General features: G+C 51.8%; 63 protein-coding genes, 1 pseudogene and 1 riboswitch (2 of these 65 running past the window's edge). Of the genes and pseudogenes, 55 read left to right on the top strand and 9 right to left on the bottom strand.

Annotation, left to right across the window (positions count from 1 at the left end; genetic code table 11):
* From QUF14_RS13700 to metG, 4 genes are all read right to left on the bottom strand, one after another.
* Positions 1 to 3503: the 5' portion of a DUF4132 domain-containing protein gene (locus QUF14_RS13700; RefSeq protein ID WP_000356810.1), read on the bottom strand. 142 nt of this gene lie to the left of the window's left edge; only the first 3503 of its 3645 coding nucleotides appear in the window; the start codon lies at positions 3501 to 3503; its stop codon lies beyond the left edge, outside the window.
* Positions 3504 to 3512: 9 nt separating this feature from the next.
* Positions 3513 to 7262 carry a DUF4132 domain-containing protein gene (locus QUF14_RS13695; protein ID WP_000860765.1) on the bottom strand — a complete coding sequence of 1250 codons (3750 nt, stop codon included), beginning with the start codon at positions 7260 to 7262 and terminating at the stop codon, positions 3513 to 3515.
* Between the two features lie 12 nt (positions 7263 to 7274).
* Positions 7275 to 11096 (bottom strand): DUF4132 domain-containing protein, encoded by a 3822-nt coding sequence (locus QUF14_RS13690; protein ID WP_000844407.1) that lies wholly within the window; start codon positions 11094 to 11096, stop codon positions 7275 to 7277.
* A 141-nt stretch (positions 11097 to 11237) separates the two neighbouring features.
* The gene (metG, locus tag QUF14_RS13685; protein ID WP_024211933.1) at positions 11238 to 13271 is read right to left on the bottom strand and encodes a methionine--tRNA ligase; all 2034 of its coding nucleotides are present in this window, start codon (positions 13269 to 13271) and stop codon (positions 11238 to 11240) included.
* Between the two features lie 131 nt (positions 13272 to 13402).
* Between metG and apbC the strand changes: the two genes are divergently transcribed.
* The 6 genes from apbC to QUF14_RS13655 all read left to right on the top strand — a co-directional run bounded on the left by apbC (position 13403) and on the right by QUF14_RS13655 (position 20195).
* Entirely contained in the window at positions 13403 to 14512 is a 1110-nt protein-coding gene (gene apbC / locus QUF14_RS13680; protein ID WP_001005448.1) for an iron-sulfur cluster carrier protein ApbC, read from the top strand.
* Positions 14513 to 14774: 262 nt separating this feature from the next.
* Entirely contained in the window at positions 14775 to 15056 is a 282-nt protein-coding gene (locus QUF14_RS13675) for a YehE family protein (protein ID WP_001046488.1), read from the top strand.
* Positions 15057 to 15351: 295 nt separating this feature from the next.
* On the top strand, positions 15352 to 15894 hold the full coding sequence (locus tag QUF14_RS13670) for a fimbrial protein (protein WP_000830466.1): 543 nt from the start codon (positions 15352 to 15354) through the stop codon (positions 15892 to 15894).
* Positions 15895 to 15974: 80 nt separating this feature from the next.
* The gene (locus tag QUF14_RS13665) at positions 15975 to 16649 is read left to right on the top strand and encodes a fimbria/pilus periplasmic chaperone (protein WP_000677345.1); all 675 of its coding nucleotides are present in this window, start codon (positions 15975 to 15977) and stop codon (positions 16647 to 16649) included.
* A 15-nt stretch (positions 16650 to 16664) separates the two neighbouring features.
* A complete protein-coding gene (locus QUF14_RS13660; RefSeq protein WP_000945418.1) occupies positions 16665 to 19145 on the top strand; it encodes a fimbrial biogenesis outer membrane usher protein in 2481 nt (826 codons plus the stop codon).
* Positions 19146 to 19160: 15 nt separating this feature from the next.
* Positions 19161 to 20195 (top strand): putative fimbrial-like adhesin protein, encoded by a 1035-nt coding sequence (locus QUF14_RS13655; protein WP_000702207.1) that lies wholly within the window; start codon positions 19161 to 19163, stop codon positions 20193 to 20195.
* Between the two features lie 81 nt (positions 20196 to 20276).
* Here the strand turns inward: QUF14_RS13655 and rcnB are convergent, their stop codons facing one another.
* A complete protein-coding gene (rcnB, locus tag QUF14_RS13650) occupies positions 20277 to 20615 on the bottom strand; it encodes a Ni(II)/Co(II) efflux transporter accessory subunit RcnB (protein WP_000153074.1) in 339 nt (112 codons plus the stop codon).
* Positions 20616 to 20819: 204 nt separating this feature from the next.
* Positions 20820 to 21641 carry a nickel/cobalt efflux protein RcnA gene (rcnA, locus tag QUF14_RS13645; RefSeq protein ID WP_000134588.1) on the bottom strand — a complete coding sequence of 274 codons (822 nt, stop codon included), beginning with the start codon at positions 21639 to 21641 and terminating at the stop codon, positions 20820 to 20822.
* Between the two features lie 120 nt (positions 21642 to 21761).
* Here rcnA and rcnR point away from each other — a divergent pair, with 120 nt between their 5' ends.
* The 5 genes from rcnR (at position 21762) to QUF14_RS13620 (ending at position 25526) form a co-directional block, all read left to right on the top strand.
* On the top strand, positions 21762 to 22034 hold the full coding sequence (gene rcnR / locus QUF14_RS13640) for a Ni(II)/Co(II)-binding transcriptional repressor RcnR (protein WP_000019944.1): 273 nt from the start codon (positions 21762 to 21764) through the stop codon (positions 22032 to 22034).
* A gap of 91 nt (positions 22035 to 22125) precedes the next feature.
* A riboswitch (TPP riboswitch) is annotated at positions 22126 to 22222 on the top strand.
* Positions 22223 to 22256: 34 nt separating this feature from the next.
* Positions 22257 to 23045 (top strand): hydroxyethylthiazole kinase, encoded by a 789-nt coding sequence (gene thiM, locus QUF14_RS13635; RefSeq protein WP_001195626.1) that lies wholly within the window; start codon positions 22257 to 22259, stop codon positions 23043 to 23045.
* Positions 23042 to 23842, top strand: coding sequence for a bifunctional hydroxymethylpyrimidine kinase/phosphomethylpyrimidine kinase (gene thiD, locus QUF14_RS13630; RefSeq protein ID WP_000822263.1), 801 nt, complete (start codon positions 23042 to 23044; stop codon positions 23840 to 23842). The genes thiM and thiD overlap by 4 nt, the downstream gene beginning before the upstream one ends.
* Before the next feature lie 67 nt (positions 23843 to 23909).
* Positions 23910 to 24728, top strand: a complete 819-nt coding sequence (locus QUF14_RS13625; protein ID WP_024212180.1) for a glycoside hydrolase family 25 protein — start codon at positions 23910 to 23912, stop codon at positions 24726 to 24728.
* 51 nt (positions 24729 to 24779) lie between these two features.
* Complete coding sequence (locus tag QUF14_RS13620; protein ID WP_000434034.1) at positions 24780 to 25526, top strand: GntR family transcriptional regulator; 747 nt, start codon at positions 24780 to 24782, stop codon at positions 25524 to 25526.
* Here QUF14_RS13620 and QUF14_RS13615 read toward each other — a convergent pair.
* The 3 genes and pseudogenes from QUF14_RS13615 to QUF14_RS13605 all read right to left on the bottom strand — a co-directional run bounded on the left by QUF14_RS13615 (position 25500) and on the right by QUF14_RS13605 (position 28389).
* Positions 25500 to 26465 (bottom strand): carbohydrate kinase family protein, encoded by a 966-nt coding sequence (locus QUF14_RS13615; protein ID WP_000011961.1) that lies wholly within the window; start codon positions 26463 to 26465, stop codon positions 25500 to 25502. The genes QUF14_RS13620 and QUF14_RS13615 overlap by 27 nt on opposite strands.
* Positions 26462 to 27430, bottom strand: a pseudogene (locus QUF14_RS13610) (ADP-ribosylglycohydrolase family protein); the annotation flags it as partial. The gene QUF14_RS13615 and the pseudogene QUF14_RS13610, both read right to left, overlap by 4 nt.
* A 311-nt stretch (positions 27431 to 27741) precedes the next feature.
* The gene (locus tag QUF14_RS13605) at positions 27742 to 28389 is read right to left on the bottom strand and encodes a helix-turn-helix domain-containing protein (protein ID WP_047088848.1); all 648 of its coding nucleotides are present in this window, start codon (positions 28387 to 28389) and stop codon (positions 27742 to 27744) included.
* Positions 28390 to 28560: 171 nt separating this feature from the next.
* On the opposite strand from QUF14_RS13605, the gene QUF14_RS13600 reads away from it, so the two are divergent.
* The 44 genes from QUF14_RS13600 to QUF14_RS13395 all read left to right on the top strand — a co-directional run.
* Entirely contained in the window at positions 28561 to 28794 is a 234-nt protein-coding gene (locus tag QUF14_RS13600; protein WP_000252040.1) for a helix-turn-helix domain-containing protein, read from the top strand.
* Entirely contained in the window at positions 28794 to 30836 is a 2043-nt protein-coding gene (locus tag QUF14_RS13595) for a Mu transposase C-terminal domain-containing protein (RefSeq protein ID WP_047088849.1), read from the top strand. Before QUF14_RS13600 ends, QUF14_RS13595 begins: the two co-directional genes overlap by 1 nt.
* Positions 30837 to 30854: 18 nt before the next feature.
* Positions 30855 to 31748: an AAA family ATPase gene (locus QUF14_RS13590; RefSeq protein ID WP_047088850.1), complete on the top strand. Its 894-nt coding sequence runs from the start codon at positions 30855 to 30857 to the stop codon at positions 31746 to 31748.
* Between the two features lie 14 nt (positions 31749 to 31762).
* A complete protein-coding gene (locus QUF14_RS13585; RefSeq protein WP_000361028.1) occupies positions 31763 to 31987 on the top strand; it encodes a hypothetical protein in 225 nt (74 codons plus the stop codon).
* A 12-nt stretch (positions 31988 to 31999) separates the two neighbouring features.
* The gene (locus QUF14_RS13580) at positions 32000 to 32215 is read left to right on the top strand and encodes a hypothetical protein (RefSeq protein ID WP_047088851.1); all 216 of its coding nucleotides are present in this window, start codon (positions 32000 to 32002) and stop codon (positions 32213 to 32215) included.
* A gap of 29 nt (positions 32216 to 32244) precedes the next feature.
* Entirely contained in the window at positions 32245 to 32889 is a 645-nt protein-coding gene (locus QUF14_RS13575) for a DUF3164 family protein (protein ID WP_047088852.1), read from the top strand.
* A 1-nt stretch (position 32890) separates the two neighbouring features.
* Positions 32891 to 33124, top strand: coding sequence for an ANR family transcriptional regulator (locus QUF14_RS13570; RefSeq protein ID WP_012904653.1), 234 nt, complete (start codon positions 32891 to 32893; stop codon positions 33122 to 33124).
* Positions 33105 to 33296, top strand: coding sequence for a hypothetical protein (locus QUF14_RS13565; RefSeq protein ID WP_047087255.1), 192 nt, complete (start codon positions 33105 to 33107; stop codon positions 33294 to 33296). The genes QUF14_RS13570 and QUF14_RS13565 overlap by 20 nt, the downstream gene beginning before the upstream one ends.
* Before the next feature lie 80 nt (positions 33297 to 33376).
* Positions 33377 to 34105, top strand: coding sequence for a DUF2786 domain-containing protein (locus tag QUF14_RS13560; protein WP_047087257.1), 729 nt, complete (start codon positions 33377 to 33379; stop codon positions 34103 to 34105).
* Positions 34095 to 34322, top strand: a complete 228-nt coding sequence (locus QUF14_RS13555) for a hypothetical protein (RefSeq protein WP_047087259.1) — start codon at positions 34095 to 34097, stop codon at positions 34320 to 34322. Before QUF14_RS13560 ends, QUF14_RS13555 begins: the two co-directional genes overlap by 11 nt.
* A complete protein-coding gene (locus QUF14_RS13550; protein ID WP_042966114.1) occupies positions 34319 to 34549 on the top strand; it encodes a hypothetical protein in 231 nt (76 codons plus the stop codon). The genes QUF14_RS13555 and QUF14_RS13550 overlap by 4 nt, the downstream gene beginning before the upstream one ends.
* Complete coding sequence (locus tag QUF14_RS13545) at positions 34539 to 34829, top strand: DUF4752 family protein (protein ID WP_042970909.1); 291 nt, start codon at positions 34539 to 34541, stop codon at positions 34827 to 34829. Before QUF14_RS13550 ends, QUF14_RS13545 begins: the two co-directional genes overlap by 11 nt.
* Complete coding sequence (locus QUF14_RS13540; RefSeq protein WP_042970913.1) at positions 34826 to 35134, top strand: hypothetical protein; 309 nt, start codon at positions 34826 to 34828, stop codon at positions 35132 to 35134. The genes QUF14_RS13545 and QUF14_RS13540 overlap by 4 nt, the downstream gene beginning before the upstream one ends.
* A gap of 4 nt (positions 35135 to 35138) precedes the next feature.
* Positions 35139 to 35321 carry a hypothetical protein gene (locus tag QUF14_RS28935; protein ID WP_071940939.1) on the top strand — a complete coding sequence of 61 codons (183 nt, stop codon included), beginning with the start codon at positions 35139 to 35141 and terminating at the stop codon, positions 35319 to 35321.
* Positions 35322 to 35388: 67 nt separating this feature from the next.
* Entirely contained in the window at positions 35389 to 35667 is a 279-nt protein-coding gene (locus QUF14_RS13535; RefSeq protein ID WP_021564522.1) for a hypothetical protein, read from the top strand.
* Positions 35639 to 36037: a gp16 family protein gene (locus QUF14_RS13530; protein WP_047087260.1), complete on the top strand. Its 399-nt coding sequence runs from the start codon at positions 35639 to 35641 to the stop codon at positions 36035 to 36037. Before QUF14_RS13535 ends, QUF14_RS13530 begins: the two co-directional genes overlap by 29 nt.
* Positions 36034 to 36513, top strand: coding sequence for a hypothetical protein (locus QUF14_RS13525; RefSeq protein ID WP_042970930.1), 480 nt, complete (start codon positions 36034 to 36036; stop codon positions 36511 to 36513). The genes QUF14_RS13530 and QUF14_RS13525 overlap by 4 nt, the downstream gene beginning before the upstream one ends.
* Positions 36514 to 36607: 94 nt before the next feature.
* Complete coding sequence (locus QUF14_RS13520) at positions 36608 to 37075, top strand: Mor transcription activator family protein (protein ID WP_047087262.1); 468 nt, start codon at positions 36608 to 36610, stop codon at positions 37073 to 37075.
* Positions 37076 to 37100: 25 nt separating this feature from the next.
* Positions 37101 to 37379, top strand: coding sequence for a hypothetical protein (locus QUF14_RS13515; protein WP_042971158.1), 279 nt, complete (start codon positions 37101 to 37103; stop codon positions 37377 to 37379).
* Between the two features lie 183 nt (positions 37380 to 37562).
* Positions 37563 to 37955: a phage holin family protein gene (locus QUF14_RS13510; protein ID WP_001372993.1), complete on the top strand. Its 393-nt coding sequence runs from the start codon at positions 37563 to 37565 to the stop codon at positions 37953 to 37955.
* The gene (locus QUF14_RS13505; RefSeq protein WP_000445984.1) at positions 37945 to 38223 is read left to right on the top strand and encodes a phage holin family protein; all 279 of its coding nucleotides are present in this window, start codon (positions 37945 to 37947) and stop codon (positions 38221 to 38223) included. The genes QUF14_RS13510 and QUF14_RS13505 overlap by 11 nt, the downstream gene beginning before the upstream one ends.
* A gap of 2 nt (positions 38224 to 38225) precedes the next feature.
* Positions 38226 to 38603: a M15 family metallopeptidase gene (locus QUF14_RS13500; RefSeq protein ID WP_042966122.1), complete on the top strand. Its 378-nt coding sequence runs from the start codon at positions 38226 to 38228 to the stop codon at positions 38601 to 38603.
* Between the two features lie 13 nt (positions 38604 to 38616).
* Complete coding sequence (locus QUF14_RS13495) at positions 38617 to 38799, top strand: hypothetical protein (RefSeq protein WP_042966123.1); 183 nt, start codon at positions 38617 to 38619, stop codon at positions 38797 to 38799.
* Positions 38738 to 38887 carry an SPASM domain-containing protein gene (locus QUF14_RS28930; RefSeq protein ID WP_157839881.1) on the top strand — a complete coding sequence of 50 codons (150 nt, stop codon included), beginning with the start codon at positions 38738 to 38740 and terminating at the stop codon, positions 38885 to 38887. Before QUF14_RS13495 ends, QUF14_RS28930 begins: the two co-directional genes overlap by 62 nt.
* Positions 38874 to 39026 carry a hypothetical protein gene (locus QUF14_RS13490; RefSeq protein WP_162838175.1) on the top strand — a complete coding sequence of 51 codons (153 nt, stop codon included), beginning with the start codon at positions 38874 to 38876 and terminating at the stop codon, positions 39024 to 39026. The genes QUF14_RS28930 and QUF14_RS13490 overlap by 14 nt, the downstream gene beginning before the upstream one ends.
* Positions 39026 to 39526: a DUF1804 family protein gene (locus tag QUF14_RS13485; protein WP_000312575.1), complete on the top strand. Its 501-nt coding sequence runs from the start codon at positions 39026 to 39028 to the stop codon at positions 39524 to 39526. Before QUF14_RS13490 ends, QUF14_RS13485 begins: the two co-directional genes overlap by 1 nt.
* A gap of 52 nt (positions 39527 to 39578) precedes the next feature.
* Positions 39579 to 41219, top strand: coding sequence for a phage terminase large subunit (gene terL, locus QUF14_RS13480; protein ID WP_042966125.1), 1641 nt, complete (start codon positions 39579 to 39581; stop codon positions 41217 to 41219).
* 3 nt (positions 41220 to 41222) lie between these two features.
* Positions 41223 to 42818, top strand: coding sequence for a DUF935 domain-containing protein (locus tag QUF14_RS13475; RefSeq protein ID WP_097759602.1), 1596 nt, complete (start codon positions 41223 to 41225; stop codon positions 42816 to 42818).
* The gene (locus QUF14_RS13470) at positions 42805 to 43971 is read left to right on the top strand and encodes a phage head morphogenesis protein (RefSeq protein ID WP_042966127.1); all 1167 of its coding nucleotides are present in this window, start codon (positions 42805 to 42807) and stop codon (positions 43969 to 43971) included. Before QUF14_RS13475 ends, QUF14_RS13470 begins: the two co-directional genes overlap by 14 nt.
* The gene (locus QUF14_RS13465) at positions 43968 to 44519 is read left to right on the top strand and encodes a phage virion morphogenesis protein (RefSeq protein WP_050937630.1); all 552 of its coding nucleotides are present in this window, start codon (positions 43968 to 43970) and stop codon (positions 44517 to 44519) included. The genes QUF14_RS13470 and QUF14_RS13465 overlap by 4 nt, the downstream gene beginning before the upstream one ends.
* 209 nt (positions 44520 to 44728) lie before the next feature.
* Positions 44729 to 45844: a phage protease gene (locus QUF14_RS13460; RefSeq protein WP_286333528.1), complete on the top strand. Its 1116-nt coding sequence runs from the start codon at positions 44729 to 44731 to the stop codon at positions 45842 to 45844.
* The gene (locus QUF14_RS13455) at positions 45845 to 46240 is read left to right on the top strand and encodes a hypothetical protein (RefSeq protein WP_042971144.1); all 396 of its coding nucleotides are present in this window, start codon (positions 45845 to 45847) and stop codon (positions 46238 to 46240) included.
* A 10-nt stretch (positions 46241 to 46250) separates the two neighbouring features.
* Complete coding sequence (locus tag QUF14_RS13450; RefSeq protein ID WP_135452230.1) at positions 46251 to 47159, top strand: Mu-like prophage major head subunit gpT family protein; 909 nt, start codon at positions 46251 to 46253, stop codon at positions 47157 to 47159.
* A gap of 3 nt (positions 47160 to 47162) precedes the next feature.
* Complete coding sequence (locus tag QUF14_RS13445; RefSeq protein ID WP_001402713.1) at positions 47163 to 47504, top strand: HI1506-related protein; 342 nt, start codon at positions 47163 to 47165, stop codon at positions 47502 to 47504.
* Positions 47505 to 47507: 3 nt separating this feature from the next.
* Positions 47508 to 47939, top strand: coding sequence for a gp436 family protein (locus tag QUF14_RS13440; protein ID WP_286333527.1), 432 nt, complete (start codon positions 47508 to 47510; stop codon positions 47937 to 47939).
* Positions 47936 to 48574 (top strand): DUF1834 family protein, encoded by a 639-nt coding sequence (locus QUF14_RS13435; protein ID WP_071988111.1) that lies wholly within the window; start codon positions 47936 to 47938, stop codon positions 48572 to 48574. The genes QUF14_RS13440 and QUF14_RS13435 overlap by 4 nt, the downstream gene beginning before the upstream one ends.
* Positions 48555 to 48797, top strand: coding sequence for a DUF2635 domain-containing protein (locus tag QUF14_RS13430; RefSeq protein ID WP_042966132.1), 243 nt, complete (start codon positions 48555 to 48557; stop codon positions 48795 to 48797). The genes QUF14_RS13435 and QUF14_RS13430 overlap by 20 nt, the downstream gene beginning before the upstream one ends.
* Positions 48790 to 50211 (top strand): phage tail sheath C-terminal domain-containing protein, encoded by a 1422-nt coding sequence (locus QUF14_RS13425; RefSeq protein WP_286333184.1) that lies wholly within the window; start codon positions 48790 to 48792, stop codon positions 50209 to 50211. The genes QUF14_RS13430 and QUF14_RS13425 overlap by 8 nt, the downstream gene beginning before the upstream one ends.
* A 12-nt stretch (positions 50212 to 50223) precedes the next feature.
* Entirely contained in the window at positions 50224 to 50598 is a 375-nt protein-coding gene (locus QUF14_RS13420; protein ID WP_000023097.1) for a hypothetical protein, read from the top strand.
* Entirely contained in the window at positions 50595 to 50978 is a 384-nt protein-coding gene (locus tag QUF14_RS13415) for a hypothetical protein (RefSeq protein WP_141220723.1), read from the top strand. The genes QUF14_RS13420 and QUF14_RS13415 overlap by 4 nt, the downstream gene beginning before the upstream one ends.
* A gap of 14 nt (positions 50979 to 50992) precedes the next feature.
* A complete protein-coding gene (locus QUF14_RS13410; protein ID WP_000178828.1) occupies positions 50993 to 51151 on the top strand; it encodes a hypothetical protein in 159 nt (52 codons plus the stop codon).
* A complete protein-coding gene (locus tag QUF14_RS13405) occupies positions 51141 to 53363 on the top strand; it encodes a phage tail tape measure protein (protein WP_042966135.1) in 2223 nt (740 codons plus the stop codon). Before QUF14_RS13410 ends, QUF14_RS13405 begins: the two co-directional genes overlap by 11 nt.
* On the top strand, positions 53363 to 54712 hold the full coding sequence (locus tag QUF14_RS13400) for a DNA circularization protein (protein ID WP_148050630.1): 1350 nt from the start codon (positions 53363 to 53365) through the stop codon (positions 54710 to 54712). The genes QUF14_RS13405 and QUF14_RS13400 overlap by 1 nt, the downstream gene beginning before the upstream one ends.
* A protein-coding gene (locus QUF14_RS13395) for a phage baseplate assembly protein (RefSeq protein WP_286333504.1) crosses the window boundary here: on the top strand, positions 54696 to 55619 show its 5' portion. It continues 288 nt past the right edge of the window; 924 of the gene's 1212 nt are visible here — the first part of the coding sequence; its start codon is at positions 54696 to 54698; its stop codon lies off the right edge, out of view. Before QUF14_RS13400 ends, QUF14_RS13395 begins: the two co-directional genes overlap by 17 nt.

The following is a 55619-nucleotide window of genomic DNA, read 5'->3' as shown; positions in this document are numbered from 1 at the left end:
TTAAAACCGGGTGAAAACTTAAGGACCAGCCGATACTCGCCCAGGTCATAGACACATGCGTCCTCAAAACCTGACTCCCAGCCTTTGTATCGCATTCCCATAAGTTGCCCAACGGTTGCGGATTTACCTTCCCAGCGAGTCAGGCTGTTACTGGCTGACTCGTCAGGTGTGAGCAGCACTGTGCGCCGCATCAACTGGCGAAAAGGCGGCATAATTTCGTAATCGGCAAAAACCTGTGCAAATTCACTGCGCATTTCTGCTGTCATTTCTAACGGGTGGGCAATGCCAATCAGAGCATCCGCAGGCAGGTCAATTGGCTCATCTTGTGCGTTGCAGAACTCCCCCTCAGCGGCCACACGAAAGGCGTTGAGTAAACGACGCGGTTCATTTGCCGGATAAACACCCCATATCAATCGCTGAGTAACCAGGCGGGTAAAGGGATGATTAACAAACAGAGAATGAAAATCTGCCAGCGACCAGCGTCGGGTGGTGCGTAGGGCAGTTTCAAGACGCGGGAGCAGGTTTTTGCTCACCTGAGTGGCATCTTTTTTTAGCCCTTTTAGTCGGGCCAGTGCCTCGGGTGCTTTCAGCTGATCGTCATCGGCGCGTAACCGGGGAACACTTTTCTGGCGAACGTTTTGCTGATCAAAGATAACCGGGTTGAGGTTTTCATCGAAGCGAACGGTAAACTGCCGGGGACCAAAATCAAATATCAACGCCTGCGGATCATCCAGGCCCAGTGTTGGGACTAATCTGTCCGCTAACTCTTCCTGGCTTAGTCCACGATTTTCTGCGACCACCTGAAGAAATTCCGCCGCGTTATCACGTAAGGGACGGGATTTCGCCCGTTGCGATATATGATGCAGCTGTATCAGTGCCATATCATTATTCATCTGAGTAAGTATATTCAGACCACTGACAGCACGGGCAGATTTGCCCTCTTGAGGCCAGGCAAGGATCTGTGTCGTCAGATCCCGTGCCGTGCTTTCGTCGCCAAAGAGACTTAACGCCAGAAATGCCCAGTTGTCTTTTGCGGGAGCACCAGCTTGTTGCCACGCGGTGAAGAGATCCCAGGCAAAAGCGGCCAGCGTTTGTGGCTGGCAGAACGTTTTCAGTTGTTCCAGCCCACAATAAAAACGTCCGCCCTGGGTAAAGCGCAGCATTTCGCCGATAATTTCCAGAGCGTCATCAGTAACAGGCTGATTATTCGTGATAAGACGCGGCCTGGACCACATTGCCGGATGCCAGAAATCAGGGGCTTTGGGAATGCGTGCCGGGTAAATCTCTATTGGACTCTGTTTAAGTAATTGCTCCAGGGCAGGCCATACATCTGTACGCTGCCAGCGGTTTGCCACGGTTTGCAGTAACTCGCCATGTCCCTGTTCGTAAAGTAAACGCAGAGCATTGAGTGCCGCTTCGCTGTTATCGCCAGACCTGGCAAAGATTAATGGGATCAGCGCCGTAGCCGTATGCTCCGGCCATTGTAAAATCCACTGGCGAGCCAGATTACGCTGGCCTGCAAAACGATGCCAGACGCGGGCAATGGGTAACGCCAGTTCGGTAGTGCCGAATTGAATCAGCAGCGGAAATATCTCTTTTGGATGTCGGGCAAAGGCGGCGCTTAAACCGGGCAAAGCATCGGTACCCAGCACACTTAACAGATATTCCACCCCGGTGTAATGAAAATCAGCCGCGACAATTTGTTGCCAGCACGATACCGCCATTTCGCGCGGCATTTGCGCGATAAGGTACAGGTTCCACACTCCCCAACGCTTTTCATCAGTGTAATTAAATTTGCGTTGGAAAGTTCGCCACCCCTCCATCAACGCAACGCTATCTTGTGCCAGTAATGCGCTGGCGGCCTCTTCCCGGTAGTGTTTATTTTCAGTCTGTTTTGCCTGATAATTGAGCAATCTTCCTACTGAAGTATGTGTCTCTAGTTGATCGGAATCCAGAGCATCCAACTGTCCTGTGAGAATAAACTCATTAAACTTCCACCTGTGATCTTCAAAGCCTAATTCTCGCAAGAGGGTATCGGTTCCTCTGCTAGCTAGACGTTCGTCAAAAGGCATGGCGCTAAAATGGTTGATTGTAGTTTGCTGTTCCTGCGTCCAGTGCTCCTGGGACGACCTGTACGCTTGCGGTACAAGCGTAAGTTCAGGTAGCGAAAAGTGAGTTATGGAAGTCTTTTTCCTGCCACGCCATGGTGGTGAAACGAGGATTTCAGGCAGACTGCTGTTATCGGTGCTATCAATAACCGGTTTTGGCGAAGCCGATAAATAACTATTCACCACTGCCCGGGCTTGAGTACTTAACCACGGCATCACCTCTTCTGCCAGTTGTGGCTGCGATGCCATCAGCGTTTGTAACAGCGTATGCCAGTATTCATCACGTGCTTTTTGCTGTGCAGGCAGCTTTTTGTCTTCGATGATAGGATAACCAGGGCGCGCAGGGGGTTCTTTTAACGCCAGTAGTTCTGCCAGTGCGGCGAGCGTCGCATGTGGAAAGTTTTTACTGTATTTAGCTACACGCTGCAGGCTGGGTTTGTTTTTATCGGCAACTAACAGCAAAATGCGAATAATTTGCGGATGGTTAATTTGTACCAGCAGGCTACCGCAATCTTCTTTATGGGCATACATCGCGAGGCGTGGAGCGGCTGCAATTCCCTGTTCGCGCAAAAGGGCGGCGCAGGCCGCGTAGCCGAAGTGGTTTTCATGCGACATGTAGCTGGCTTCGCGATCGCTAAATATATCCTGGCTCCAGTAGCGTTCGAGTTTTCTCACCGCTCTGGGGTCATTAGCAACAACTTTTAACCACTCCTTAGAATGAAAATGAGTCCGCGGGCATTCAAGGCCTACCAACTCATTGGCGATTTCTGGTTTCTCCGGGAGGATGAGTGCAATAAAAGGACGGCGAACTTTGGGTATTCCTGGCAGTGCGGCAATGAGTTTGTCGGCGCAACGCTGCCAGCAGCTTTCCTCTGCCAGAGAGAGATGTTTACGCAGTCGGAGATCGAATTCGTTATAGGTTTCTGAGCGATAACCATAACCATCGTCCTCGTTCTGATACTGCAATGTTACTACCAGAGGATCACTCGCATAACACCGTACAATAAACTGGCGTGCAATCACCACTTCAGTCGCATATTCCAGTCCCTCTTGTTGGACGATTTCATCGAGCAACTGTTGGCTATCATTTTGCGCGATACAGGCTAGCGCCGCCATTGTCCGGGCCGGAATTGAGGGTTTGTGCTCGCCGATCAAGTTGATGGCTTGCGTAATGGCGGACTGCCATTCCAGTGAAAAATTTTCATAACGCCAGACAATGTTTTTTTTCTTCTCAGCAATGTGTAGCAATTTATCACCCAGTGTCTGGATGAGGCTTTCAGTGATAACAGGCACCGGTTCGCCCGGCCAATTGCGATGGCTGAGTGGTGTTTTGCCTTTTTTATATTTCAGTTCCAGTTGGGCGTTATCCGCCAGCCACGGTAATTCCTTGTCCATGTTCTTTCCTTATTCAAACAGGACTTCGATGTCGTTAATTAACTCGCTAGCGGTGATGTCATCGAGTGCGGAGAACTGCGCTTCCTGTGTTGAATTAATCCCCCAGCCATAGCTTTCTGCTTTGCCTTCCCATAGCCACAGCTTGCTTAAGAGTTGCTCGGCACTGAGTTCGGCTGGCGACATACCAACTGCAAATCCTTCATCGATTTCCATGATTAATGACCAGCGGCCCAGAGGTTTGATCATCCAGCCGATCCAGCCTCCGTCTTGCGGTTCACCACGCACCCAGCCTTTATTCGACAGCCCCATAACCCGACCGCTCGGGCATTTTCTACCTGCCCAGCGGGTTAGTTCGCTGGTGTTGCGTTCGACTTCAGTCAGGGCATAACTGTTGCGGTCGAGCTGGCGGAACGGCGGTAGCAGCTCGTAGTCGGCAAAAAGCTGACCAAAGGCGGCAGCATCCGTCGGTGATATTTCCAGAACGTGAGGAATGCCAACAGAGATATCGCCTTCCGGCAGGGTGAAAAGATCATCGTCAGCGGTGCTGTAGCTGTTATCTTCTGCCACCCGGAAACAGGCCAGTAGCTCGTTTTCGGTGCTATAAACGCCCCAAATCAGACGGCGGGTTAAGTGGCGAACCAGCGGATGCTCAACCAGGAATAGCTGGAAGTTTTCCGGCGACCAGCGGCGGCGCAGGCACATGGCGGATTCCAGCCTTGCTACCTGCTGGGCGGCGACGGTACGCGCATCTTTTTTCAGCAGTTTGTAGCGGTTAACTGCATCGTTCGCTTGGGTTTCATCATCGCTTTTGTTCGGTTTAGGCAAGTCTTTCAGGCGGCTGCCGGAAGCATCACGCACAAACGGTTTTAAGGTTTCATCAAAGCTGACGGTGAACTGCCGTGGCCCGAAATCCAGCAGCAGCGAACCGTTATCATCCAGACCGAGATCGGGCGCTAAGCGATCTTCAAGTTCTGCCACTGTGAGTTCGCGGCTTTCGGCAATGTCGGCAATTTTTTCTTTTGCCCGCTCCTGTAATGCTTTGAATTTCAGTTTCTGAGCAATGCCGTTAAGCTGCATCAGGGCGATATCGCTGCCGATAGCGGCGAGGATATCAAGCCCGACGGTGGCACGTTTATGCTGGGATTCACCAGGCCAGGCGCGGATTAATGGCGTCAGTTTGCGGGCGGTGTCATCGTTGCCGAGAACACCTAACGCAGTGAACGCCCAGCTTTCTTTCGACGGTGCGCCAGCGGTCTGCCAGGCGGTAAACAGATCCCAGGCAAACTCAGCCAGTGAGTCGGCAGTACAGGCGTCTTTCACCTGTAATAATCCCGCATACAGAGCCTCTTCCTGAGGGAAGCGGAGCATTTCACCGAGGTGGAGGAGGGCGCTATCTGGCAGTGATTGGGCGTTTGCTTTTAATACCGGGCGCGTCCAGAGCGATGGCTGATAAAAGGCCGGAAGAGTGGGGATTTTTGTCGGGTGATTATCTAAGGGATCGAGCGCTAGCAGAGCGTTCACCGCGTCTGTTACTTCCGGCTGGTTATAACGCCGGGCGATTTCTTGCAATAATGGCTGATGACCGTTTTCTGTAAGCATACGCAAGGCAGCGCGGGCGTTGTCCTGCGCTTCACCGGCTTTGCCGAGCGCCGCGGGCAGCAGGCCGGTAATGGCGTGTTCCGGGTATTTCAGCAGCCAGCTACGGGCGTCTTGTCGTAGGGTTTTGAGTTTGTTGAAGGCGCGGGCGATCAGTGGCGCTAATTCGATAGCCGCAAAATATTGTGCTACAGGCAGAGCTTCTTGTGGATAGCGTGAAAAGGAGTGAATAAAACCCTGTAACCCAGCGAGTTGCAGGTGCGTCATGACAAACTCGACACCGACGTGTGGCTCTTTGCTGAGGACATTCCACGCCTGCGCTGTTTTTTCGATAGGCAGGGCGGCTAACATGTAAAGCTGCCATTCCCGTTGATAGGAGTGCCAGAAGGTTTTAAATTCGCTGATCAGCGCAGAATAATCTCCCCTCTGCCAGAGTTCTACAACAGCATCAGACGCTTTCATATACTGGCCATTATTCCAGCGATTGAAACCCAGACGTGCCAGGTAGTTCTGAATATCCTCTTTTTGGCCGATGTCTATTTGATGTGCGTGCCAGCGATGCCTTGCATGAATCTCTTTTTCTGCCGTCTCGGTCAATGTGCAGCATGACTCCAGCGGTAATGGCGTTAAATCCAATACCGGCATTACAGATTTTTTCTTTCTCGAAAGCCAGGGCGGTGAGACTAATATGGCCGGCAGTAGATCGGTGCTGGCATGGTTTGAGGGCTGTGTCAGTTGTTGCTGGCATGATTTCAGCACTGCAGCTGCGGGTGTCGAAAGCCAGGGAATGACCTGTTCTGCCAGTGCCGGTTGCGAGATAAGCATCGTCATCAGCATAATGCGCCAACTATTCTCTTCTTTTTGCGCAAGAAGTTCCGCCAGTGCCGCCAGTGCCGTGTGTGGGAACGCAGCGCAAGCCTTAGTCATTCGTTCATGGCAGCGTTTAGTTTTGCCAGACACACGTATAAGTAGCATTAATGCTTGTGGGTGATTGATCTCTTCGAGAATGCTTCCGCAAAGATCAGCATAAGCATAGGGGGCGAAGCGAGCGATTCCGGCAATCCCTTGCTCCTGCAAAACGGTGACATTCCAGATGCAACCATGGTAATAGTCATTAAAAAGGTCGTACGCGCAATAAGATTCCAGTGCTTTGAGCAAGGAAGATTCTTGTACAACAAGTTTCAACCATTCAACAGTTTGAACATTTTTCTGCTTCAGTAACCGTCGTGCGACTTCTTCTGCAATCTCCGGGCGTTCCGGTAGCATTAGCGCTACCATCGGTTGTTGAATGGGAGGAATATCAGGCAAAGCTGTAATGAATTTATCTACACAGCGTTGCCACAAAGTTTCTTCTGCTAGAGCCAAATGCTTACGCAGTCGAACGTCAAAGGGGGTAACACAATGTGCATGGTTTAATAATGGCTGAAAAGTAATGTGTATGCTTGTTCTGTGATAAGTGCAATCGAACGAGATATATTGCATGGCAATAAACATATCCACGGCAAATTCTAGTCCATAGACATAGACAATTTCATCCATGAGTTCAGGGCATTCGCCCCAGAATTTACGCGAAACCAGAACAACCTGTACAGCCAACGCAGCAGGAGAAAGTGGACCATTAGCGAGAGCTTCATTGATATTCTGCTGCCAGTTAGCAGAACATGCACTGAAATCGTATGTTGTTAATTTTCCTGATAGATTATGAATATTCTGGCCTAAATTCAGAAGGAGGCTGTCTTGTGGTTTGCTTACAGCATCCCCAGGAAAACGTCGGGAAGGTAAGGCCTCCAGAGACTTTTTCTCTGATAAATGGATAGTGGAATCATCTGCCAGCCACGGGCATGGTGTCTCAGCAGCTTCAACAACCATACTTTGGTCAAATAAGACTGTGGTTTCTGCCACGCCAGTTGTATCTACTTCGACCGTTTCTATTTTGATTGCGGGCTGGGATGGCGAAGATAATTCTTCCGCATACCCCTTCTTCATCTTCTCCGCAATCAGCCTCAGTTCCGCTTTTTCCGCCGCTGCAGCATCAGCAAAGCTTTTTACCTGGCTTTGCCCGTTGGTACTGACTTTGCCCCAACTAATATGCAGCTCGTTTCCCTGCTGCTCCACCGCCCAGAATTTATGTGATTTTTCATCCTGATAAATATAGGTTTTCATTGCTAATTCCTTTTAATTAAACAGTGATTCAATGTCGTTAATCAGCTCGCTGGCGGTGATGTCGTCGAGCACGGAGAAAGTGGGTGAGGATTGCTTACCATAGCGATCATAAGGGGCGGTGATTTTTACGCTTTCGACAGGCAGCTGGTCGCTATACCCCGTTTCGCCATAAATTAATGAAAAAGGTTCTGTTTCAAGTTCGAGAGCGCCATAAGGGGTAGATTTGCGCATCGCATAGACGCTGCCGCTTTCTTCCAGACGTTGCCAGCCTCTGCGTTCCAGCCCTACAATGCGTCCGGCCTGGCAGAGACGTCCGTCCCAGCGTGACAATTCATGGACATTACGTTCGTTATCAGCAAGGTGGTAACTACCACGTTCGAGCTGTTGGAAAGGGGGAAGCAGTTCGTAATCAACGTAAATTTGCCTGAATGCAGCGGCGGATTCAGGGGGGATTTCCAGCACATGCGGTATACCGATGTTTCCTGCTGGCAGCGTGAATAACTCATCCTGCGCATCGCTGTAAGTGCTGTCTTCTGCGACCCGGAAGCAGGCAATCAGCGTGTTTTCCTCAGTATATACCCCCCATAACAGCCGTCGGGTTAAGTGACGTACCAGCGGATGCTCCACCAGAAACAGGCGGAACTGTTCTGCCGTCCAGCGTCTGCGCTGGCACATAGCCTGCTCCAGACGATTAATCTGCTGACTGGCAATGGCGCGCACATCTTTCTTCAATTGTTTGAAGAGGTTAACGGCGTCAGTTGCCAGTGTTTTATCATCGCTCTGATTTGGTTTGGGTAAATCTTTCAGGAGTTTGCCGTATGCATCGCGCACTACAGGTTTTAAGGTTTCGTCAAAACCAACGGTAAATTGACGTGGGCCGAAATCAAGTATCAGCGAGCCGTTGATATCAAGCCCTAAATCTGGAGCCAGGCGGTCTTCCAGTTCGGTCATTGTCAATCCGCGATTTTCGGCGACCATATTGATTTTGTCGCGGGCATGTTCCTGCAATGCTTTGAATTTAATTTTATGTGCAATGCCATTAAGCAGCATCAGCGCAATATCGCTACCGATACTGGCTAACACATCCAGCCCAGAAACCGCACGTTTATGCTGGGATTCACCCGGCCAGGCCCGGATAAGCGGGGTTAGTTTACGCGCGGTGTCGTCATTGCCTAAAAGCCCCAGCGAGGTAAATGCCCAGTTTTCTTTTGCGGGAGCGCCAGATTCCATCCATGCCGTGTAGAGATCCCAGCCAAAGTCAGCCAGTGATTCCCGGGTGAAGATTTCTCTAATGATATCCAGTCCAGCGTAGGCGGTAATGTCGCGAGGGAAGCTCAACATAGTGCCCAGGTGGCGCATAGCGTCATCGGACAGAGGCAGATTGTTACTTTTAAGCCGTGGTCTGCGCCATAAGGTGAACTGATAAAAGCCGGGCAGTGGGGCGATTTTTGCGGGATATTCTTCCAGCGGATCGCTATCGAACAATGTTGCCAGCGCAGCTAAAACATCAGGTTGGTTATACTCCCGGGCGATTTCCTCAATCGTTTCTCGCTGGTTTAAATTCACCAGCAGGCGGAGCGCCTGGCGGGCATATTCCCGATTTTGGCAGTGTTTACCCAGTGCTACAGGAAGCAGTCCGGCGGCGGCATGGCGCGGGTAATCAGTCAGCCAGTTTCGCGCATCGTCATAAGACATTTTTTTCTGAAGTCGTTGCGCCATTGGCAATGCCAGTTCACTGACACCAAGGAAGAGGGTGAATATCCACAACCGTTGTGGTTCACGTTGCAGGCAGGTCATAAATGCAGGAATGGCTGCGCTACCAAAAATTGCCAGAATATCCAATTCCCCTTTGAATCTCTCTTCATTGATAATCTTGTTGAGAAATTCAATAGACTGCTTACCTGGTAAGTAACAGAGGGCATAAATGTGCCAGGCATTCCAGGAATGCCAGTGATCGCTGTGTTGGTTGTGATAACGTGTAAATTCATCTTTCAGCGCCGGAAAGTCGAATCGAAGCAGGGCATCGATGGCGCTTTGGGGAGCCGGAATTTTTTCGTACATTCCTTCGACTTCACCTTTCATCCATTCATCAAAACCCAGATGCCATAGAATTTGCTGCTCTGGCGTTAGTGATACGAAGTTTGCCTCCCAGCTAACTTTTTTCATCGCCGGCAGGTCCGTAAACAATGTTTGTTTTGTTGCCTGCTGTTGGGCTATTTGCTGAAAGTGGGCTACGGAGAAAGAACGTGTGATTGTTTTTGTTATCTCTGGAGTGATATCCGAAACAGAAGGAACTGGCAGTACAGGAAGATCAAACACCGGCGAATTTTTCTTTTTCTCTTTAGTCATCCAGGGCGGCGAAACAAGCAGCTCTGGCAACATATCCGCAGTGGCATACTCACATTCTTTAGCTACTGACTGAGGACGACATTCAGATAAGATGCCTGCTGCTTTAGCACTAACCCAGGGAACGACGTCGCGTGCTAACTCTGGCGTGACGGTAACCAGTTTGACAAGCGCGTTGCGCCACTGTGCATCTTCATGTATTGCCAGCAAAGTAGCATAGGCGGCAATAGCCGCAGCGGGATGTTTTTGGCAGGCTTTGCTTAAGTATTCCAGGTGCTTTTTCTTGCCATTTACACCGAGGATCAGAATTTGAATCGCATCCGGGTGATTCGTTTTCCATAGCCATTTGACAAGATCTTCAGTCTCGCTGATGCGTTCGAAGAGATAAGTGGGATTGTCAGAATGCTCTTCCACAAACTCAGTAAGTATCCGGCTTACACCGCGCCCCCCATTATTTGCCAGCAACATTGCCAGATAAGCGCGAAAATCACGATACAACGGTGGGAAGTCGTATTTTTCTGCTGTAGTCAGAGCTATATCATCGGTTACTACCAGTCTTAACCAGGTCATCGCCGGGACGTTTTGATCTGCATAATGTAGCGCCATAGCATTGGCAATATCCGGGCGTTCAGGGATCAGTAATGCAGCAAAAGGTTGCCGTGCGGGGGATAGCGTCGGAATTGCGGCGAGTACTTTATCTACACAGCGTTGCCACTCATCTTCTGAAGCGAGTGAAAGATAATGACATAGACGTTGATGCCAATTCGGTAGCGATTCTGCTTTGAGATCAAGAGAAATAATGGTGGTGACGTCGGCTTTTACTGGTTTATATCTCAGTTGAAGAGCGAGAAGGGCAATTTCAACGGTAGTTTCCAGACCACAGCGAATGATTAAGTCATCGACCAGTTCATCTGCAGAGTAAGAATTCCAGAAACTCCAGAGCAATGCCGCATCAGATTGCGCACTCCCTGTCTGTTTATTACCCAGAATTCGCATTTGTACCTCAGCAAAAGCCTGCTGCCAGTTTTCTGGATAAGAACGGTAATTGTTGTCGGGGTCATATGCCCTGGTGTTATTCGCGATGCGCTTCCATATTTGACCATCTTTGTGCAGATAATTGATATCTCTGGGGCGAGAGCGATGTGGAAAAGCAAATCGGTTAATATCGTCGGTTAGCGGAATGACTGCATCATCAGCCAGCCATGGGCGTTTGTTTTTACTCTCGGGTGAAGTTTCAACGTCAGGAGTGACTTTGGTTACGGGGGGGATATGCACGTTTGCCGAAGCGTCTTCCACATAGCCTTTTTTCGTTTTCTCAGCGATAAGCTTCAGTTCCGCTTTTTCCGCCGCCGCAGCATCCGCAAAGCTTTTTATCTGGCTTTGCCCTTGGGTGCCAACTTTTCCCCAACTGATATGCAACTCGTTACCTTGCTGCCCCACCTCCCAGAATTTATGCGATTTTTCGTCCTGATAGATATAACTCTTCATCCGCGTTCCCTGTATTTATATCCAGTTATAAGCGGATGCTAGCAGTTAATGTAAAAAATTAAGAGCGTTGAACAAACAAGAAAACAACTTTAGGAATTCATAAAGAAAAGGCGCTGTCGATGCAGCGCCTTGAAGGGGGGATTATTTCACCTGATGACCCGGTTTAGCACCGGCATCCGGGCTTAGCAGGAAGATATCTTTCCCGCCAGGACCAGCAGCCATCACCATGCCTTCGGAGATACCGAAGCGCATTTTACGTGGTGCCAGGTTAGCCACCATAATGGTGTGACGACCAATAAGTGCCTGCGGATCCGGGTAAGCAGAACGAATGCCGGAGAAGACATTGCGTTTTTCACCGCCGAGATCCAGTGTCAGGCGCAACAGTTTGTCAGAACCTTCAACAAACTCTGCGTTTTCAATCAGCGCCACGCGCAGGTCAACTTTAGCGAAGTCGTCAAAGGTGATGGTTTCCTGAATCGGATCATCTGCCAGTGGGCCAGTAACTGGTGCGGTAGTGGCTTTCACTTCTTCTTTAGACGCTTCCACCAGTGCTTCAACCTGTTTCATGTCGATACGGTTATACAGTGCTTTGAACGGATTCACTTTATGGCCCAGCAGCGGTTGCTGGATACCATGCCAGGTCAGTTCCGTATTGAGGAATGCTTCTGCACGCTCGGTCAGTTTCGGCAGTACCGGCTTCAGGTAAGTCATCAGCACGCGGAACAGGTTTATGCCCATCGAGCAAATTGCCTGCAGGTCGGCATCGCGGCCTTCCTGTTTCGCCACCACCCACGGAGCCTGTTCATCGACATAGCGGTTAGCCAGATCAGCCAGCGCCATAATTTCGCGCACTGCTTTACCAAATTCGCGGCTTTCCCATGCTTCACCAATCACTTCAGCGGCATCCGTGAAGGTTTTGTACAACTGCGGGTCAGCCAGTTCGCTTGCCAACACGCCGTCAAAACGCTTGTTGATAAAGCCCGCGTTACGGGATGCCAGGTTTACAACCTTATTAACGATATCGGCATTCACGCGCTGGACGAAATCCTCGAGGTTGAGATCGATATCATCAATGCGCGAAGAGAGTTTCGCAGTGTAGTAGTAACGCAGGCTGTCAGCGTCAAAATGATTCAGCCAGGTGCTGGCTTTAATAAAGGTGCCGCGAGACTTGGACATCTTCGCGCCGTTCACCGTTACATAGCCGTGAACAAACAGGTTGGTCGGCTTGCGGAAGTTGCTACCTTCCAACATGGCAGGCCAGAACAGGCTGTGGAAGTAAACAATATCTTTACCGATGAAGTGGTACAGCTCGGCGGTGGAGTCTTTCTTCCAGTATTCATCGAAGCTTACGCTGTCGCCGCGCTTGTCACACAGATTCTTGAAAGAACCCATGTAGCCAATCGGTGCGTCCAGCCAGACGTAGAAATATTTGCCCGGCGCGTTCGGAATTTCAAAACCGAAGTAAGGGGCGTCGCGGGAGATATCCCATTGTTGCAGGCCAGATTCAAACCACTCCTGCATTTTGTTTGCCACCTGCTCCTGCAACGCACCGCTGCGGGTCCATGCCTGCAGCATTTCGCTGAAAGAGGGCAGATCAAAGAAGAAGTGTTCAGAATCACGCATTACCGGGGTAGCGCCAGAAACCACCGATTTCGGCTCGATCAGTTCAGTCGGGCTGTAGGTCGCGCCGCAGACTTCGCAGTTATCGCCGTATTGATCCGGGGATTTACATTTCGGGCAGGTGCCTTTTACAAAACGGTCCGGCAGGAACATGCCTTTTTCCGGATCGTACAGTTGAGAGATGGTGCGGTTTTTAATAAAACCGTTTTCCTTCAGGCGAGTATAGATAAGTTCTGACAACTGTCGGTTCTCTTCACTGTGCGTCGAGTGATAGTTGTCATAGCTGATGTTAAAGCCTGCGAAATCAGTCTGATGCTCCTGACTCATTTCGCCAATCATCTGCTCCGGAGTGATACCAAGCTGCTGAGCTTTCAGCATGATTGGTGTACCGTGGGCATCGTCGGCGCAGATGAAGTTGACCTCGTGGCCGCGCATTCGCTGGTAACGGACCCAGACATCAGCTTGGATGTGCTCCAGCATATGGCCGAGGTGGATTGAGCCGTTAGCGTACGGCAGTGCGCACGTCACCAGAATTTTCTTCGCGACTTGAGTCATAGTAGGCATTACTTCTTAATAGTGAAAAGGGGTTAGATAGTACCAAATGGGAAAATGTTAAGTAAGTACTTCTCTATATTCTTCATGTAAACTATCAGCTGATGGTTTATCTATACAAAAAAGGAGTCGGGATGAACGAACAATCCCAGGCCAAATCACCAGAAGCCTTGCGCGCAATGGTCGCCGGGACACTGGCCAATTTTCAGCACCCAACCCTGAAGCATAACCTCACCACGCTGAAAGCGTTGCACCATGTCGCCTGGATGGACGACACGTTGCATGTGGAACTGGTTATGCCATTCGTCTGGCATAGCGCGTTCGAAGAGTTAAAAGAGCAATGTAGCGCTGAACTGCTGCGCATCACCGGGGCGAAAGCTATCGACTGGAAACTGTCGCACAATATCGCCACCTTAAAACGCGTGAAGAATCAGCCGGGAATTAACGGCGTGAAGAACATCATTGCGGTCAGCTCCGGTAAAGGCGGCGTGGGTAAATCCTCCACGGCGGTAAATCTGGCGCTGGCACTGGCGGCGGAAGGGGCGAAAGTCGGCATTCTGGACGCCGATATCTACGGCCCATCAATACCCACCATGCTGGGCGCAGAAAATCAGCGTCCAACTTCGCCGGACGGTACCCATATGGCACCGATTATGTCTCATGGACTGGCAACCAATTCAATTGGTTATCTGGTCACTGACGACAATGCGATGGTGTGGCGTGGTCCGATGGCGAGCAAGGCGTTAATGCAGATGTTGCAGGAAACCTTGTGGCCGGATCTCGACTATCTGGTGCTTGATATGCCGCCAGGCACCGGTGACATTCAATTGACACTGGCACAAAACATTCCAGTAACTGGCGCGGTAGTGGTCACCACCCCGCAGGACATTGCGTTGATCGATGCGAAAAAAGGCATTGTGATGTTCGAGAAAGTCGAGGTTCCGGTGCTCGGTATTGTCGAGAACATGAGCGTGCATATTTGCAGTAACTGTGGTCACCATGAACCGATTTTCGGTACCGGTGGTGCAGAGAAACTGGCCGAGAAATACCACACGCAGTTGCTGGGGCAGATGCCGTTACACATCTCCTTACGTGAAGATCTCGATAAAGGCACGCCAACGGTTATCAGCCGTCCGGAGAGCGAATTTACCGCTATCTACCGCCAGCTGGCTGACCGCGTTGCAGCCCAGCTTTATTGGCAGGGAGAAGTCATTCCTGGCGAGATTTCCTTCCGCGCGGTCTGACGCGTATTAACCTTTTTGGTTGTTTTTCGTACACCGCAGAGATGTTACATTGATGCGGTGTATTTGTTTTTGCCGTATTAATGAACACTTATTTAATGCTGCGAATATTCTGCGGACCTTCGTCCGAAACTCTATAAAGTCGATTGATCGTACAGGCAATGCTTAATTATCATCCTTCGTGGCTGTGTAGTGGATGTACAGCTATAGTTTGTTATGCACTCATTCTATCCAGGCATAACCTTTACTACAGGGATAACGTCCAATGAATAAGTACTGGCTGTCAGGAATTATTTTTCTTGCCTATGGAATGGCTTCTCCCGCGTTCTCTTCACAGACTGCCACATTAACGATTAATGGCAGGATCAGTCCCCCAACATGCAGTATGGCTATGGTTAATGGTCAACCTCAACAGCATTGTGGTCAGTTAACGTATGATGTTGATACCCGTCATCAGGTTTCTTCGCCAGTCAAAGGTGTGACGACAGAAGTGGTTGTTGCAGGTAGCGATAGCAAACGTCGAATCGTGTTAAATCGCTACGATTAATTTGCCACCCTGGTTCTTTAAGCGGATTTAGAAAGCTGAAATCATTCGTGTGAATGATTTCAGCTTTTTTATTGATATTAATAATACCATTTAAAAAAATCTGCATTAATTAATAGATGTGATAAATATTTAATATGCTTAAGTATTTGTTGTATTTATATTGCATTGGTTAATTTGTTTTAAATCAATAAAACAATATGTTTACATTGCGGCAACTTTTTTGATGTGAGAAATTTGTTTCCAAGAGATACAGACTCTTAACAACCAAAAAATAAATTTTATTAAGGAACATATTATGAAACGTTCAATTATTGCTGCCGCTGTCTTTTCTTCTTTTTTTATGAGCGCTGGGGTATTTGCCGCAGACGTTGATACCGGAACATTAACCATTAAAGGGAATATTGCAGAATCTCCGTGTAAATTCGAAGCGGGTGGCGATTCAGTAAGTATTAATATGCCAACTGTACCAACCACTGTCTTTGAAGGTAAAGCTAAATACTCGACCTATGATGATGCAGTCGGTGTAACCAGCAGCATGTTAAAAATTAGCTGTCCGAAAGAAGTTGCTGGTGTAAAACTCTCGTTGATTACCAACGATAAAATAACCGGAAACGATAAGGCGATAGCCAGTAGCAACGATACCGTGGGGTACTATCTCTATTTAGGTGATAACAGCGATGTCCTGGATGTTTCTGCACCTTTTAACATTGAGAGTTATAAAACAGCGGAAGGTGAATATGCTATTCCGTTTAAAGCAAAATACCTGAAGCTGACAGATAATTCAGTGCAATCAGGTGATGTGTTATCTTCTCTGGTTATGCGTGTGGCGCAGGATTAATAAATAAAATTTCAAATTTCTCCAGGTAATAAACATGGCCGCTATCCCCATGGCGGCCTTTTAATTTAAGAGGCATTAAGATGAAAGGATTATTAGCTTTACTCATTTCTTCTATGGTCCTTCCTGCGCATGCCGGAATTGTTATCTACGGGACGCGCATTATTTACCCGGCAGAAAATAAAGAAGTGATGGTGCAGTTGATGAACCAGGGAAACCGTTCTTCGCTGCTGCAGGCGTGGATTGATGATGGCGATACGTCGTTACCACCTGAAAAAATTCAGGTTCCTTTCATGTTAACGCCACCAGTGGCAAAAATAGGGGCAAATTCCGGGCAGCAAGTAAAAATCAAAATTATGTCGAATAAACTGCCCACTAATAAAGAGAGCATTTTTTATCTGAATGTTCTGGATATTCCACCAAATAGTCCAGAGCAAGAGAGCAAGAATGCACTGAAATTTGCAATGCAAAACAGAATCAAATTGTTTTACCGGCCTGCGGGTATTGCACCGGTAAATAAAGCGACATTTAAAAAGTTACTGGTAAATCGCAGTGGCAATGGATTGGTGATAAAAAATGACTCAGCAAATTGGGTAACGATTTCGGATGTCAAAGCTAATAATGTCAAAGTCAATTATGAAACTATTATGATTGCCCCCTTAGAAAGTCAGAGTATTAATGTCAAAAGTAATAATGCGAATAACTGGTATCTGACCATTATCGATGACCATGGCAACTATATTAGTGACAAAATTTAATTACAGGAGCTGCCTATGTTGAGAATGACCCCACTTGCATCAGCAATCGTAGCGTTATTGCTCGGCATTGAAGCTTATGCAGCTGAAGAAACCTTTGATACCCATTTTATGATAGGTGGAATGAAAGACCAGCAGGTTGCAAATATTCGTCTTGATGATAATCAACCCTTGCCGGGGCAGTATGACATCGATATTTATGTCAATAAGCAATGGCGCGGGAAATATGAGATTATTGTAAAAGACAACCCGCAAGAGACATGTTTATCAAGGGAAATTATCAAGCGGTTAGGCATTAATACCGATAACTTTGCCAGCGGTAAGCAATGTTTAACATTTGAGCAACTTGTTCACGGTGGGAGCTATACCTGGGATATCGGAGTTTTTCGTCTCGATTTCAGTGTACCGCAGGCGTGGGTGGAAGAACTGGAAAGTGGCTATGTTCCACCGGAAAACTGGGAGCGGGGTATTAATGCGTTTTATACCTCTTATTATGTGAGTCAGTATTACAGCGACTATAAAGCGTCGGGTAATAGCAAGAGTACATATGTACGTTTTAACAGCGGGTTAAATTTACTGGGGTGGCAACTGCATTCTGATGCCAGTTTCAGTAAAACAAATAGCAATCCAGAGGTGTGGAAAAGCAATACCCTGTATCTGGAACGTGGATTTGCCCAACTTCTCGGCACGCTTCGCGTGGGTGATATGTACACATCAAGCGATATTTTTGATTCTGTTCGCTTCAGCGGTGTGCGGTTGTTTCGTGATATGCAGATGTTGCCTAACTCGAAACAAAATTTTACTCCACGGGTGCAGGGGATTGCTCAGAGTAACGCGCTGGTAACTATTGAACAGAACGGTTTTGTGGTTTATCAGAAAGAGGTTCCTCCTGGCCCGTTTGCGATTACAGATTTGCAGTTGGCCGGTGGTGGAGCAGATCTTGATGTCAGCGTGAAAGAGGCGGACGGTTCGGTAACCACCTATCTGGTGCCTTATGCAGCAGTGCCGAATATGCTGCAACCCGGCGTGTCGAAATATGATTTTGCGGCAGGTCGTAGCCATATTGAAGGGGCGAGCAAACAAAGTGATTTTGTTCAGGCGGGTTATCAGTATGGTTTTAATAACTTATTGACGCTGTATGGCGGATCGATGGTCGCGAATAATTATTACGCGTTCACTTTGGGGACTGGCTGGAATACACGCATTGGTGCCATTTCCGTCGATGCCACGAAGTCGCATAGTAAACAAGACAACGGCGATGTGTTTGACGGGCAAAGTTATCAAATTGCCTACAACAAATTTGTGAGCCAAACGTCGACGCGTTTTGGTCTGGCGGCCTGGCGTTATTCGTCGCGTGATTACCGGACATTTAACGATCACGTTTGGGCAAACAATAAAGATAATTATCGCCGTGATGAAAACGATATCTATGACATTGCCGATTATTACCAGAACGATTTTGGCCGTAAAAATAGCTTTTCTGCCAATATGAGCCAGTCATTGCCAGAAGGCTGGGGTTCTGTGTCCTTAAGTACGTTATGGCGAGATTACTGGGGGCGTAGCGGCAGCAGTAAGGATTATCAGTTGAGTTATTCCAACAACCTGCGACGGATAAGCTATACCCTCGCGGCAAGCCAGGCTTATGACGAGAATCATCATGAAGAGAAACGTTTTAATATTTTTATATCGATTCCCTTTGATTGGGGTGATGACGTTACGACGCCTCGTCGGCAAATATATATGTCTAACTCAACGACGTTTGATGATCAGGGTTTTGCCTCAAATAATACGGGATTATCGGGAACCGTTGGAAGCCGGGATCAATTTAACTATGGGGTCAACTTAAGTCATCAGCATCAGGGAAATGAAACGACAGCTGGAGCGAATTTAACCTGGAACGCGCCGGTGGCAACGGTGAATGGCAGTTATAGTCAGTCGAGTACTTATCGACAGGCTGGAGCCAGTCTTTCAGGGGGCATTGTCGCCTGGTCGGGTGGCGTTAATCTGGCGAACCGTCTTTCCGAAACGTTTGCTGTGATGAATGCGCCAGGAATTAAAGATGCTTATGTCAATGGGCAAAAATATCGCACAACAAACCGTAATGGAGTGGTGGTATACGATGGAATGACACCTTATCGGGAAAATCACCTGATGCTGGATGTGTCGCAAAGCGATAGCGAAGCAGAATTACGTGGCAACCGGAACATTGCCGCCCCTTTTCGCGGCGCGGTTGTACTGGTTAATTTTGATACCGATCAGCGCAAGCCCTGGTTTATAAAAGCGTTAAGAACGGATGGGCAACCATTAACGTTTGGTTATGAAGTCAATGATATCCACGGTCACAATATTGGCGTTGTCGGCCAGGGAAGCCAGTTATTTATTCGCACCAATGAAGTACCGCCATCGGTTAATGTAGCAATTGATAAGCAACAAGGGCTTTCATGCACAATCACCTTCGGTAAAGAGATTGATGAAAGTAGAAATTATATTTGCCAGTAATAGTCAGGTGGTTCTATGAAAATTCGCATAATGCTATTTATATTAACGATGATGGTTATGCCTGTGAGCTATGCAGCATGTTATAGTGAGTTATCTGTTCAGCACAATTTGATTGTTCAGGGGGATTTTGCACTTACTCAAACACAAACGGCGACATATGAGCATAATTTCAACGATTCATCATGTGTGAGTACAAATACCATCACTCCCATGAATTCATCGGATATTATTGTTGGGCTGTATAACGATACCATTAAATTAAATTTACATTTTGAATGGACCAATAAAAACAACATCACGTTGTCAAATAATCAGACCAGTTTCACTAATGGTTATTCGGTAACGGTGACACCTGCGGCCAGTAATGCAAAAGTGAATGTTTCTGCGGGGGGCGGCGGTTCAGTGATGATTAATGGTGTTGCGACATTATCCAGTGCTTCATCATCGACACGCGGGAGTGCTGCAGTACAATTTTTACTGTGTTTATTCGGTGGCAAGTCATGGGATGCATGTGTAAATAGCTACAGAAATGCATTGGCACAAAATGCAGGTGTCTATTCCTTTAATCTGACATTGTCATACAACCCGATAACCACAACCTGCAAACCGGACGATTTATTAATTACTTTAGAGAGTATTCCCGTTTCACAATTACCAGCTACAGGTAACAAAGCAACAATAAATAGTAACAAAGGGGATATTGTTCTGCGTTGTAAAAACTTATTAGGTCAACAAAATCAAACATCACGGAAAATGCAGGTGTATTTATCAAGTTCTGACTTGTTAACCAACAGCAACACAATACTGAAAGGTGCGGAAGATAATGGCGTAGGATTTATTCTTGAAAGTAATGGTTCTCCAGTCACACTTTTAAATATCACTAACAGCAGTAAAGAATACACAAATTTAAAAGAAATTGCGGCAAAGTCAAAACTTACAGATACAACGGTTTCAATTCCGATAACTGCCAGTTACTACGTCTACGATACAAATAAAATTAAATCTGGCGCACTGGAGGCAACCGCATTAATCAACGTGAAATACGACTAATAACAAGCAAGACGAGCAAGTGGCTAATAATAAAAAATAACAAGGTGTCTGCATTTCCCCCTCATGATGAGGGGGCTTTTTTTAGCGATGATAAAAAATCTCACCATCGTAGGCTTTAATGATTTTACCGTCGGTGTCGCTGATCAACACGTACGCGCCACCCATATAGGTCCAGTGCGTCCCGGCATCAGGCGCGGGCAGGTTACGTAACTGCCACTGCTTAATGTTGTACTCATCGGTGCGGTACATCTCTGGGACGGTATCGCCTGGTTTGAAATGCTTAAAGTCAGCAATGAAACTGCTTAACTCATACTTAGAAATTCCCGAGGTATTGGTCGAACCCGCGGTGGCTGGTGCGGCCCAGGCGGCACTGGTAACCAGCAAAAGCACACCCAGCAACATCTTATTTTTAATGGTCATAAACTCTCCACTTTGGGGATCTGTAATATCAGTCGGATATCTTTCCTGCCATACAATATAACTGACAAGCGATATTTTGTTAGTGATCCCATGATTTCGTAAAAAGTGTAAATGAAAGGATGCCCTAAAAGCATCCTTAGCGAGCAGAGAGCCAGCGGAAATAGCTGATTTAAGAATCATCCTGGGCTGAAGATAACATGCAGCCTATCGCATAATGCCCATAAAGCCATGCACGCCCATATACACCCCAACTAAGCCAATCAACAGACTGGAAAAATAAGGGGCACGTTTAGCGAGAGTGTTAAATCCGCTCCAGCGTTTTGCGACCTGCTGAACGCTGATTGCTGCGCCAACGCCTACGGTGACTAGCGTTAACGCCAGGCCAATGCTGAAACTGACGACCAGTGTTGCGCCCAGTGTCAGGGCTTTCAACTGAATGCAAATCAACAGCACGGTAATTGCTGCCGGGCAGGGGATAAGGCCACCGGTTAAGCCAAATAACAAAATTTGCCAGTTGGTGACCTCTCTACCATCGAAGCGTCGTTTAATGTCATTGGCATGGGCTCGTGCATGAGCATCCTGATACTCCCCATGTTCGTGATGGTGATGATGTCCATGGTCGTGGTGATCTTCGTGATCGTGATGATACTCATGATCATGCCCGTGCATATTCTCCAGCCAGTTGCGTTCGCCGCGCCAGGTACGCCAGAACATCCAGAACGCGGTGCCAATAATGATCACCGCGGAAATCAACTGGAGCCACGGTTCCGCCGATTGTGCAGTAAAACGTTTGCTGATCACCATCCCGCCAAAGGCAATCAACCAGACCACCGCGGTATGCGAAATGGTTGCTGCCAGTCCGAGCATCACCGCCTGTTTAATGGTGCCTTTGATGGCGATGATAAACGCCGCCATCATCGTTTTTGAGTGCCCTGGTTCCAGGCCATGAAGCGCACCAAGTAAGATGGCGCTGGGGATGAAGAACCAGGCATTTCCTTGCTGAAGAAGAGTGGTAAATTCGGTCATGATAATAATTCTTAGTATTAATTCGGCAATCCGATTCTACTCCCCCCTAGTACCTGATACTACCCCTCAGTAGAATAATAGTGCTATGATTTTTCATGTTCTTGTTAACCAGGTGTTGCCATGTCTCATACAATCCGTGATAAACAGAAACTGAAAGCGCGTGCCAGTAAGATTCAGGGTCAGGTCGTGGCTCTCAAGAAAATGCTCGACGAGCCGCACGAATGCGCAGCTGTTCTACAACAGATTGCTGCTATCCGTGGCGCGGTAAACGGCCTGATGCGCGAAGTGATTAAAGGTCATCTGACGGAACACATCGTTCACCAGGGGGATGAGCTAAAACGTGAAGAAGATCTGGATGTCGTTCTGAAGGTGCTGGATTCATATATCAAATAATTTCACAACGTTATTGTAATCCCGCCGTTTTTCCTCGTTTACAACGTGTGCGCGGGACATTACCATCCATCTCTGCGATTCATCATCGCAACCAAACGACTCGGGGTGCCCTTCTGCGTGAAGGCTGAGAAATACCCGTATCACCTGATCTGGATAATGCCAGCGTAGGGAAGTCACAGACCACCAGGTTATTGCTTCTTCACGTTATGGCAGGAGCAAACTATGCAAGTCGACCTGCTGAGTTCCGCGCAATCAGCGCACGCGTTAAACCTCTTTTACCAACACTCTCCTCTTGTGCATTGCATGACCAATGATGTGGTGCAAACCTTTACTGCCAATACTTTACTGGTGCTCGGTGCATCGCCAGCGATGGTTATCGAAGCAGAAGAGGCCAGTCAATTTGCGGCTATCGCCAGTGCCTTGCTAATTAACGTCGGCACGCTGACGCAGCCACGCGCACAGGCAATGCGTGCTGCCGTTGAACAGGCAACACACTCTCAAACCCCCTGGACGCTTGATCCGGTCGCGGTTGGCGCACTCGATTATCGTCGCCGTTTTTGTCATGAACTTTTATCTTTTAAACCGGCAGCGATACGTGGTAATGCTTCGGAAATCATGGCATTAGCTGGCGTTGCTAATGGTGGACGGGGAGTGGACACCACTGACGCCGCGGCTAACGCGATACCTGCTGCACAAACACTGGCACGGGAAACTGGCGCAATCGTCGTGGTCACTGGCGAGGTGGATTATATTACCGATGGTCGTCGCACCGTTGGCATTCACGGCGGCAATCCGTTAATGACCAAAGTGGTAGGAACTGGCTGTGCATTATCGGCAGTTGTCGCTGCCTGTTGTGCATTACCAGGCGATATGCTGGAAAATATCGCATCTGCCTGTCACTGGATGAAACAAGCCGGAGAACGCGCAGTCGCCAGTAGCGAGGGGCCAGGCAGTTTTGTTCCCCATTTTCTTGATGCGCTCTGGCAATTGACGCAGGAGGTGCAGGCGTGAAACGAATTAACGCTCTGACGATTGCCGGTACTGATCCGAGTGGTGGTGCGGGGATTCAGGCCGATCTTAAAACCTTCTCGGCACTTGGCGCTTATGGTTGCTCAGTGATTACTGCACTGGTGGCGCAAAATACCCGTGGCGTACAGTCGGTGTATCGCATTGAGCCTGATTTTGTCGCCGCCCAGCTCGATTCGGTGTTCAGTGATGTGCGAATCGACACCACTAAAATCGGTATGTTGGCGGAAACCGATATTGTTGAAGCGGTGGCAGAACGGTTGCAACGTTATCAGATCCAAAACGTGGTACTCGACACCGTTATGCTGGCAAAAAGCGGCGACCCGCTGCTTTCACCTTCGGCAGTTGCCACGCTACGCAGTCGATTATTGCCACAGGTTTCATTAATAACGCCAAACTTGCCCGAAGCAGCCGCCTTGCTCGACGCGCCACACGCGCGCAACGAACAGGAAATGCTGGAACAAGGACGAGCGCTGTTAGCGATGGGCTGTGGCGCAGTGCTGATGAAAGGCGGTCATCTGGATGATGAGCAAAGCCCGGACTGGCTGTTTACCCGAGAGGGGGAACAACGGTTTACTGCACCGCGCATTATGACCCAAAACACCCACGGTACTGGTTGTACGCTCTCTGCGGCGTTGGCTGCACTACGCCCGCGCCATACAAACTGGGCTGACACCGTCCAGGAGGCAAAAAGCTGGCTTTCTGCTGCGTTAGCGCAGGCCGACACGCTGGAAGTGGGGCACGGAATTGGTCCGGTTCACCACTTCCACGCCTGGTGGTAAACACCGTAATATAGCTGCTTTGGATTTTTTTCAGCCTGCTTGTGCTGAAAATGCAGGGATGAAGCCAATGCAGCTATGGATTGCCAGTCGTAAAAGATTTACCGCCTTACGTTGTGCCCTTGGGCTAATTTCCATCGTGGCGATTTATCCCAGCCAGACGGTTAATTTTTTCTATTCCACAGCAGTTCAGATCAAAGACTATATTCACTTTTATGGTTACCGCCCGGTCAAATCTTTTTCTATTCGTATTCCTGCCAGTTACACCATTCACGGAATAGATGTTTCGCGCTGGCAGGCACGGATCGACTGGCAGCGGGTGGCAAAAATGCGCGATAACGGTATTCGCTTGCAATTTGCCTTTATCAAGGCGACGGAAGGCGAAAAGCTGGTGGACCCGTATTTTTCGCGTAACTGGCGTCACAGTCGTCAAAATGGCCTGTTGCGTGGGGCGTATCATTATTTTTCCCCGTCGGTATCCGCTTCAGTTCAGGCGCGATTATTTCTGCAAACGGTGGATTTTGCCCACGGTGATCTCCCAGCTGTGCTGGACGTAGAAGAGCGCGGAAAATTATCGGCGAAGGAATTACGCAAGCGGGTAAGTCAGTGGCTAAAAATGGTCGAAAAAAGCACAGGAAAAAAGCCGATTATTTATGCAGGCGCGACGTTTTATCACACGAATTTGGCGGGGTATTTCAATGAGTATCCGTGGTGGGTTGCGCACTACTATCAACGTCGTCCGGACAATGACGGCATGGCATGGCGTTTCTGGCAACATTCCGACCGTGGCCAGGTGGATGGCATTAATGGCTCGGTGGATTTTAATGTGTTTAATGGCACGGTGGAGGAGCTGCAGGGATTCGTTGATGGGATTAAAGAAACGCCTTAAATAAGAAGCAGTGATATACTCCCTCCAGACTCATCGCCTGGAAAAAGACAAATGGAACAAGCGCATACCCAGCTGATTGCCCAACTGAACGAACGTATTTTAGCGGCGGATAACACGCCGCTTTATATTAAGTTTGCCGAAACGGTGAAAAATGCCGTGCGCAGCGGGGTGCTGGAACATGGCAATATTTTACCCGGCGAGCGCGATTTAAGTCAGTTAACCGGCGTTTCGCGTATTACGGTGCGCAAGGCGATGCAGGCGCTGGAAGAAGAGGGCGTGGTGACACGTTCGCGCGGCTACGGCACGCAGATTAATAACATCTTTGAATACTCGTTAAAAGAAGCGCGAGGATTTTCTCAGCAGGTGGTGTTGCGCGGGAAAAAGCCCGATACGCTATGGGTTAACAAGCGTGTCGTGAAATGTCCCGAAGAAGTCGCGCAGCAACTGGCGGTCGAAGCGGGTAGTGATGTCTTTTTGCTTAAGCGTATTCGCTATGTTGATGAAGAAGCGGTCTCTATTGAGGAGTCGTGGGTTCCGGCGCATTTAATTCATGATGTTGATGCCATCGGAATCTCTCTTTATGACTACTTCCGCAGTCAGCATATTTTTCCAAAGCGTACCCGTTCCCGCGTTAGCGCCCGGATGCCGGATGCCGAGTTTCAGTCACATATTCAATTAGATAGTAAAATACCGGTGCTGGTGATCAAGCAAGTGGCGCTTGACCAACAGCAACGGCCTATTGAGTACAGCATCAGCCACTGTCGCAGTGATCTATACGTTTTTGTGTGTGAGGAGTAGTTCCTCGCGGGTTGGCGCGCAATCACCGCCGCGATGCCCGACAACCCACGACGCCACTGCATTGCCCAGCAATACGGCACCCGGCAGTGGCAGACCAGAGGCCAGCCCGGCAAGTACGCCACCGGCATGACTGTCGCCCGCCCCAATGGTGTCTACAACTTGCGTTGGAAATGCCGGGATGCAGCCAGAAGCGTTATTGCTGAAATACCATGCGCCTTCTTTATCCAGACGAACGATCAACGGCGCGGCAAATTTCTCCTGCCATTGCTTGCCAAGTGTTGTTATCTCTGCGGATAAAGCAAAACGTTCGGCGGCAATCTCAGCCTCTTGACGATTGAGTGACACTAAAGGTCGACAGGCCATGATCCGCGCCAGTAATGCATCCGGGATATCGCCAATACGTGGGCCAAAATCGATGAACGGCGTCACGTCTTGCAGACTCTCCAGCCATTCCACTAACAATTCACCGCAGGGCGAGGCCAGTTGATAACCGGAAAAATAGAGCAGGCTGCCAGGCGCAACGGTTAATCGCGCCAACCATTCGCGATTCCACTGATTTTCCACACCGCTGAATGACATAAAAGTGCGTTCGCCATCCGGCTCAACCAGCGCCAGACACCAGCCGTTATCACCTTCGGCGTTATCGATCAGGCTGATTAAGCCCTCTTTTGCCATCCGGTTGCGAATAATCTCCGCCCACACGCCCTGACCGAGTGGCAAGGCATTACCCGCTTCGATGCCGAGACGCTTTAATGCCACGGCAATATTCAGTGCACAGCCGCCAACGTTAACGCTCTGCTGTTTCAGTTCGATATCGCACCCACGCCAGGGGAGGGCATAAGCGTCGGCGATCACATCAATGACCGCCGCGCCGACGACTATCACCGGCTGACGCGTGGTTAATTCAGGCAGCAGCGTGTGTAATCGAGCGCCGCTCATACCGCCTCCCGTTGTTGGCGATACTTTGCCAGCGCCGTGGCATAATGATTAAAATCAAGCTGATTTACCGCATCCAGCTCCGTCTTAAACGCAGGATCGATAGCGTTAACGCCATGCAATGCGCCGCAAATCGCCGTCGCCATAGCGCCGATGGTGTCTGTGTCGCCGCCAAGGTTAGCGCACAGGATGGCGCAACGGTTCGGGTCGGTTTGTGCCAGTTCAACCAGCGCAATGGCGCACGGAACGGACTCAATAGTACTGGTACCTGCCCCAACCACCTGATACAGCTGTTCGCTGGCGGATTCGGTGCCGTCGGCATTGCGCACAATTTTCAGCGCAATCTCCAGACGTGCTGCCAGTGAGGCGCTGAAGGTAGTGATGCGTTTTTGCTGTGCATGTCGCGCAATCGAGGGTAGAGAATCAACAATCGCTGACCAGCTTTCTCCGTCAATGGCACGGGAAATCGCCCATGCGATGACTACTGCACCTGCCACCGCCAGATCGGATTTATGGGTCGGGCTGGACGCCAGCGCCACATCATCAATAAAGGAATCAACATCGCGCGCCGGAAGCAAACAACCTAATGGCGAGACGCGCATCGCTGCGCCGTTGGTCACGCCATTGTTTTCCAGTTCAGCAACGGGTTTACCGTCGCGAATGGCGTTAAGCGCAATCTTCGAAGTTGGGCCAAGCACGTTTTTGTTAAAGGCGTTGAAACGCAGCGCCCAGTCGAGAATATTACGCCCAATCAGATCCGGATCGATCTCGCCTTCACGTTCCAGTAACGCATCAGCCAGGCAAAGAGCCATTGAGGTATCGTCGGTAAATTCGGCGCGGTTAAAATAACAGGCCGCGTTATTCTCCTTTGGTCCAGGCAGAAAACGGTCAATCCAGCCAAAGTGTGCTTTAACGCGGCTGCGTGGCCAAAGCTCGGAGGGCATCCCCATCGCATCCCCTAACGCCTTGTGGGGTAGTGATCAATTCTGGGCGGACTTAGTGCAGCCTGGTAGAACCAGCAAGCCTTGTGTGGCGCGGGGTGTGGTGATTTAGTGTGATTCTGGGCGGATTTGTGAGAAATGACCAAAAACGCTTTTTTTTGCGCTTTTTTCTGGGCGCTTTTGATCTGGTTCTGCTACAAACTTAACGGGTTTTAAATGCTTTTAAAAAAGTGTTTTATCCTTACCCGTTTTCCTCAATTTGTTCTCATCTGTGTGTTCGGTTTTGTTGTGGTTATTGCTGATTAGCTAACAGCACACGCCCCGCCAAAACGAGGCGCTTATGCTGATTTCTTGTTTACAGGCTTAGTTTCTTGCTCCGGTGTGACGGGAACGCGATCACCTGGTGTTCCAGCACAGAAAATAGCTTTGGCGCGGCGCAAAATCTCTTTGTCATTTTCCTCATCGCCAGCTAATGCCATGCAAACAGCGTCTTTAAGCGATTGCCTGATGTTCAGGCTTTGAATGGCCTTCCTTTGTTCCTCAAGTTCGCTATCGGCTTGCTTGGTTTGCCTGGTGGGTTGCTGTAGGCGTTCAAGGACTCCTTTGATGCCAATACAACACAGCATATCAATAAGACGCTCTCTATCTTCTGGAGTAGCTCGCCTTAGTATTTCATCGACAATACTTGTGTTTGGGCGGTTAACGTCTTCTGTAGGCACCTTTTTTTCTATTATTGGATCACGATCGCCCTCACCGTAGACCAGCCATTCCAGTGATACATTCTCTAATTTTGCTATCGTAGCGACCACATTTAGGCCGGGAGTGGTGCCTTTCTCAAAGTAGTTATTTATGGTCGAGTACGGCAACCCCCAGTCTGAGGTGGCTTTACGCAGACTCCTAGTGCCAACCAGTTGCTTGATTCTGTCCTGAATGCTTTCTTTTCTATTCTGAGAAAAGGAAAAATCATCGGCGGTTTGTTTACTCACTTTCTTTCCTCTCAATCTATTGATTTACAACACATTTCTACAAAAAGACTTTCTTTCCACCAAAGCAAGAAAAGAAAGCTTGTAATTTTCTATTTATGGATCAATACTTATATCCGAAGGGATAACACGGCGGTGTTATCCGCACGGATAACTTTTAAGGGTAACCTAATAATGGTTAGAAATGAAGTAATGAACAAAGACTGGCACCGCGAGTACATCGTTGCCGCTGTGCACACCAAAGGTTTTACATTGCGTGAACTTTCTGAACGCGCTGGTCTAAAAAAAGACTCTTTAAAAAATGCACTGTATCGCTCATGCCCTAAATATGAACGCATCATAGCCGATGCTATTGGTGTGGAACCTGCGGAGATCTGGCCAAGCCGGTATGCCAGTAAGGCGGCGTAATGTTTTATTCAGCCAATGAGCTGGCCGGTCTTCCTGGTTTGCCCGGTACAGTTCAGGGGGTGCGCTGGACGCTCAATCGGATCACAGATACGCACCCGGAATGGAAGCGCAAGCGCGAAGGCACCAAAGCATTCGAGTATCACATCGACTGCCTGCCCGCTGAAGCGCAGAAAGTTTTACGTAAGCGCCTGACCCATCAGGTTCTGGAAGATGCACAACTGCCCGCCGTGGTTGAGCAGAAGGCAGTTAAAAACGTCGCCGTTCGCGATGAACTGGAAGTGATGGTCAAATGCCCGGAACTGGCATTACGCGAAGTCCAGGCACTGACCGACAAGCAAAAGGCCATTGCTGATGCGCGGATATTGCTGGCTACTGAAGTGCATAAACTGCGTGAATACGCCGGAATGACCAGGAAGGCCGCGTTAAAGCACATCGTTGATGGTGTGCGCATGGGGGCGTTGCCTGACCGCATTATCGAAGCAGCGAATACTGCAAATGCACGTCAGGGAAAGCGAACCGGTGTCAGCACCGGCAGCCTGGATAGCTGGTACTCCAGCTGGGTGATGGCGCGCGGTGATGCCAATCAGTTACTGGCGTTACTGGCTCCCGGTCATCATAAGGGAACACCGTGGGAGCAGGTCTGGTGGTTGAGCGATTTCTTTATGTTCTATCGCTCATGGAAGCGCCCGACCGTTGAATATGCGTATCGCGAGTTTTCAGCCTGGTGGCATGAGAAGCACGCGAACGATGCGGGAATGCTGGCGGCACTGCCTTCCGTTCACGCAGTAAGACGGGTATTAAGCAGTGTCCCGGTGATTGTTAAGGAGCGTTTCCGCTCCACCGGTTCAGCCTGGCGTTCGCTCAATCCCTTTGTGCGACGCGACTGGAGCACATTACCGGTTAATGCGGTATGGGTCGGGGATGGTCACTGTATGAAACTGATGGCATTCAGCCCTGCCACCGGGAATACATTCCGGCCAGAAGTGACGCTGGTTATGGATGCAGGACAACGCTTTATTGTGGGCTGGTCGCTGTCCCTGTCGGAGAACGTGGTGGCCGTTGCTGATGCATTGCGTCATGGCATGTCACAACACGGAATACCGCTGATTTATTACTCCGATAACGGGGGCGGTGAAAAAAACCGGGTGCTTGATGCCGATATTACCGGGATTTTGCCCCGGCTGGGTGTGGAACATCACACGGGGATACCAGGTAACCCGCAGGGGCGCGGGGTAATAGAACGGGCAAACAAAGGAATACCCAAAGATGTGGCTCTGAGTTTCCAGACGTACTGCTCAAAAAATGCAGACAAGGAAACGGTGATGATGCAGCAACGCATCACACAGTCAGCCATTAAGGCCACCCACAAAGGGAAGGAGCTGACAAAGCGGCAGGTTAAAGCAATGGGAGAAGTCCCCACCTTTGAGCAATTGATGGCCGCAATAGAGCTGGAGGTAAAACGGTATAACAACCGCCCACACAGCAGCCTTCCCCGCAAAGAGGATGGCGAACATTACAGCCCGGCAGCGTATCGCCGGAAACTGATAAAAGAGCAGAAAGCTGAAATCGACATGCTGTCGCCGGAAGAACTTCACGAAATGTTCCGACCGGAAAGCATCTGCACAGTGCGACGCGGTGAAGTGGTGTTATTCAGAAACATCTATTTCTCCACAGAACTGGCAGCAGAGCACGGAAATGAAGTCAGGGTTTGTTACGACATTCACGACGCAAACAGCGTGATTGTCAGGCGGATGGACGGTTCTTATATCTGCGATGCCATCTGGAACGGTAACAAGGTTGATGCGTTCCCTAAAGCTGTTATCGAACAACAGCAGGAGAAACGCACCAGAGGCCGCATTGCACGGGCCGCGCAGAAAATCGAAGAGGCTAAACGCGAGCTTACTCCGGCTATTACGCAGAAACCTGACTTTAATTTTGGATTTGGTCTGGAGCGCCCGGAGAAAAAGGAAAAAGAAGAACTTTATTTATTCGCATCTGAACGCGAACGCAATTTAAAGAAAAACGGCACAAACAACCGTTAATTTAAAAGGTATTTAATTATGAGTTTAATTACGCAATTAAATGACGTAATGGCCCGTCGCGGCTATACGCAGACCCACGTCGCCCGTGCTATTGGTCGTAGCAGCGCCGTTATCAGCCAGTATTTGCAGGGTAAATATCAGGGCGATATGTCTGATATTGAAGAACGCATTTCTGCCTTTGTGACCCGTGAGCGGGAAAAAGAAAACAGCCGCCGTATTAAAGCAAAGTTTGTGACCACCGGTATGGCTGCCAAAGGACTGGAGGTGCTGGCCTACGCTCACCTGGAATGTGAAATCTGTGTGCTGTATGGCGCAGCAGGTCTTGGCAAAACAATGATTCTGCGTGAATACGCCGCCAGAAACCGGGATGCGGTCCTGATTGAAGCCGACCCGGGCTATACAGCCAGAACACTGCTTGAGGAGCTGTGCCGCCAGCTGGGGGTAAAAGTTCGCGGCAATATCCACGAACTGATTGATGCATGTGTGCGAGAACTGCGTGATTCCGGTCGTCTGCTGATGGTGGACGAGGCTGAACTGCTCCCCTATCGCGCACTGGAGGTTCTGCGCCGTCTGCATGACAAAGCGGGTATCGGGGTTGTTCTGGCGGGTATGCCTCGCCTTCTGATTAACCTCAAGGGGCGTCGTGGTGAGTTCGCCCAGTTATACAGCCGCGTGGCGCTGGCGCTTAACCTGGGCGATACGTTGTCGCAGGAAGATTTTAACCAGATAGCTACCGGGTTGATGCCGGAAGCAGCAGAGCCGGAAATCAGCGAGGCGCTTTATACACGTTCGCTGGGTAATGCCCGCCGTCTGTTCAAGCTGGCGCGTGGTGTGTACCGGATTTGTGATATCAGCGATGCGCCGGTCAGTGTGCAGGCCATTGATAAATTCGCAGAAATGTTAATTCACTGATGGAGAACAAGACGATGGACAAGCAGACCATTAACGCCGTCCGTTCCCGTGCCCGTGTGGCCATCCACACCACTGGTGGTCGTGTAACGGGACAACATCACCGTTTACCTGTGGTTTATGCCTGCCCGCCCGTGGGTGGTCCTGTATGGCCGGTAACGGAAATCATCCAGACATTCAGCGGCCTGCGCCGCGTGGTTAAAACGTCCTGTATCGACGGCTGCACCGTCGTATGGCAATGAGAGGAAATCAGAATGGCGGTCAAGTTAGAAGTAATTATCTATACCGATGAAAACGGTACGCTTCGTGTCAGGAGCATGGGGGCTGTTGATAAAAAAGGATTTACGGATGAAGAGGTCGGAGTAAGACAACGGTTATGGGAGGTAATGAATCAAACTCTTAATAAAGAATTTAACGGCGTTGATTTATTTTCTGTTGGCGTGGAACCCTGCGCGCAAAACACACATTAATTTGTAAATATCACTGAGGTAATTTAATTATGACGACTGAAAATAAAGTTAAGCAATACACGAAAACTGAAGCGCCTGAAGGTTACTGGGTGGATGCCCGTGGCGTAATGACACCTGAAAGTCTTATCAAAGATATTGACCGCGACCGTGAGCAGCTGGTCGGTGAGCTTGTGGAGATGGTGATTGCTGCCTCCGCCTCACTGCGTGAACTGAAACTGCGTGCGTTTGGTGATATTCAGGCGTTTATTGACCTGTCGGCGGAGAAATACGGCGCTGTGAAAGGCGGTAAAAAAGGGAATATCACGCTTTACAGCTTTGACGGGCGTTACAAGATTCAGCGCGCCATGCAGGACCGTATCGCGTTTGATGAACGCATTCAGACCGCGAAGTCGCTGATTGATGATTGCCTGGCTGACTGGACGGAAGGTGCACGTCCTGAAATAAAAGCCATCATCAGCGAAGCATTCAGCACGGACAAGGAAGGCAACATCAACACCGGGCGCGTTCTGGCTCTGCGTCGTCTCGATATTACGGAGGAGCGCTGGGATAACGCCATGAAACTGATTGGTGAAGCCGTCCAGGTGGTTGGCAGCAAAAGCTATATCCGCGTGTATGAGCGCGTCGGTGATTCCGACGAATACCGCGCAATCCCGCTTGATATTGCAGGGGTTTAACATGCATCAGGATATCAAAGAGTACAGAGCCGGAAATAGTTGCGCGGCGTATTCGCTGGGCGCGTCCAGAGCAGAACAACGCGGCGATTATGCCGAGGCTGAAAAGTTGTGGCGTAAGGCAGCGCAAAGCCCGTGTAGCACCCTGCGCCGCATCTGGGCTGAACATCGTGCGGAGTTCTGCGCTAACGCTCACCTGAAGGGATGGAGGCCACGCCATGAATGCGAAGAACTTTAATAAGCAGTATCCGCCAGGGACTCGCTTCATGCACACGGCACATCCGGCGTTGCGCGGTGGCCGGGTGGTGAAAACCGTTGCACCGGCCAGAGATTTTAAATGTGGTTGTGTGGTTGAAATTAATGTCGAGCCTTATTTCGTAAAAGTCGAAACACTGAAAGCAGCGCATTAATTTAATTCGTTTTTAATTGTTATTTAAAACAGGCGTAAACCCGCCGGGGCTGGCTTACGCCTGAATCTGAGGGATTCATTATGGAAAATAAAAGCAAATATATCGCCAGAATTAAAAAACTGTTACGCCTTGCCAGAGGAACATCAAGCCCGGAAGAAGCCGCTAACGCTATTGCAAAAGCCCAGGCTTATATGCGCCAGCATGGTATCAGCGAAAACGACGCGGAATTGTTCGACATTCAGGAAGCTGCCAGCGCGGGTGCGCCGAGTGATGCCAGTACACCGCCGCGTTATATGCACATCCTGTGTGACCTGGTATGTAAAGCCTTCGGTGTCGAGTGTTACATCTCCGGTGAATACCGGGCTTCTGGTTCACTCAAACGTTACGTTCGTTTTTATGGTCCTGACAGCCGCCCGGAAATTGCGGCCTACGCGTTTGATGTGCTTTCCCGTCAGATGATGGCAGAGCGTAATCAATATCAGGATAAACACTGTAAGCGTTGCAAACCATCCACGCGGGTGGCCCGTGGCGACCAGTTCTGCGAAGGCTGGGTCTTTGGTGCCCGTGATGTCATTGCGGTGTATGACGTCTCCCCGGAAGAAAAAAGCCGCCTTGAGCTTTACAGAGAAAACCTGCACAGGACTAAAGTGCGGCGCGACGGGGATATGCGCACAGCTAAAGCGTGTCGGGGTGCAGAGTTTGCCGCTACTGCTGGTTTTATCGCCGGGAAAAATGCCAGGTTGCATCAGGGGGTTAATGGTCAGAGCAACAGGCCGCTGGCGCTGGGAGGGGATAACGATGGCTTTTAAACTTCTCAGTGTTACCGAAGCAATATACCAGCCGCCAGAAGAACGCCACGAATACAGGATGAATGACGGCAGCGCGGCGGTTGAGTTTCCCAAATATCCGGGGGCTTCCCGGTGGCGGTTCTATGACAGTGCGGGACGCCGGATTATTAAAAGAACCGTGCACAACGCCATGAAAGCCGCTGTAGAACGTCACAAAAGAAGGTTTAACTGCAAATGAATATTGAATTTTATGACTACGGAGTCACCTCAAAAATCATTGTTACCTGCTGGTTCTGGGAGTTCCGTCGCTATTGCCGGGTTGTGGATGCGGCGTTGTTTGTGGCTCCTGAAGTGCGCCACCAGAGTGGCGGTGGCCTTTTAATGAAAACCGTCATCACCGGTAAAACGGTCCCGATGTTACGGGCGTTTAAAGTGGCAAAACAGGAGGCTTGCAATGGTCATTGATAAAACGATAACGATCGATGTAGCCATGAATACAGGTCTGGCGCTTATCGGTTATGGCTATATCACTTTTATGTCATTCAGGTGGTTGATTTCTTCGTTCTTTAAGCAATGTGAAAAACGTTGCCGCAAAGACAAGCGCGTGAAGGCACTAAATGCGTTTAATGACGCTTTTGATATTGACCGTATGCAACAGGGAGACCCGGCACGCGTAATTACCCAGGGAGATGTCGTGATTTTGGTATACCGGAGTGAAAAAAATGAACAGGAGGCGGCGCAGTGAACCAGCAAACCAGAATAAGCGATAAGAGCCTGACCAGACTGATTGCCGATGCTGACAAAATGCTTGATATGCGCGGACCGATTGTAGACAGAGAGTGGTGGATGCTTTTACGGCAGTCCCTGGTTGAACTTCAGGAACGCCGGAGTGCTGGAATCATTCCAGTGACGCTGAGAGTAAAGGAGCATCAGGTCAGAGAGCTGGTTAATCAGTTACGAGATGTGGCAATCAAATACCACGGAACGCAGCAATTACGGGAGCGTATTGCAACAACAGTCATTTATTCAGAACTGGTTTCAGGGGAATAATCAGATGAAAAACCGTAAGGCAAAAATTCTGTTAGCTCGCAGAAACGGTGTTGGGGTCTGGCGATGGTTGAGGATTAGTAACAGACGAGTGAGGTTGACGGGGTGTCGTGGTGTGATGGGGCACAGTTGTTGCAAAAAGCCCAGCGCGGCGCAAAACCGCTGGAAGAATCACACTAACGCAAAGTAATTAAATAATAACCAATAGCAGACCAAAATATATGTTTTGGTCTGCCAAAAGCGATGTTTTGGTCATTATGAAGATTGAACAAATCGGAATGGCAGCCTTCCGGCAGCAGGCTGAAAGCGGTGGCGTGGATGAGTTCGTCGTGCAGAGGTTCGGTGGTGTGTATCACCTCTTCGCTGTGAATCGCCGCGCTGGTGTGTCTTATTTTCTACAGGAACGCCGTGGCGATTACAAGACGTGGCTGTCTCTTGACCGTGCCGCCGCGTTCCTGTCAGGGATTGGCGTTTCACGTTTTACCGTGCGTTTTGAGGATAACAAACATGCTGAAAAAGATGATCGGAGCCATTAAAGCCGGTCAGGCGTATCTGGGGTGGGATGATGTCCTTTATCGCCAGACGCTGGCCCGCCTGACCGGTAAAACCAGCACCACACGCTGCAACCTCGATGAACTGCGCATCATCCGGGAATACATGCACGAACAGGGATTTCCGCGCAAAGCACCCGCCGGTAAAGGTCGCCGCCCCCGTGTTGCAATGAGCAGAAAATCAGTATTATCCAAAATTGAAGCGTTGCTGGCTGATGCCGGTCGTTCCTGGGCATATGCAGAAGGGCTGGCATCTCACATGTATAAGCAACATGTGATCGAATGGCTGACGGATGAACAGCTTTTTGGGGTAATGGTGGCGCTGGTTAAAGATTCAAGAAGGAGAAATCAATGATGAAAAAATGGTTGTTTTGTTTAGTAGGGGTTATTTTCTCTTGTTCTGCGTTGGCTCAGACAGAGGAACAGGCGCAAAAGGAACTGAAACGTTATCAGGATATGAAACCACAGGTTGAGCAACTTCTGAGGGAAAGCCTGAAACTCTATTATGACATGCCAGACGCTGCATCAGAATATAATAACGGTAACCCTGAAAAATGGCGTAAGGTCATAACAGGCCTGAAGGAATTCGATAAACAAATAGAGAAAATTGGCGGTAATGGCTTCGATCCTGTTTATAGTTCCTGTGTAAATATGGGGATTCAACTACAGGATTACTGGTCTAACGTCCTCGGCAACAACAAACAGTTTCTCGAGCGTTCCAGAAGTTTGTTTATACAGGATCGCATGGATTGCTTTGATCAATTCGTCTTTGGTAAAGAACGTATAGAGGCCAGAAAAGACCTTGCCATTGTTAATGTCTGGGATGAATAAACAGGAACCTCCGCAAACGCGGAGGTTTTTTATGAACTGTACAGGCGATCATGTATGGCTATAATAACAGTAAGTTACTACCGGAGACGCCATCATGCAGACCTTCAGTGAAACAGATCTTCGCGATGCGCAGGTACTGCTGCCCGATTCCGTACAGCAACTGATTAGCGTGATTGGCTTCCCCGCCCTGACCCGGTTAATCCGTTCTTTTGGTGGCGTGACGTTAAGCGGTAAAACCGGCGCACACGCCGGACGCACCGGCGGTGTCCATGCCCTGTTACATGACGTGCTGACCGAAGACGAAATCAACAAATTGATCCGCTTTCTTGGCGGTGCACCGTTTTACATTCCTCGTTGCGATCATGCGTTACGTGCCCTGCGTAACACCCGTTTTATGGCTGATTTACAGCAGCATGTAAAAGACGGATGCTCACACCGGCAGGCGCTGGCACTACTCTGTCCCCGTTACGGGATTTCAGACCGGTACGCATGGCAACTGATACACCGACGACAAAAACAGACTTCGCTGAAAAGCCCCACCCAGGTGGGGCTTTTTGATTAACAGGCCTCAGAAAAAGGAGACACTTATGACCAACTATACGGCACCAGGCGAGTATACGGCCTACTCAGAGCAGGCCCGGGATGCTGCCGGACGCCGCTTCGCTTATATGAAAAATCTGGCCAGCCAGCTAAACCGAATGGCCGAACAACCGGATATGGTTGTTCAGGAAGAAGCGTTGCAGTGTGCCATTGCTGACATCATCGCCAGCGAAAACGAGATGCGCGCAGCGATGGAAAAGGCGAACGCCTCTGCTCCGCTTTGTAATAAACCTCTTATTACGCCGGATTCTCTTTCCCGCTTCTGATTTAGCACCCCGCCGCGGCGGGGTGCTGAACTCCCCCAGCAGTACCCACCACACCAGACCGTTTACCCTCTCCACTCAGACCACAAGGCACCTTAAGGGATAGCGCCCGGCAAAAGTCATTCTGTGCCTTTGACCGGGTGTTATTTACGGGCCGTCAGTGGCTCAGATTTACAGGAGAAACTCATGTCTGAACCCTTATCAGGCGGCGGAGCTGTGGCAGTCACCATCGGTGGTGCCAGTGTGTTTGGTCTTCTCACCAATACCGATTTTGGCGTCGTGGTGGGCGCGTTTGCCGGGGCGCTTTTTGTTGTCACGCAACAGAAAGAAATCCCGGTGTGGCGAATGGCCATCCACCTGCTCGTCGCGTTTGTGGTTGGCGTTCTGGGGGCTGGCGTGGCTGCGTCACTGATGCAGTGGCTGACCCACTACAACGACAAGCCGCTCGATGCATTGTGTGCGGTCGGTGTCTCGGCGTTATCCATCAAGATACTGACCTTTCTTTATCAACAGGAAATTTCATCGCTGTTCGGCCTGTTTTCCAGACTGCGCGGCGGAGGGGGTGGAAATGGAAAGTAGCCTTGCCGGTATCGTGAATGTCTGGCTGTGTCTCGCCATTGTGCTGGGGTTGTTTGTGTATCGCCGTCACGGTGCGGCGCATAAACCGATGATTACCTGGCTGGCGTACTGGCTGATGCTCGGCTACATCATCATCCCGTTCCGCTGGCTGTCAGGTACATACACACACTCCAGCTGGCTGGTTGTGGCGCTGAATCTGGTGTTCTGTGCGCTTATCGTGTGGGCGCACGGGAATTTGTCAAAAATCCTTTCGTTACTGCGGAGGTGAATATGTCGGAAAAATTCCGTTTCAGTCAACGTAGCGAGAAAAATCTGGCTGGCGTAAAACCACAACTGGTGGCGGTTGTACGCCGTGCGCTGGCGTTGTCGGACGTCGATTTTGGTATTACCGAAGGTTTACGCACGAAAGAACGTCAGAAACAACTTGTCGCTGAAGGCAAGAGCCAGACCATGAACAGCCGTCACCTTACTGGCGATGCTGTTGATGTCGTGGCTTACGTTGGTGGCACCATTTCATGGGACTGGCCGTTATACGAAAAAATCGCCCGAGCCTTTAAACAGGCTGCCGCAGAGCTGGGTGTCGCCATCGAATGGGGCGGAGACTGGAAAACGCTGAAAGACGGGCCTCATTTCCAGTTAAAACGCTGATGCGGGAGGGATTATGAACAGAAGTCACTGGCCCCACAGAACGCCACGTAAAGCCGTGCGCTGTGTTCTGGCCCTGTTTCTGGTGATGTTGCTTCCGGTGGGATGCACTGACATTAACAGAGCGGGCCAGCTGTTTGACGCGGCGGCACAGGTCTGCCGGATTATCGACGGTATCCGGCAGTGTTCGCAGAACTGATTTTTTGAAGGTCTGGCACAGTGAGCGTTATCAGATTTACAGAATACACAGGTTCAGGAGGTGCAGGCGCTGTCATGGTGCTCGCTGAACGCATCACCCATTTTTACCGTCAGCACGGTACACATGATGGCACTGTCATTGAACTGGATACCGGGAAAAACGTGTTCGTTCTTGAAAATCCCGACGAAGTTCAGCGCAGGATTGAACAGGCTCAGAAGGACACTTAATGGCGTGGTCACAGGATATCAGGGACAAAGTCCGTAACGGGTACATCTTTGACCAGCTTCCGCTGGATATCGTCGCCATGAAGTACGCCGTGCCGCACGATACCGCGCGGCGCTGGAAAACGCAGGCGATGAAGAACGGTGACGACTGGGACAAGCTGCGGGCCGCTCACGCGCTCGCCGGTGACGGGCTGGAAAGTGTCGCCCGCACCGTGCTTATCAGTCTGGTGGTGAAGTGTCAGACGACGCTTGAACGGCTGAACCAGAACCCGGACATCCCGCCGCAGGAGTCCGTCGAACTGCTGGCGAGTCTGTCTGACAGTCTCAGTAAGGCGGTGGCCAGCAGTAAAAAAATCCTGCCGGAAACCGACCGGCTCGCCACGGCACTGGAAGTGGTGCAGCGGCTCGGCGCGTTCATCAAGGAGCGTCATCCGGCACAGTATGCCCCGTTTCTTGAGGTGCTCGAAGGCTTCGCTAAAGAGCTTGAGGATAATTTCAGTTAACCACAGCGGCCCGGTTTTCCGGGCCGTCTGATATTTGTATACCAGGTGTGACGTGGCAAAACGTAAACTTTCCATTAAAGAGTTTCAGAGAAGCTTACAGGAGTACATCGCCAACCTCCGCCAGACCATTGAGGCTGAATGTCTGGGGTTTGATGTTAACCCGCAGGCCACACAGGCCCGCCGGGCGGCAGTCTGCGACCCGGTGACGGGCTACGATTATTTTGTCGAAAACTATTTCCCGCACTACGTCCGCAACCCGGCAAAAAGTGAGCTGCATAAATACCTGTTCAGCCGTCTGCCACAGGTTGTGGCAAGCCCGGACCCGGAGAACGACGCCATCGCCGCGCCCCGTGGTGAAGCAAAATCCACGCTGGTGACGCAGCTGTTTACCCTGTGGAACATTATCCGGGCCATTAAACATTACCCGGTCATCATTATGGACAGTATCGACCAGGCTTATCCGATGCTGGAAGCCATCAAGGCTGAACTGGAATTTAACCCCCGTTTAAAAAACGATTTCCCGGAAGCGTGCGGACAGGGGCGCGTCTGGCGTATGGGGACTATTGTCACGGCCAACAATATCAAGGTGACCGTCGCCGGTAGTGGTAAAAAACTGCGCGGTCTGCGCCACGGTCCGTACCGTCCTGACCTGGTTATCCTCGACGACATCGAGAATGACGAGATGGTGCGTAACCCGGAGCAGCGCGACAAGCTGCACGACTGGCTCACTAAAACCGTGATGCCGCTGGGTGAGGCTGGCGGTAAAACCGATATTATTTATATCGGGACCATCCTGCATTACGACTCCGTGCTGTCGCGCACGCTGAATAACCCGATGTGGAAAACAGCCCGCTTTAAGGCTGTTATTCAGTGGCCTGCCAACATGAAGCTGTGGGACGAGTGGGAAGAACTCATCCGCAACAAACAGCCGGAAGCGGCGGAGGCACTTTACCGGCAGAACGAAGCCGAGATGCTCGCCGGGTCGGTGGTGTCATGGGCGGCGCGTCCCCTGCTGGCACTGATGAAAATCCGTGTCCGTGACGGTCACGACACCTTTGATTCTGAATACCAGAACGACCCGGTCAGCGGTGAAGATGCGCTGTTTGCGGGCTGCATTAAGTTCTGGGTTAACCGTCTTGATGAATGGGTGTTCTACGGCGCTGTTGACCCCAGTCTCGGGAAGAAAAACAAAAACCGCGACCCGTCGGCCATTCTCGTGGGGGGCTTTAACCGCTTTACCGGCATTCTGGATGTGGTTGAAGCCGATATCCGCCGACGTCTGCCAAATAAACTTATCGAAGACGTGATCAAGTATCAGCGGGAATACCACTGTCTGTGCTGGTCGTTTGAGTCCGTTCAGTTTCAGGAGTTTCTGCGTACCGTGCTGGTTGAGCGTTCGGCGGCGCTGGGCGTACCGGTTCCGGCGCTGCCGGTCATCCCTCTGGAGGATAAGGCGCTGCGTATTGAGTCCCTTCAGCCGCATATGGCCAACGGCCTGATTCGCATCAGTCCCGCACATCAGACTCTGATTGACCAGCTGCGCCACTACCCCAAAGCCGACCATGATGACGGCCCGGACTGTCTGCACATGCTGTGGACGCTGGCAGTGTCGCGCAGCGCAAAATTTCAGATACACACCCCACGCAGCACCGGGCGTGACCGTGGCGGGCGTTTTGGTTCAGGAGGATGGTAATTAATGGCACAGCTTGTTGATATTTACGGACGCCCGCTGAAACGTGAGGCACTCAAAACCACGCAGTCGGTCAGAGTGGCGGAACGGCTGCGCATTTATCCCGACCACCCGTCGCGTGGTCTGAACATCAGAAAACTGCCGCGCATTCTGGAAGCTGCCGAACGCGGTTATCTTCCGGCGCAGGCGATGCTGTTTGCGGATATGGAAGAACGTGACGGCCATCTGTTCGCCGAGATGGAAAAACGCAAAAAAGCGTTGCTGACGCTGGACTGGTCGGTGGAGCCGCCCCGCAATGCCTCGAAGGCAGAAAAGGCGCTGGCCGCCGCCGTGGATGAATGGCTGCATGGCATCCCGGACATGGAGGACATCATCCTCAACGGGATGAGTAGTGTCGGTTACGGCTTCAGCTGTCAGGAAATCAGCTGGGCGTTCGTGGATAAAACGTGGTTACCGGATGCGGTGACGCTGCGCCCGCATAACTGGTTCATTACCCTGCCGGAACACAATGACGAACTCCGCCTTGATGACGGCAACCGTGGGGAAGATGGTAAGGACGGCTCCGCACTGTGGCCGTTCGGCTGGCTGGTTCATCGTTACAACGCCCGGTCGGGGTTCCTGGGTTCATCCGGCCTGTTCCGCGTACTGGTCTGGCCGTATCTGTTTAAAAACTTTGCGTTGCGTGATATGGCGGAATTTCTGGAGATTTACGGCCTTCCGGCGCGCATTGCGTACTATGCACAGGGCACCAGTGACGAAGACCGGGACAACATTCTCGAAGCCCTGGTTAATCTGGGCCATGAAGCGGTGGCAGCCCTGCCGCAGGGTAACGAAATCGAGTTCAAGGAAGCCGCGTCCGGTGGGCCGGAGGCGTTCATGTCGATGGTGGAATGGGCGGAGCGTACCACCTCAAAAGTGATTCTGGGCAGTACGCTGACCAGCCAGGCTGACGGTAAAACCTCCACCAACGCGCTGGGTAATGTGCATAACGAGGTCCGGCACGACATTCTGGCCGCCGATGCGCGCCAGCTGTCCGGCATGTTCAGCAGCCTGATACAGATGATGGCCAGCCTCAACGGCTGGCAGGATATCCCGCCACGCCGTCTGCCGCGTCTGGTGTTTGATGTGCAGCAGGAAGCCGACATTAAGGGGGTGGCGGAAGCCGTCAGTGTGCTGGTCAACAATGTGGGAATGAAGGATATCCCGGTGTCGTGGGTGCGCAAAAAAACCGGTATCCCCACCCCGAAAGACGGCGAAGAGGTACTGGTTCCGGTGGCACAGCGTCTCCCTGTGCAGGCCGGTCTCAGCCAGCTGCGTGAGCGGATGAATGTTGCCGCACTCAGTCAGCAGGACAACGGGGAGGACGACCCGGCACAGCGCGCCATCGACCGGGCAGCACTTCCGGCAGAGGCCATCGCGCAGGGAATGAACGAACTGGTGGCCCCGCTGGTGCAGGCCATACAGGAAGGCCGGAATGCAGACGAGGTCATGAACGTACTGGCGGATGCATGGACGGAGCTGCCGGATGACACACTGCGGCAGTTGCTGGCGCAGGCATTCTTTGTGGCGGATATCTGGGGGCGACTGAATGCCGACAGCTGACGATGTTGACCTGGGGTATGCGTACACACTGAAACCGGAAGAAGCGATTAAGTATTTCGAAAGTAAGGGATACGTTATCGGCTTCCGCTGGCACGATGTGAAGGATATCGCCAACGCCCGGGCGTTCACGGTGGCTGGCGTGCTGAAACTGGATGTGCTGAAGGATATCCGTGATGGCCTGACGGCCGCACTGGCTGACGGCGGGACGTTCCGGGAGTTTGCTGCACAACTGGAGCCACTGCTGGAGAAAAAAGGCTGGCTGGGTAAAAAACTGATTGTGGACGAGGACACCGGCGAACTGCACGGCAGACAGCTGACGCCGCGCCGGTTGCGCACGATATTTGATACCAACATTCAGTCGTCCTACAACGCCGGACGTTATCAGCAACAGATGGCGAACGTGGCCGACCGGCCTTATTTTGAGCGCGTGGCGGTGATGGACCTTCACACACGCCCGAAACACGCCGCCCTGAACGGCTTTACCGCCCGGGCGGATGACCCGGTCTGGGAGTATTTCTACGCCCCTGACGGGTACGGATGCCGCTGCCGTATCCGGGCGCGTTCGGCGTCTGATGTGGAGAAATATGGCCTGACGGTGCAGAGCAGCGAGGGGCGACTGGTTGAGGTTGAGCAGGAATATGGCCAGCCGGGCCTGACCATCAGAACAATGGGACTGAAGATGCCGGACGGCTCCGTGTATACCGCCGACCCGGGCTTCGGATTTAATCCCGGTCGGGTGGCATGGCAGCCGGAACTGGAGAAATATGATTACCGCAGTGCCCGCCAGTATGTCACCGGCACTCTGACCGGGCCGGATTTTGCCCGGGGACTGGCGAACGTCAGCGAACTGGATGCGCGCCAGCGATATCCGCTGGCCATCCGTTCACCGGAACAGGTCGCCGCCACGGGCGCTGCACGGCAGACGGTAAACCTTACGGCTGACGTTATGAAGCGCCTCAGTGCAACAGACACGCCCCCGGCCGCCGCCGACTATGTGCTGATGCAGCAGACCATCGAACGGGCGGAGCATGTCACGCAGGACGGCAACGCGTGGCGGTATGCGTTACAGTCGGGCGACCGCTGGTCAGTGGCGACGGTTGAGGATGACGTGCTGACAGACTGGGTTATGCAGGATACCCCGGAGGCATCATGAGCAACGGTAAACTGGATATTAAGATTGATTTAAGCGCGTATAACACCACGCTGGGGAAACTGATTCGTTCCGTGAAGGACCGGCGCGATCTGATGACGGCACTTGCGGGTTCCATGCTGGATGCGGTTGAGACTAACTTTGAACAACAGGGGCGCCCGAAATGGATGGGCTGGAGTCCGGCTTATGCGAAACGGCGCGGCCCCGGGCAAATCCTTCAGAAATCCGGGCGACTGGCTGCCAGTATCCGCTCTGCGGTTAACAATAACGAGGCCACGGTCGGGACAAACGTCCGTTATGCCCGTATCCACAACGAAGGCGGCGAAATCCGCCATCAGGCACGGACGCAGAACCTGTATTTTAAACAGTACAAAAACGGCAGCGTCAGCACCCGCTTTGTGAAAAAGCGCAACAGTAATTTTGTGCAGAGCGCAACGGTCGGAGCGTATACGGTCAACATGCCCGCGCGCCCCTTCCTTCAGCTTGTACAGGACGACATCGACGAGCTGGAGAACACCGCAAACCGCTATTTTGCGCGTGTGATTGACTGAATGACCACAAACGCGCTGTAATCGTCTGTGGCAACATAAACGCCTCACGGATGAGGCATTACAGCACCGCACCCCGTAAATGCTGTCAGAATCGTTTTTAAAAGGGTTTTAAAAACGGTTTTATTTCCCCTTTTATCCTTTCGCGTTATGGCTGGGTGCTGAACACCCTCCACAGTACCCCGTGTTCCCCTTCCGTCATCATGCCGCGTATGAAACTGAACATTGCGGCGTTAAGCCTCGAAATTACTAAAGCAACCCACAGCGAAATCCAGCTGTTTCCGGCGGGCGAGTTCAGCGCGGTGGATGGTCGCCCACATACCGATGAAGTCGAAAGCGGTAAATGGGTGCTGACCGCTGAACTGGCCGCGCAGCTTGTCGCGCAGGTGGCCGCCCGTACCACGCCTTTTGTCATTGATTACGAACATCAGACGCTGCGCGCCGTAAACAACGGCAAGCCCGCCCCGGCGGCGGGCTGGTTCAGCCAGGTGGAATGGCGAGAAGGCGCGGGCCTGTATGCCACCGGTGTGGAGTGGACGGATAACGCGGCGGCCATGATTGCCGCCGGTGAGTACAAATTTATTTCCCCTGTTTTTGCCTACAACAAGCGCGGCGAAGTGCTGGAGCTGTTACATGCTGCGCTGACCAATACCCCGGCGCTCGACGGTATGGACGCGGTCATGCTGGCTGCGGCCAGCCGTCTGGCGAGTCTGTCAACTGAAACGGAGAACACAACGGTGGATGAAGAACTGTTAAACGACTTGCTGTCCAGTCTGCGCTGGATGCTTAACCTCCCGGTTACCTCAACGGCGGAAGATATCAAAAACGAGCTGCAAAAGGTCGTTGACATGATTTCGAACGGTCAGGGAACGGCGGCGGCATCCGTCAGCCTGCTGGCCCTGCTGAATCAGAAAGACGAGCAAATCGCCAGCCTGTCAGCCAGTGCCTATGACCCGTCAAAACACATTTCCCTTGCGGCCTTTGAAGAACTTCAGGGGCGTTATGCCGCACTGGCGCAACAGTCCGGTGAGGCCGAAGCCGGGGCACTGATTCAGGCGGCGCTGTCTGACGGGCGACTGCTTCCGGCGCAGGAAGACTGGGCGAAAGATTACGCCGGTCGCGATATCAACGGCTTTAAGTCCTGGCTGGAGAACGCACCAAAACTTGTTGCGCTCAGTCAGACACAGACCGGCGGCAAAGCCCCCAAAACGCCGTCGCCTGCCCCGGCGCAGATTAAAACCGGCGATGACGTTGATGTCGATATCGCCATTTGTTCAATGATGGGCGTTGATCCAGAGGATGTCGCCCGTTACGCAGGAGACAAATAAATGGATCGTAATACCCCCTATCGTGACGGCGAACTGAACCCGGTGCCGGTTGCCGCTGCGACCGAAATTTTTGGCGGTCATATGGTGGCCGTTAACGCATCCGGTTATGCCGTTCCGGCCAGTGCCACGGCCTCACAGATTACGCTGGGCGTGTCTGATGGCTGGGCGGATAACAGCACCGGCAGCGATGGTGATGTCACCGTTCTGGTGCGTTGCGGCAAAGCCTTTCTGATGGCGAACAGCACCTCAGACCCGGTCACACAATCGCAGGTCGGTAAGCTGTGTTACGTGGAAGACAGCGTGACCGTGGCAAAAACCGACAACAGCAGCGCCCGTCCTGTCGCCGGTAAAGTGATCGGCATCTGTGGCGATGGCGTCTGGGTTCATTTCAGTTAAGGAGCAAAACGTGTTAGTCAACGTTAAAAACGTCAAACAGATTTTTATCAATCTGAAGGCCACCTTCCAGAAAGCCTTCGACCAGTCGCCAACTGACTGGCAGAAGGTGGCAATGGAAGTGCCATCAAACGGCAAGGAAAACGACTACAGCTGGTTAAGTCGTTTCCCGAAAATGCGCGAGTGGATTGGTGACAAGGTCGTCAAATCACTGGCGGCATTTAACTACACCATCCGTAACAAGGACTGGGAAGCCACGGTTGAAGTCGATCGTAACGACATCGAGGACGACCAGATTATGGGCTATGCCCTTCAGGCAAAAGGCGCCGGACAGTCGGCGGCAGAACTCCCGGCAGATATTGTGGCGTCCCTTATCAGTAACGGTTTTACCAATCCCTGTTACGACGGTCAGATGTTCTTTGATACCGACCACCTGGTCGCCGGTAAATCGGTGTCCAACAAAGGTACCAAAAAACTCAAAGTTGGCTCGCTTGCCGAGGCGAAAGCCTCCTACGGTGCCGCCCGTACGGCCATGCGTAGTCTGAAAGATGACGAAGGCGCATCCCTCAAAATTCGCCCGAATCTGCTGGTTGTGCCACCGGCGCTGGAGGATGACGCGAACTACCTGATGACCGCCGAGAAGTTCCCGGACGGTACGCCGAACCCGTACCGCAACACCGCCGACGTGCTGGTGATGCCGGAGCTGGCGTCGGATTCTGCGTGGTTCCTGTTTGACACCACCAAACCGGTGAAACCGCTGATTTATCAGCTGCGTAAAAAGCCTGTTTTTGTGGAGCAGACGGACTACAACAGCGACAACGTGTTCAAGCGTAAGAAGTTCCTGTTTGGTGCCGAAGCGCGCTGTAACGGCGGTTACGGCTTCTGGCAGATGGCATTTGGTTCTGATGGTACGACGGAGTAATGCATGGAAAAGGTGATTGAAATTACCGCCCGCCGTGAGGGTTTTCGCCGCTGCGGTGTGGCACACAGCGCAACCACGAAGGAATGGCCTGCGGATGCGTTCACCCCGGAACAGCTGGCGGTGCTGAAGGCTGACCCCATGCTGATTGTGGTGGAGCGCGATAAAGCGTCCGGCCAGAACGACGCGGCCCGGGGTGATGAGCTGGCCGCACAGCTGGATGCCGAGCGTCAGAAAGTCAGCGAACTGACGGCGCAACTGGAAGAAGAACGCCAGAAAGTCAGTGAACTGACCGCACAGCTGAACGCCGCACAGAAAACACAAAAAGCGGACAAAAAGGAGAAGTAACCCATGGCCTACGCCACACCGGAGCAGTTCATCAGGGCGTTCAGTGAACGCGAGGCACGCACACTGACGGATGAAGACATGACGGGATTCATCGACGAAGACAAGCTGGCCTCCGCGCTTGCACGTGCCAGTGCCTGGATTGATGGCTATCTGGTGGGGCGTTACCGGACCCCGTGGCCTGACAGCCCGGGGATTCTGGTGGGTTACTGCTGCGATATCGCCCGTTACCACCTGGCGACCGATTACCGTATCTGCTCAGAAGAAATTCAGATGCGCTACCGGGATGCCATCCGCTTTCTGGAGAAAGTCGCGGCAGGACAAATCAACCTCGGGCGGGATACGTCCGGCAGCGTGATCCAGTCATCGTCACAGGTGCGTATCCGCTCCGGCTCCCGTCAGTTCGGGCGTGAGTCCACGCGGGGAGGTGCATTCTGATTACTGACATTGAACGGGCGCTGGTTGAGCGTCTGCGCTGTGGTCTGGGGCATATGGTGCAGGATGTCCGCACCTATGCCGGTGAACTGGATGAAGACCCGGGCCGGATTGTTCGCAGCCTTCCGGCAGCCTGGGTGACGTTCGGCGGCATCGTGAAAACCGAACGCTATTCCACGTCACGCCGGAAATACATTGCCACCGGACGCTTTGTGGTTGTGGTGGGTGATTACAACACCCGCAGCGAACAGAGCGCCAGACAGGGAGGCACTGTCCGGGATGAAGTCGGGACAAACCAGCTTGTTGAATCCGTCCGTCGCCTGCTGACCGGTCAGGATTTGGGGCTGGAGATTGATTATTTCGAACCCGGGCGGGTCAGGACGCTGTTTAACACCGGCGTGGCAGAGCGGGCAATGTCCGTGTTTGCCTGTGAGTTCGATACCCGCTGGGTGGAGCACGCGCTGGAGAACGGCAAATGGCCGGAGCGCGGCGCAGAAGCGGACCGTCTCTTCAACCGCTACCACGGCAGGCTGTCAGACCCTGACCCGGATTTACTGCGAATTGGTACGCAATACGGCGCAGATATCTGTGGTCTGGATGAATTAAGAGAGCAACAGCATGAACAAAATGAAGGTTAAGGCGGCTCCCGGGGTGAAGTTCCCGATGGAGGATAACGCCCGGAAATACATCACCACGGAAGCGGTGAACGTTGAGAACACCGCTTATTACCGGCGCGCCGTTCAGGACGGTGACCTGATTCTGGTGAAGGATGAGCCTGAAACCACCGTGACGGCTGAACAGGACGCCGTGCAGGTAAAAGCGAAGGCGAAGAGAGAGAAACAGGTGGATTCCGATGAGTGAAATTCAGTTTGACACCATTTCGGGCGGTATCCGTAAGCCCGGTGTGCATTTTGAGTTTAATACCCGGCTGGCCGTTAACACGCTGCCGGGTAATGAACAGCGTGTTCTTGTGATTGGTCCGATGCTGTCAGGCGGCACCGCCACGCCCCTGAATGCCGTTTCCGTGTATTCCGAAGACGAAGCGGATTTGTATTTCGGGGCCGGTTCGCTGGCCGCTGCAATGGCGCGCGCGGCCATTAATGCCAACAGCTATCTGCAACTGGATGTTATCGGTATTGCAGACAGTGGCGCAGGAAAGGCAGCAACCGGCGCGGTTACCGTCAACGGTACGGCAATCAGCAGCGGCACACTGTCGATATGGGTTGCCGGTGAGCAGGTTTCGGTGGATGTGGAAACCGGTGATGAACCGTCGAAAATCATTCCGGCACTGGTGGAAGCAATGACGCAGACGCCCTCGCTTCTGGTGACGGGGGAATACAAATCAGAAACCTCTCAGCTGACGGTGACCACCCGGACCAAAGGAGCCTGGGGGAATGACATCACCCTGTCAGCGTCCACCACGGCAGGTGGTCTGACCGTGAGCGCCACGCCGATGGCGAACGGTGAAATGGACCCGGATATTCAGCCCGCACTGGATGCGGTCTTTGCCGCCGGTCACAACATTCTGATTTGTCCGTTCAGTACCACGCCAGCCCTTGCCGCCCTGAAGCAGCATCTGGAGAAAACCGGGAACGCGATGGAACAGCGCGGCGCGATTGGCTGTGCGGGCTGGACGGGCAGTCTCGGAAACGGGATCACCCTGGCAGCCGGTGTGAACAGCGGGCGCGTGTCCGTCCCCTGGTATCGCGGCTCCGTGAAGCTGCCAGCGGTACTGGCTGCCATCTACGGCGCTGTGATGGCGGGCGAGGAAGACCCGGCGCGTCCGCTGAACTCGCTGGCGCTGTCCGGGCTGGATGTGGTCGCCATGTCACAGCGTGAAAGCCGTAACGAGCAGGAAAACGCCCTGCATAACGGCCTGACGCCGGTTGAGGTTGGCCCGGGTAACACGGTGCAGATTGTGCGTGCGGTCAGTACGTACACGGTTAACGCACAGGGCGTGACTGACGTCTCGTTACTGGATATCACGTCCATCAGAACGCTGGACTACACCCGCAAGGCGTGCCGCGAACGCATCAGCCTTCGCTTCCCGCGCGAAAAACTCAGCACCCGCACTATCGCAAAAGTGGAAAGCGAACTGTATGACGTGCTGATCAAGCTGGAGGAAGCGGAAATTCTGGAGAACGTGGAAGCGAACAAAGCAAAGCTGCGCGTTCAGCGAAACGGGAAAGATGCAAACCGTCTCGACTGCGTGGTTCCGGCGGATGTGGTTAACGGCCTGCATGTGTTTGCCGGTCGCATCGACATGATTTTGTAAGGAGCGCGGTAAATGTCCATTAAAGAATATGTCGGTTCGATTGTGCTGGAGGTGGACAGCCAGGAAATCGAGATCACCGACTTCGATGTTCAGATCAACACCGGGCGAAAGCTGGTCAAGACCATGAACAAAACCGGCAGGGCCAAAGGCTTTGCCCGTGGCATTGCCACTTACGATATTTCAGTTTCGGCGGTTATCCCTGATACCAACGAGCCGGACTGGGAAAATCTGGAAGGTGTGAAAATCTCAATTTATCCGCTCAGCAACAGCGGTAAGCGCACCTCCTATCTGGACTGCTTCACTGTTGAAGTGGGTGAGAAATACACCGTCGACAGTGAAGCGAAAATTGATATCAAAATGGCTGCACTCAGGAAGGTGACAGGATGACTTTGAGTAATACACAGACCGGCGAACTGTCTGATGGCGTGGTATTTAACGGCACCGTTCATAAAAACTTTGAGCTGCGTCTGCCGGTCATGCGTGATAACGGGCAGGCACTGGAAGAAACTGAAGAACGCTTTCAGACGGTGGATGGCTTCGCGGCGGATTATTACTACCGCTGTGCGGTGATGGCGGCAACGCTGGTCCGTCTGGGGGATATTCCGCAGGAAGAACTGACGGCGGAGCTGTTGCACGACAACATGACGCCGGACGATTTTAATATTCTGCTGGCATCACGCAACGTCCTGAAGGTAAAGCGGAACGGCGGGAATCCCGGCTCGCCGGACTCCGGCTCGCAGTCCTCATCCTCGGGCGCTACGGAATAACCGAAGAGCAAATCATGACCATGAGCCGTCCTGAGCTGGACGGCTGGCTTGCCGCCGTTGACAGGCTGAACGGCGGCGGCTCAGGAAGGAAGGACACTTCACAGACCACCCGCCAGTCATTTAAATCCCTCAGAAAGAAACGCAGAAAAGGTAAGCAGAAAAATGGCCGGTAATTTCAAAGTTGGCATGACCCTGACTGCGAAGGACGAAGCCTCGCAGGTTCTGGAAAAGGGAAAAAAGAAGGTTGTAAAAGCCACTGAAGGAGTGGAAAAAGCAACCAAAAAGGCAGGTCAGGAACAGAAACGCACCGATGATGAGAGCGTCAACAGCACAAAAAGGGTTGTCACCGAATTACAGCGTGCAGCCCGTGCCCGGGAAACGCTTGGCATCCGTTCGGAGCATGAAATCCGTCGGGAAATCGCCCTTACTGAAGCCAGTTATAACCGCCTTGCCCGTAGTGGCGTTATGTCTGCCCGCGAACAGGCGCGGGCATGGCGTGCCACGAAAGAGCAAATCCGGGAACTGAAGCGGGAAATGCGTGGTGTCGGCACGCTGGCAAAGGCGGCCAATATTGGCGGCAACGTCCTGACGATTGGTGGTGGTATCGCAGCAGGTGCGGCCATTATGGCGCAGCCGGTCAAAAAGCAGATGAGCTACGAACGCCGGCTGGCAATGATGGCCAATACCGCCTTCAGTGATGGCGGGCTGGAAGGGCGCAGGGCTGGTCTTGAGCAGATGAAAAGCAGCATCCGTAACGCGGTGACCTATGGCGGCGGTACGAAAGAAGACGCAGCCGAAACACTGGATGCCCTGCTGAAAGACGGCATTTCATTTGACACAGCCAACAAGTGGCTGCCTGAACTGATGAAATACGCCACGGCTTCTGGTGCATCTGCAACAGACCTGGCCAACGTAATGGTCAAAGGAAAAAAGACCTTTGGATTCAGGGATGAAGATATTTCCACCGTTCTGAATATGGCGATTGCAGCGGGCAAAGAAGGCAGCTTTGAACTGAACGACATGGCCCGCTGGTTATCCCAGCAAATGGGCGCTGCGTCAGCTGCGGGGATGAAAGGCAAAGATGATTTCGTCAAGATTCTGGCGCTGAATGAAGCTGCCGCCATCACGGCTGGAAGCAGTGATGAAGCCGGAAATAACGTGGTTAACCTGCTGGCAAAACTGACCAGTAAGGATATTGAAACAGCGGCTGCGGGGATAAATTACAACGGTAAGGGAATCGACTTTTCCGGCACGCTGACTGAAGCACGTGAGAATGGACTTAATCCGATAGACGCGCTGTCCAGCCTGATAGACAAAATCGTTGCCAGCGATAAACGCTATCAGGAGCTGCAAAAGAAACTGGCCTCCGCCCGGGATAAAGGCGAGCAGACGGCTGTTTATGATTCGATGGCAACACTCCTTGAAGGCTTTGGTGTCGGAAAGCTGGTTGCAGACCGTCAGGCGTTGATGGCGTTGTTAGCCTACCGTAACAACCCTGAATACCGGAAAAAGGTTGAAGACGCGATTAATCAGCAGCGCACCCTGCCGGAAGGCCAGCGCGCGGGTGATGTGGATTTTAACTTCATATCCGGCCTCAATGACTTTAAAACCGAACAGGCTAAAAACACGCTTGAATTTTCACAAATGGACAGCATGAAAAAGCTGGCGGATGCGTCCGGTACTGTGGCCGATGCCATAAGCTGGGCGGGTGAAAAATTTCCGGGGCTGACCACAGCAGTGGTGGGTGCCACGACCGCGATTGAAGCGATGACCGCAGCGGCTCTGACATGGGCCGGGATCAAAATCCTGACCGGGGGTAAACCCGGTGGCAAGGCTGGCGAGGTTGTCGGTGATGTAATTGAAAACACGGTCAAAAAAGGCAAAGGATTTAAATTCCCCGGCATTGCCGGTAGCCTGCTTTCTTTCGGTGGCACCGTTACGGCACTGGCCACCGCAACCAGCCCGGAAGAAGACGCCGCCGTCGAAGGAAGCGAAGAACGCTGGAAACGCATCCGCGCCCGATATCCCCAGGAAATCATCGACGCCGCCCGCAAAAAATACCAGCCATGGTGGCAGTTTGGGGAAGGCTATTCCACCGAAAACGAAGAATGGTTGAGGCGCTGGGAGGAAGACACGAAAAAAGCCGCATCTGATGCCCTGCCATCACCGGCGCAGGTTAACAAAGCCGCAGGAAACACAACGCCTGAACCGGCATCAACGCAACCCGGACGCATCACCCAGCCGGAATACCTCACGCACTGGGGGCCACCTGCCAGCCCCATTAATTTCACCACACAACTGGTGCTCGATGGTCAGGTCGTGGCGGAGGCAGTGAACAAATACAACCTTCAGGACGGTAACAGAGGCACGGGAGGAACTTACTGATGGGCTGGGCTGAAAACCTGCAAAACGCTTCCTTTCGCGGTGTGCAGTTTGATGTACTGAACACGGATGAGCAAATCAGCCGCGACCATGCGGCCTATGAATACCCGTTTGTTGACGGGGCGGATTTGCACGACCTCGGACGCAAGGCGCGACCGTTCCGCATGACGGCGTTCCTGTGGGGGGAGTATTACGAATATAAACTCGAAAAGCTGATCGCCGCCCTGGACGAAGGCGGCGATGGTGAGCTGATTCATCCGGTTTACGGCTCCGTACCGTCGGTGATTGTGACCGGCTACAGCATTCGCCATGACGCAGAAAGCCCGGACAGCTGCACCATCGACATGAGCTTTCTGGAGAACCGCACCGGCAGCGCGTTGTTCAGCACCCCGTTACCGGAGCTGTTTGCACAGCAGTTATTTGAAGAACTGGATAAGTTACTGGCACAGTTAAGCGAATTATTTGACGCTGTTACGGCCCCTTTAAAGACCATTAACAGCGTGATTAAAAAAATCCAGACGGTACGTGCCACGCTGGTGAATACCCTGCTGATGTTCAAAAGCGATTTTCTCTCATCCATCGACAATATGATGTCACTGGCCAGCGAACCCGGAAAGTTTATCGGCGGGCTGGCAGAGGTGCTGGAAATCCACACGTCAGATGTCGGGCACGCGGTGCCGGTGCTGGAGCGTACTGATTCCGCCACCACGACCGGACTGACCGGGGAAGACAGCGTCGCCAGTTCTGCGACAGTGATGACCTGCTGGAATGAGGTGATGGCAGATATGGATGAGCTGGTCGCGCTGCCGGTCGCACTGGTCAGCGGCGATAAAACGCCGTCTGTGGCACTTCCGCCGGATGCGTCCGTGGAAGACGTGCAGGACGTGAAAGCGGCTTATGCGGTTCTGGCAGCCTCAGAGCTGGCCAGCGTGGCGACGGCGATACTGTCAGATGAGGCCCAGTCAGAGCAGCTTATACCGGCGGATATCGGGCGACTGGTCGGGGATGTGCGCACCCGCTTACAGGCCGCCATCACGCTGTTCCGTGAACGCTATGAAGGCGAACGCGAACGGATAACCGAAACCGCATCACCGCTGGGGCTGATGTACCCGGAAATTATTCAGAGCATGAAGAACGTGGCGGCATCCGTGCAGGATGTCGGTCTGCTGGTTCTGTCACGCCTCCCACCGCTGACGCAGAAACAGGTGCAGGCGGATAGCTGTCTGCTGTTGCTGGCGTGGCAGTGGTACGGCGACTACAGCCGTGCGGCAGAGCTGCAACGTCTGAACCCGCAGCTGCGTGACCCGAACAACATAACCGCCGGGATGGTGATTAATGCCTACGCAAAATAACGACGACAAAATCAGCCTGGTCATTGCCGGAAGGTCGCATTCTGACTGGAGCAGTTATCGTATTGACAGCGATTTCCTGAAAGCCGCCGACGGGTGGCAGCTTCAGCTGGGACTGCCTGAAAAGGTGTTCCCGGCGGATATCGTCCGGGGTGCGCCAGTCCGTTTGCAGGTGGGAGACGAGACGGTCCTCAGTGGTCGCGTGGACAGCGTGCGCCGCAGTGTATCCCGTCAGAGCTGCACGCTGACCCTGTCCGGGCGTGATGATGCCGCCATCCTGGTGGACTGTGCCGCACCGGTGTTCAGCGCCAACCAGCTGACACTGGACGAGGTCATCGACAGGATAGTCAGACCGCTGGGGATACAGCGCATCCGTATTCAGGCGTCCGGTGTGTCACGTAATGACAAGGTCGTTATAGAGCCGGGGATGCGTGCGTGGGATGCACTGGCTAAAGCTGCCGCCGGTCGCGGCTTATGGCCGTGGTTTGAGCCTGACGGGACGCTGGTTGTGGGTGGCCCTGACTACACCACCACGCCGGTGGACACGCTGATTATGAAGCTGGACGGCACCGGGAACAACGTGATGGAGCTGGACGATACCCGGTCCATTAACGGCTGTTTCTCCGAGCTGACGGTGCTGGCCCAGAGCCACGCCCGCCGCGCAGACAGCAAGAAACAACTGGCCGTGGTGCCGCTGGATATCTGGAACAAGGACGGCAGCGTGCGCACATTATCCGGGCAGGACAGCGGTAATACGGACAATGGTCAGACAGGCATTCATAACATGAAAGCCGTGGCCACCGACCCCACCGTGGATTATTACCGCCCGCAGATAATCACCCAGGGCGACACCAGTAACATGGAGCAGGTGAACTGGCGCGCCAAAAAAATGATGAGTGATGCCCGCCTG

Origin of the sequence: Escherichia sp. HH091_1A (genome assembly GCF_030295175.1) — a bacterium.
Taxonomy (GTDB): domain Bacteria; phylum Pseudomonadota; class Gammaproteobacteria; order Enterobacterales; family Enterobacteriaceae; genus Escherichia; species Escherichia coli_F.
This window is presented reverse-complemented; position numbering and strand designations above follow the sequence as displayed.

Excerpts from the sequence above, each read along its gene's own strand:
- QUF14_RS13695 (WP_000860765.1), bottom strand. The coding sequence starts at position 7,262 with ATGAAAACCTATATTTATCAGGATGAAAAATCACATAAATTCTGGGCG.
- QUF14_RS13690 (WP_000844407.1), bottom strand. The coding sequence starts at position 11,096 with ATGAAGAGTTATATCTATCAGGACGAAAAATCGCATAAATTCTGGGAG.
- metG (WP_024211933.1), bottom strand. The coding sequence starts at position 13,271 with ATGACTCAAGTCGCGAAGAAAATTCTGGTGACGTGCGCACTGCCGTAC.
- apbC (WP_001005448.1), top strand. The coding sequence starts at position 13,403 with ATGAACGAACAATCCCAGGCCAAATCACCAGAAGCCTTGCGCGCAATG.
- QUF14_RS13675 (WP_001046488.1), top strand. The coding sequence starts at position 14,775 with ATGAATAAGTACTGGCTGTCAGGAATTATTTTTCTTGCCTATGGAATG.
- QUF14_RS13670 (WP_000830466.1), top strand. The coding sequence starts at position 15,352 with ATGAAACGTTCAATTATTGCTGCCGCTGTCTTTTCTTCTTTTTTTATG.
- QUF14_RS13665 (WP_000677345.1), top strand. The coding sequence starts at position 15,975 with ATGAAAGGATTATTAGCTTTACTCATTTCTTCTATGGTCCTTCCTGCG.
- QUF14_RS13660 (WP_000945418.1), top strand. The coding sequence starts at position 16,665 with ATGTTGAGAATGACCCCACTTGCATCAGCAATCGTAGCGTTATTGCTC.
- QUF14_RS13655 (WP_000702207.1), top strand. The coding sequence starts at position 19,161 with ATGAAAATTCGCATAATGCTATTTATATTAACGATGATGGTTATGCCT.
- rcnB (WP_000153074.1), bottom strand. The coding sequence starts at position 20,615 with ATGACCATTAAAAATAAGATGTTGCTGGGTGTGCTTTTGCTGGTTACC.
- rcnA (WP_000134588.1), bottom strand. The coding sequence starts at position 21,641 with ATGACCGAATTTACCACTCTTCTTCAGCAAGGAAATGCCTGGTTCTTC.
- rcnR (WP_000019944.1), top strand. The coding sequence starts at position 21,762 with ATGTCTCATACAATCCGTGATAAACAGAAACTGAAAGCGCGTGCCAGT.
- thiM (WP_001195626.1), top strand. The coding sequence starts at position 22,257 with ATGCAAGTCGACCTGCTGAGTTCCGCGCAATCAGCGCACGCGTTAAAC.
- QUF14_RS13625 (WP_024212180.1), top strand. The coding sequence starts at position 23,910 with ATGCAGCTATGGATTGCCAGTCGTAAAAGATTTACCGCCTTACGTTGT.
- QUF14_RS13620 (WP_000434034.1), top strand. The coding sequence starts at position 24,780 with ATGGAACAAGCGCATACCCAGCTGATTGCCCAACTGAACGAACGTATT.
- QUF14_RS13615 (WP_000011961.1), bottom strand. The coding sequence starts at position 26,465 with ATGAGCGGCGCTCGATTACACACGCTGCTGCCTGAATTAACCACGCGT.
- QUF14_RS13600 (WP_000252040.1), top strand. The coding sequence starts at position 28,561 with ATGGTTAGAAATGAAGTAATGAACAAAGACTGGCACCGCGAGTACATC.
- QUF14_RS13595 (WP_047088849.1), top strand. The coding sequence starts at position 28,794 with ATGTTTTATTCAGCCAATGAGCTGGCCGGTCTTCCTGGTTTGCCCGGT.
- QUF14_RS13590 (WP_047088850.1), top strand. The coding sequence starts at position 30,855 with ATGAGTTTAATTACGCAATTAAATGACGTAATGGCCCGTCGCGGCTAT.
- QUF14_RS13585 (WP_000361028.1), top strand. The coding sequence starts at position 31,763 with ATGGACAAGCAGACCATTAACGCCGTCCGTTCCCGTGCCCGTGTGGCC.
- QUF14_RS13580 (WP_047088851.1), top strand. The coding sequence starts at position 32,000 with ATGGCGGTCAAGTTAGAAGTAATTATCTATACCGATGAAAACGGTACG.
- QUF14_RS13575 (WP_047088852.1), top strand. The coding sequence starts at position 32,245 with ATGACGACTGAAAATAAAGTTAAGCAATACACGAAAACTGAAGCGCCT.
- QUF14_RS13570 (WP_012904653.1), top strand. The coding sequence starts at position 32,891 with ATGCATCAGGATATCAAAGAGTACAGAGCCGGAAATAGTTGCGCGGCG.
- QUF14_RS13565 (WP_047087255.1), top strand. The coding sequence starts at position 33,105 with ATGAATGCGAAGAACTTTAATAAGCAGTATCCGCCAGGGACTCGCTTC.
- QUF14_RS13560 (WP_047087257.1), top strand. The coding sequence starts at position 33,377 with ATGGAAAATAAAAGCAAATATATCGCCAGAATTAAAAAACTGTTACGC.
- QUF14_RS13555 (WP_047087259.1), top strand. The coding sequence starts at position 34,095 with ATGGCTTTTAAACTTCTCAGTGTTACCGAAGCAATATACCAGCCGCCA.
- QUF14_RS13550 (WP_042966114.1), top strand. The coding sequence starts at position 34,319 with ATGAATATTGAATTTTATGACTACGGAGTCACCTCAAAAATCATTGTT.
- QUF14_RS13545 (WP_042970909.1), top strand. The coding sequence starts at position 34,539 with ATGGTCATTGATAAAACGATAACGATCGATGTAGCCATGAATACAGGT.
- QUF14_RS28935 (WP_071940939.1), top strand. The coding sequence starts at position 35,139 with ATGAAAAACCGTAAGGCAAAAATTCTGTTAGCTCGCAGAAACGGTGTT.
- QUF14_RS13535 (WP_021564522.1), top strand. The coding sequence starts at position 35,389 with ATGAAGATTGAACAAATCGGAATGGCAGCCTTCCGGCAGCAGGCTGAA.
- QUF14_RS13530 (WP_047087260.1), top strand. The coding sequence starts at position 35,639 with ATGCTGAAAAAGATGATCGGAGCCATTAAAGCCGGTCAGGCGTATCTG.
- QUF14_RS13525 (WP_042970930.1), top strand. The coding sequence starts at position 36,034 with ATGATGAAAAAATGGTTGTTTTGTTTAGTAGGGGTTATTTTCTCTTGT.
- QUF14_RS13520 (WP_047087262.1), top strand. The coding sequence starts at position 36,608 with ATGCAGACCTTCAGTGAAACAGATCTTCGCGATGCGCAGGTACTGCTG.
- QUF14_RS13515 (WP_042971158.1), top strand. The coding sequence starts at position 37,101 with ATGACCAACTATACGGCACCAGGCGAGTATACGGCCTACTCAGAGCAG.
- QUF14_RS13510 (WP_001372993.1), top strand. The coding sequence starts at position 37,563 with ATGTCTGAACCCTTATCAGGCGGCGGAGCTGTGGCAGTCACCATCGGT.
- QUF14_RS13505 (WP_000445984.1), top strand. The coding sequence starts at position 37,945 with ATGGAAAGTAGCCTTGCCGGTATCGTGAATGTCTGGCTGTGTCTCGCC.
- QUF14_RS13500 (WP_042966122.1), top strand. The coding sequence starts at position 38,226 with ATGTCGGAAAAATTCCGTTTCAGTCAACGTAGCGAGAAAAATCTGGCT.
- QUF14_RS13495 (WP_042966123.1), top strand. The coding sequence starts at position 38,617 with ATGAACAGAAGTCACTGGCCCCACAGAACGCCACGTAAAGCCGTGCGC.
- QUF14_RS13490 (WP_162838175.1), top strand. The coding sequence starts at position 38,874 with ATGGTGCTCGCTGAACGCATCACCCATTTTTACCGTCAGCACGGTACA.
- QUF14_RS13485 (WP_000312575.1), top strand. The coding sequence starts at position 39,026 with ATGGCGTGGTCACAGGATATCAGGGACAAAGTCCGTAACGGGTACATC.
- QUF14_RS13475 (WP_097759602.1), top strand. The coding sequence starts at position 41,223 with ATGGCACAGCTTGTTGATATTTACGGACGCCCGCTGAAACGTGAGGCA.
- QUF14_RS13470 (WP_042966127.1), top strand. The coding sequence starts at position 42,805 with ATGCCGACAGCTGACGATGTTGACCTGGGGTATGCGTACACACTGAAA.
- QUF14_RS13465 (WP_050937630.1), top strand. The coding sequence starts at position 43,968 with ATGAGCAACGGTAAACTGGATATTAAGATTGATTTAAGCGCGTATAAC.
- QUF14_RS13460 (WP_286333528.1), top strand. The coding sequence starts at position 44,729 with ATGAAACTGAACATTGCGGCGTTAAGCCTCGAAATTACTAAAGCAACC.
- QUF14_RS13455 (WP_042971144.1), top strand. The coding sequence starts at position 45,845 with ATGGATCGTAATACCCCCTATCGTGACGGCGAACTGAACCCGGTGCCG.
- QUF14_RS13445 (WP_001402713.1), top strand. The coding sequence starts at position 47,163 with ATGGAAAAGGTGATTGAAATTACCGCCCGCCGTGAGGGTTTTCGCCGC.
- QUF14_RS13440 (WP_286333527.1), top strand. The coding sequence starts at position 47,508 with ATGGCCTACGCCACACCGGAGCAGTTCATCAGGGCGTTCAGTGAACGC.
- QUF14_RS13430 (WP_042966132.1), top strand. The coding sequence starts at position 48,555 with ATGAACAAAATGAAGGTTAAGGCGGCTCCCGGGGTGAAGTTCCCGATG.
- QUF14_RS13425 (WP_286333184.1), top strand. The coding sequence starts at position 48,790 with ATGAGTGAAATTCAGTTTGACACCATTTCGGGCGGTATCCGTAAGCCC.
- QUF14_RS13420 (WP_000023097.1), top strand. The coding sequence starts at position 50,224 with ATGTCCATTAAAGAATATGTCGGTTCGATTGTGCTGGAGGTGGACAGC.
- QUF14_RS13415 (WP_141220723.1), top strand. The coding sequence starts at position 50,595 with ATGACTTTGAGTAATACACAGACCGGCGAACTGTCTGATGGCGTGGTA.
- QUF14_RS13410 (WP_000178828.1), top strand. The coding sequence starts at position 50,993 with ATGACCATGAGCCGTCCTGAGCTGGACGGCTGGCTTGCCGCCGTTGAC.
- QUF14_RS13405 (WP_042966135.1), top strand. The coding sequence starts at position 51,141 with ATGGCCGGTAATTTCAAAGTTGGCATGACCCTGACTGCGAAGGACGAA.
- QUF14_RS13400 (WP_148050630.1), top strand. The coding sequence starts at position 53,363 with ATGGGCTGGGCTGAAAACCTGCAAAACGCTTCCTTTCGCGGTGTGCAG.